50 protein-coding genes and 2 tRNA genes (1 of these 52 cut by a window edge) are annotated in these 56,584 nt (G+C 64.2%); 40 read left to right on the forward strand and 12 right to left on the reverse strand.

Annotated elements, in window-relative coordinates; genetic code table 11:
• Both F4Y38_05515 and F4Y38_05520 read right to left on the reverse strand, forming a co-directional pair.
• Window positions 1-1,012, reverse strand: partial view of a HAMP domain-containing protein gene (locus tag F4Y38_05515; protein ID MXY48746.1) — the 5' portion only. It extends 836 nt beyond the left edge of the window; only the first 1,012 of its 1,848 coding nucleotides appear in the window; its start codon is at window positions 1,010-1,012; its stop codon lies off the left edge, out of view.
• A gap of 14 nt (window positions 1,013-1,026) precedes the next feature.
• A complete protein-coding gene (locus F4Y38_05520; protein ID MXY48747.1) occupies window positions 1,027-2,775 on the reverse strand; it encodes a hypothetical protein in 1,749 nt (582 codons plus the stop codon).
• Window positions 2,776-3,013: 238 nt separating this feature from the next.
• Between F4Y38_05520 and F4Y38_05525 the strand changes: the two genes are divergently transcribed.
• Window positions 3,014-3,412, forward strand: a complete 399-nt coding sequence (locus F4Y38_05525; GenBank protein ID MXY48748.1) for a hypothetical protein — start codon at window positions 3,014-3,016, stop codon at window positions 3,410-3,412.
• 4 nt (window positions 3,413-3,416) lie between these two features.
• Window positions 3,417-3,488 (forward strand) — tRNA-Gln (locus F4Y38_05530).
• Here the strand turns inward: F4Y38_05530 and F4Y38_05535 are convergent.
• The 3 genes from F4Y38_05535 to F4Y38_05545 form a co-directional block, all read right to left on the reverse strand.
• On the reverse strand, window positions 3,460-3,978 hold the full coding sequence (locus F4Y38_05535) for a MarR family transcriptional regulator (protein MXY48749.1): 519 nt from the start codon (window positions 3,976-3,978) through the stop codon (window positions 3,460-3,462). The genes F4Y38_05530 and F4Y38_05535 overlap by 29 nt on opposite strands.
• A gap of 214 nt (window positions 3,979-4,192) precedes the next feature.
• The gene (locus F4Y38_05540; protein MXY48750.1) at window positions 4,193-5,374 is read right to left on the reverse strand and encodes a PLP-dependent transferase; all 1,182 of its coding nucleotides are present in this window, start codon (window positions 5,372-5,374) and stop codon (window positions 4,193-4,195) included.
• Between the two features lie 65 nt (window positions 5,375-5,439).
• Window positions 5,440-7,080 carry a methylmalonyl-CoA mutase gene (locus F4Y38_05545; GenBank protein MXY48751.1) on the reverse strand — a complete coding sequence of 547 codons (1,641 nt, stop codon included), beginning with the start codon at window positions 7,078-7,080 and terminating at the stop codon, window positions 5,440-5,442.
• A 304-nt stretch (window positions 7,081-7,384) separates the two neighbouring features.
• Here F4Y38_05545 and F4Y38_05550 point away from each other — a divergent pair, with 304 nt between their 5' ends.
• The 5 genes from F4Y38_05550 (at window position 7,385) to F4Y38_05570 (ending at window position 12,148) form a co-directional block, all read left to right on the forward strand.
• Window positions 7,385-8,044, forward strand: coding sequence for a hypothetical protein (locus F4Y38_05550; protein MXY48752.1), 660 nt, complete (start codon window positions 7,385-7,387; stop codon window positions 8,042-8,044).
• Window positions 7,998-8,633: a hypothetical protein gene (locus tag F4Y38_05555; GenBank protein MXY48753.1), complete on the forward strand. Its 636-nt coding sequence runs from the start codon at window positions 7,998-8,000 to the stop codon at window positions 8,631-8,633. The genes F4Y38_05550 and F4Y38_05555 overlap by 47 nt, the downstream gene beginning before the upstream one ends.
• A gap of 178 nt (window positions 8,634-8,811) precedes the next feature.
• Window positions 8,812-9,831: a thiamine pyrophosphate-dependent dehydrogenase E1 component subunit alpha gene (locus F4Y38_05560; protein MXY48754.1), complete on the forward strand. Its 1,020-nt coding sequence runs from the start codon at window positions 8,812-8,814 to the stop codon at window positions 9,829-9,831.
• Window positions 9,818-10,819, forward strand: a complete 1,002-nt coding sequence (locus tag F4Y38_05565; GenBank protein MXY48755.1) for an alpha-ketoacid dehydrogenase subunit beta — start codon at window positions 9,818-9,820, stop codon at window positions 10,817-10,819. Before F4Y38_05560 ends, F4Y38_05565 begins: the two co-directional genes overlap by 14 nt.
• Before the next feature lie 27 nt (window positions 10,820-10,846).
• Window positions 10,847-12,148: a dicarboxylate/amino acid:cation symporter gene (locus F4Y38_05570; GenBank protein MXY48756.1), complete on the forward strand. Its 1,302-nt coding sequence runs from the start codon at window positions 10,847-10,849 to the stop codon at window positions 12,146-12,148.
• On the opposite strand, the gene F4Y38_05575 is transcribed toward F4Y38_05570, so the two are convergent.
• Entirely contained in the window at window positions 12,136-13,509 is a 1,374-nt protein-coding gene (locus tag F4Y38_05575) for a dipeptidase (protein MXY48757.1), read from the reverse strand. The two genes, F4Y38_05570 and F4Y38_05575, sit on opposite strands and share 13 nt — an antisense overlap.
• Before the next feature lie 332 nt (window positions 13,510-13,841).
• Here F4Y38_05575 and F4Y38_05580 point away from each other — a divergent pair, with 332 nt between their 5' ends.
• On the forward strand, window positions 13,842-15,536 hold the full coding sequence (locus tag F4Y38_05580) for a potassium channel protein (protein MXY48758.1): 1,695 nt from the start codon (window positions 13,842-13,844) through the stop codon (window positions 15,534-15,536).
• A gap of 33 nt (window positions 15,537-15,569) precedes the next feature.
• Here F4Y38_05580 and F4Y38_05585 read toward each other — a convergent pair whose 3' ends face one another.
• Genes F4Y38_05585 through hisA form a run of 4 tightly spaced genes read right to left on the reverse strand, consistent with a single transcriptional unit; the run spans window position 15,570 to window position 22,084 of the window.
• Window positions 15,570-16,706, reverse strand: coding sequence for an ArgE/DapE family deacylase (locus F4Y38_05585; protein MXY48759.1), 1,137 nt, complete (start codon window positions 16,704-16,706; stop codon window positions 15,570-15,572).
• Window positions 16,703-19,630: a response regulator gene (locus F4Y38_05590; GenBank protein ID MXY48760.1), complete on the reverse strand. Its 2,928-nt coding sequence runs from the start codon at window positions 19,628-19,630 to the stop codon at window positions 16,703-16,705. Before F4Y38_05590 ends, F4Y38_05585 begins: the two co-directional genes overlap by 4 nt.
• A gap of 34 nt (window positions 19,631-19,664) precedes the next feature.
• Window positions 19,665-21,311 (reverse strand): response regulator, encoded by a 1,647-nt coding sequence (locus F4Y38_05595; GenBank protein ID MXY48761.1) that lies wholly within the window; start codon window positions 21,309-21,311, stop codon window positions 19,665-19,667.
• Window positions 21,312-21,313: 2 nt separating this feature from the next.
• Window positions 21,314-22,084 (reverse strand): 1-(5-phosphoribosyl)-5-[(5-phosphoribosylamino)methylideneamino]imidazole-4-carboxamide isomerase, encoded by a 771-nt coding sequence (gene hisA, locus F4Y38_05600; protein ID MXY48762.1) that lies wholly within the window; start codon window positions 22,082-22,084, stop codon window positions 21,314-21,316.
• Window positions 22,085-22,332: 248 nt separating this feature from the next.
• Here hisA and F4Y38_05605 point away from each other — a divergent pair, with 248 nt between their 5' ends.
• From F4Y38_05605 to F4Y38_05760, 32 genes are all read left to right on the forward strand, one after another.
• Window positions 22,333-23,853 (forward strand): CCA tRNA nucleotidyltransferase, encoded by a 1,521-nt coding sequence (locus F4Y38_05605; GenBank protein MXY48763.1) that lies wholly within the window; start codon window positions 22,333-22,335, stop codon window positions 23,851-23,853.
• Between the two features lie 146 nt (window positions 23,854-23,999).
• The gene (locus F4Y38_05610; protein MXY48764.1) at window positions 24,000-25,571 is read left to right on the forward strand and encodes an NAD(P)H-hydrate dehydratase; all 1,572 of its coding nucleotides are present in this window, start codon (window positions 24,000-24,002) and stop codon (window positions 25,569-25,571) included.
• On the forward strand, window positions 25,543-26,463 hold the full coding sequence (nadC, locus tag F4Y38_05615) for a carboxylating nicotinate-nucleotide diphosphorylase (protein MXY48765.1): 921 nt from the start codon (window positions 25,543-25,545) through the stop codon (window positions 26,461-26,463). The genes F4Y38_05610 and nadC overlap by 29 nt, the downstream gene beginning before the upstream one ends.
• A gap of 55 nt (window positions 26,464-26,518) precedes the next feature.
• The gene (locus F4Y38_05620; protein ID MXY48766.1) at window positions 26,519-27,355 is read left to right on the forward strand and encodes a biotin--[acetyl-CoA-carboxylase] ligase; all 837 of its coding nucleotides are present in this window, start codon (window positions 26,519-26,521) and stop codon (window positions 27,353-27,355) included.
• Window positions 27,356-27,520: 165 nt separating this feature from the next.
• On the forward strand, window positions 27,521-28,372 hold the full coding sequence (locus F4Y38_05625) for a bile acid:sodium symporter family protein (protein ID MXY48767.1): 852 nt from the start codon (window positions 27,521-27,523) through the stop codon (window positions 28,370-28,372).
• Window positions 28,373-28,634: 262 nt separating this feature from the next.
• Entirely contained in the window at window positions 28,635-30,257 is a 1,623-nt protein-coding gene (gene groL / locus F4Y38_05630; GenBank protein MXY48768.1) for a chaperonin GroEL, read from the forward strand.
• A gap of 161 nt (window positions 30,258-30,418) precedes the next feature.
• Complete coding sequence (locus tag F4Y38_05635; GenBank protein ID MXY48769.1) at window positions 30,419-31,624, forward strand: aminotransferase class I/II-fold pyridoxal phosphate-dependent enzyme; 1,206 nt, start codon at window positions 30,419-30,421, stop codon at window positions 31,622-31,624.
• A 13-nt stretch (window positions 31,625-31,637) separates the two neighbouring features.
• Window positions 31,638-32,036 (forward strand): dihydroneopterin aldolase, encoded by a 399-nt coding sequence (gene folB / locus F4Y38_05640; protein MXY48770.1) that lies wholly within the window; start codon window positions 31,638-31,640, stop codon window positions 32,034-32,036.
• A gap of 76 nt (window positions 32,037-32,112) precedes the next feature.
• Window positions 32,113-32,607 (forward strand): 2-amino-4-hydroxy-6-hydroxymethyldihydropteridine diphosphokinase, encoded by a 495-nt coding sequence (gene folK / locus F4Y38_05645; GenBank protein ID MXY48771.1) that lies wholly within the window; start codon window positions 32,113-32,115, stop codon window positions 32,605-32,607.
• Between the two features lie 11 nt (window positions 32,608-32,618).
• Window positions 32,619-33,407 carry an NTP transferase domain-containing protein gene (locus tag F4Y38_05650; protein ID MXY48772.1) on the forward strand — a complete coding sequence of 263 codons (789 nt, stop codon included), beginning with the start codon at window positions 32,619-32,621 and terminating at the stop codon, window positions 33,405-33,407.
• Window positions 33,408-33,707: 300 nt separating this feature from the next.
• Entirely contained in the window at window positions 33,708-34,229 is a 522-nt protein-coding gene (locus F4Y38_05655) for a LytR family transcriptional regulator (GenBank protein ID MXY48773.1), read from the forward strand.
• Between the two features lie 2 nt (window positions 34,230-34,231).
• Window positions 34,232-34,663 (forward strand): ribosome silencing factor, encoded by a 432-nt coding sequence (gene rsfS, locus F4Y38_05660; GenBank protein ID MXY48774.1) that lies wholly within the window; start codon window positions 34,232-34,234, stop codon window positions 34,661-34,663.
• A gap of 1 nt (window position 34,664) precedes the next feature.
• The gene (locus F4Y38_05665; protein MXY48775.1) at window positions 34,665-35,591 is read left to right on the forward strand and encodes a sugar kinase; all 927 of its coding nucleotides are present in this window, start codon (window positions 34,665-34,667) and stop codon (window positions 35,589-35,591) included.
• Window positions 35,588-36,658 (forward strand): S-methyl-5-thioribose-1-phosphate isomerase, encoded by a 1,071-nt coding sequence (gene mtnA, locus F4Y38_05670; GenBank protein ID MXY48776.1) that lies wholly within the window; start codon window positions 35,588-35,590, stop codon window positions 36,656-36,658. The genes F4Y38_05665 and mtnA overlap by 4 nt, the downstream gene beginning before the upstream one ends.
• 36 nt (window positions 36,659-36,694) lie before the next feature.
• A complete protein-coding gene (gene rplM / locus F4Y38_05675; protein MXY48777.1) occupies window positions 36,695-37,123 on the forward strand; it encodes a 50S ribosomal protein L13 in 429 nt (142 codons plus the stop codon).
• 15 nt (window positions 37,124-37,138) lie between these two features.
• On the forward strand, window positions 37,139-37,543 hold the full coding sequence (gene rpsI, locus F4Y38_05680) for a 30S ribosomal protein S9 (GenBank protein ID MXY48778.1): 405 nt from the start codon (window positions 37,139-37,141) through the stop codon (window positions 37,541-37,543).
• Between the two features lie 52 nt (window positions 37,544-37,595).
• The gene (gene rpsB, locus F4Y38_05685; protein ID MXY48779.1) at window positions 37,596-38,339 is read left to right on the forward strand and encodes a 30S ribosomal protein S2; all 744 of its coding nucleotides are present in this window, start codon (window positions 37,596-37,598) and stop codon (window positions 38,337-38,339) included.
• Between the two features lie 88 nt (window positions 38,340-38,427).
• A complete protein-coding gene (gene tsf, locus F4Y38_05690) occupies window positions 38,428-39,024 on the forward strand; it encodes a translation elongation factor Ts (GenBank protein ID MXY48780.1) in 597 nt (198 codons plus the stop codon).
• A 43-nt stretch (window positions 39,025-39,067) separates the two neighbouring features.
• Window positions 39,068-39,646: a ribosome recycling factor gene (locus F4Y38_05695; protein ID MXY48781.1), complete on the forward strand. Its 579-nt coding sequence runs from the start codon at window positions 39,068-39,070 to the stop codon at window positions 39,644-39,646.
• Window positions 39,647-39,758: 112 nt separating this feature from the next.
• Window positions 39,759-40,478, forward strand: a complete 720-nt coding sequence (locus F4Y38_05700; protein ID MXY48782.1) for an isoprenyl transferase — start codon at window positions 39,759-39,761, stop codon at window positions 40,476-40,478.
• A 14-nt stretch (window positions 40,479-40,492) separates the two neighbouring features.
• Window positions 40,493-41,335, forward strand: coding sequence for a hypothetical protein (locus tag F4Y38_05705; protein ID MXY48783.1), 843 nt, complete (start codon window positions 40,493-40,495; stop codon window positions 41,333-41,335).
• Between the two features lie 52 nt (window positions 41,336-41,387).
• Window positions 41,388-42,575 carry a 1-deoxy-D-xylulose-5-phosphate reductoisomerase gene (locus F4Y38_05710; protein ID MXY48784.1) on the forward strand — a complete coding sequence of 396 codons (1,188 nt, stop codon included), beginning with the start codon at window positions 41,388-41,390 and terminating at the stop codon, window positions 42,573-42,575.
• Between the two features lie 116 nt (window positions 42,576-42,691).
• A complete protein-coding gene (rseP, locus tag F4Y38_05715) occupies window positions 42,692-44,014 on the forward strand; it encodes an RIP metalloprotease RseP (protein MXY48785.1) in 1,323 nt (440 codons plus the stop codon).
• On the forward strand, window positions 43,992-46,352 hold the full coding sequence (locus tag F4Y38_05720) for a tetratricopeptide repeat protein (protein MXY48786.1): 2,361 nt from the start codon (window positions 43,992-43,994) through the stop codon (window positions 46,350-46,352). The genes rseP and F4Y38_05720 overlap by 23 nt, the downstream gene beginning before the upstream one ends.
• Window positions 46,342-47,265 (forward strand): hypothetical protein, encoded by a 924-nt coding sequence (locus tag F4Y38_05725; GenBank protein MXY48787.1) that lies wholly within the window; start codon window positions 46,342-46,344, stop codon window positions 47,263-47,265. Before F4Y38_05720 ends, F4Y38_05725 begins: the two co-directional genes overlap by 11 nt.
• Window positions 47,266-47,314: 49 nt before the next feature.
• Window positions 47,315-47,388: transfer RNA gene (locus F4Y38_05730), tRNA-His, on the forward strand.
• Between the two features lie 142 nt (window positions 47,389-47,530).
• Window positions 47,531-48,088, forward strand: a complete 558-nt coding sequence (gene efp / locus F4Y38_05735) for an elongation factor P (GenBank protein MXY48788.1) — start codon at window positions 47,531-47,533, stop codon at window positions 48,086-48,088.
• A gap of 22 nt (window positions 48,089-48,110) precedes the next feature.
• Complete coding sequence (gene accB / locus F4Y38_05740; GenBank protein MXY48789.1) at window positions 48,111-48,578, forward strand: acetyl-CoA carboxylase biotin carboxyl carrier protein; 468 nt, start codon at window positions 48,111-48,113, stop codon at window positions 48,576-48,578.
• Between the two features lie 6 nt (window positions 48,579-48,584).
• Entirely contained in the window at window positions 48,585-49,931 is a 1,347-nt protein-coding gene (gene accC / locus F4Y38_05745; GenBank protein ID MXY48790.1) for an acetyl-CoA carboxylase biotin carboxylase subunit, read from the forward strand.
• Between the two features lie 53 nt (window positions 49,932-49,984).
• Window positions 49,985-50,365 (forward strand): glycine cleavage system protein GcvH, encoded by a 381-nt coding sequence (gcvH, locus tag F4Y38_05750; protein ID MXY48791.1) that lies wholly within the window; start codon window positions 49,985-49,987, stop codon window positions 50,363-50,365.
• A gap of 97 nt (window positions 50,366-50,462) precedes the next feature.
• Window positions 50,463-51,806, forward strand: a complete 1,344-nt coding sequence (locus F4Y38_05755; protein MXY48792.1) for an aminomethyl-transferring glycine dehydrogenase subunit GcvPA — start codon at window positions 50,463-50,465, stop codon at window positions 51,804-51,806.
• A 94-nt stretch (window positions 51,807-51,900) separates the two neighbouring features.
• Window positions 51,901-53,403: a glycine dehydrogenase subunit 2 gene (locus tag F4Y38_05760; GenBank protein ID MXY48793.1), complete on the forward strand. Its 1,503-nt coding sequence runs from the start codon at window positions 51,901-51,903 to the stop codon at window positions 53,401-53,403.
• A gap of 122 nt (window positions 53,404-53,525) precedes the next feature.
• On the opposite strand, the gene F4Y38_05765 is transcribed toward F4Y38_05760, so the two are convergent.
• The gene (locus tag F4Y38_05765) at window positions 53,526-54,332 is read right to left on the reverse strand and encodes a sugar phosphate isomerase/epimerase (protein ID MXY48794.1); all 807 of its coding nucleotides are present in this window, start codon (window positions 54,330-54,332) and stop codon (window positions 53,526-53,528) included.
• Between the two features lie 33 nt (window positions 54,333-54,365).
• On the reverse strand, window positions 54,366-55,901 hold the full coding sequence (locus F4Y38_05770; GenBank protein MXY48795.1) for a hypothetical protein: 1,536 nt from the start codon (window positions 55,899-55,901) through the stop codon (window positions 54,366-54,368).
• Between the last annotated feature and the right edge of the window lie 683 nt (window positions 55,902-56,584).

The following is a 56,584-nucleotide window of genomic DNA, read 5'->3' on the forward strand; positions in this document are numbered from 1 at the left end:
GGGTCGTCAGTTCGCCATGGCCCGGCGTTTCGATGGTATGGGTCAGCCTGCCCCGGGCGAACAACTGTGCGCCGCGCACCAGTTCGTAGATCGGGCGGACGATTTTGCGGACGACGAGCACACCGATCAGCGAAGCGACCGCCGCGCTGATCACCATGAGTACGCTGATTCCCAGGATCATGTCACGAGACCTGGCAAAGGCCCGGTCCGCCGGTTGTTCGATGACGACCTTCCACCCGATCGGCGTGACGGTCGCGAATGCGGCGACCATCTCACCCGACGCCCCGTTGTAGACCAGCGTGCCGCTCTGCCGTTCACCCAGTGCCGTGCCGACGGGGGAGCCGGACAAATCGTCCTGGCGGTACACCCTTTCCCGTTCAGGATGGGCTATCAGGCGGCCGTTGCCGGTCGCGACGTAGGCGTTGCCGAATCCTTCCCGCTGTCCCTCCCCCAGTTGAATGTTGTCCACCAGGTCCCACATGTCCTTCAGGCTCACCCGCGCTGCGAGGTATCCCGTGTGCTCGTCGAGACGCCGCACGGGCACGATGATCGTCACCGCGGGCAGGCCGTCGCCCGCAATGAACACCGCGGAGATCGTGGTCCCGTCCTCCGGAGGAAGCGCCAGGTCCGGCCGTGCCCGCAACGGCCCTTCGAGCCGCGTCGTCAGCCTTTCGCTTCCCGACAGGTCAAGCACGGCCAGTTCGCCGAGGAAGTCCTGCCGGATGACCAGGTTGTCGATCAACTGCTGGTACACCGCGTCCGTCGCGTCGATCATGTCCATGTTGTCCGCGGCGAGGTCGATCACGCGCTGCGCCTGTTCGATATACAAGCGGATCTCGTTGCTCGCCCGGCGTGCGACCTCGAGGTTGCCGTCCGCCACCGTGTCCTCGATCGAACGGCGGGCCGTGGCGAGCAGAAGCAGTCCGACGATCAGCACCGGAATGGTGGCCAGCGCGATATGGGACACGAGCAGCCGTGGCCACAACCCTTCTCGTAAGTTTCTGGGAAACATGAATTTGCGCGCCGTCAAGGGGCGTATTCGGTCCAGAACCAGGCCGCGGGCGACCTGAGCGCTTCACCTGGGCGGCCCAGGTTTTTCAAGGTAGGATTGTACGCGATGTACCGGGTATCCACGAAGTAGAGGAACATGCAGGGCTGGTCCCGGATCAAGAGCATTTCGAGCTGCTGATAGACGGGTCCTTCCCGGTACTGGTCGGACAGCCCGAAGAGGAAGTTTATGTTGCGGTCGACCTGGCGGTTCCGGTATCCGAGCATGTTCCCCAGGCCGATGCTCTCCGAGTGGAAGACGGCGTATAGATCGTCCGCCGTGGGCTCGAAATCCTGCACGAACAGCGCTGCGTCGTAGCTGCCGATACCGAGCCGTTGGACCAGTTCTTTCTGAGTAACGGGCACGGGAACGACCTGGATGCCGATATGGTTCAGGTTCAGCTTGACGACCCGTACCGTCTTCTCGGCCGAGGTCTGTCCCCTGGGAAACAGCAGTTCGAACCTGAGGGGCCGTCCCTCCCGGTCGAGGAACCCGTCGCCGTCGCCGTCCTCCCAGCCCTGCATGCGCAGCAGTTCAAGGGCCTCGCGCGGACGGTAATCGAATTCCATGTCGCCGCCCTTGAACTCGAAATCCGGGTGCAGGGGACCCTGGGCGAGCACTCCGGCGCCGCGCACGAGCACCTCTTCAAGGATGCGCCGGCGGTCCGTGGCATAGGTCAGCGCGCGCCGAATGGCCGAATCTGAAAGCAGCGGATGCCGGTGATTGTAGAAAACCGCCGAGAAGGCGCGGCTTCCGGGTACGATCGCCTGTATCTTCGCATCGGACCGCGCCCGTTTCAGGTCCTTCAGCGTGCCGTCGCGTTCCACTTCGATGAGATCCACTTCCCGCATGATGAATGCCGCCTGCAGGGATTCGGACGTGGGGTAGAATCGGTAGACCACCCGGTCCAGGTTCGCGCGGCCCTGGTGCCAGGTTTCATTGGCCTCGAGCGTCACCGTATCGTGGACGGGCCATGACGCGACCCGGTACGGACCCAGTCCGATGGGCCGGGTCGTTTCCAGGTGCGCGCCGGCGTCGGCGAAGAGGCCGGGGCCCATCTGATGCCGGGGCAGTATGGGCAGGGTCGCGAGCCGGTCGGGAAAGGCTTCGATCGGCGACTTCATGGTGATCCGGACGGTCTGTGGATCGAGGGCGGCAATCTGCCCGATATTCTGGAAATAGCGGTGAAAGACGGGATCGTACACTCGGGCGGCCTTGTACCGCGTGTACGTAAAGATCACGTCGGCGGCCGTCATCGGTTCACCGTCGTGGAATTCAATGCCCTGTTTCAGCCGGAACACCCAGTCGCGGCCGCCCGACAGCTTGATGGGCAGATAGGCCAGCCCGTCCGACGACGTACCCGATTCATCTACGCGAAGCAGTCCTTCGCCATAAATCAGCGAGGCAATCTCCCGCTCCACGCCGAGACTGTTGAACAGGGGGTGGAAGGTAAGATCTCCGACGGCCACCTTGCCGATGGTGACCACACCGCCTTCCAAAGCCGGGCCGTCATGGGGATCCAGGCGCTCCTGTGGCTCCGGACGCACCTGAGACTCAGGACGCACCTGGGACTGGCCGAGGACCGCGTCGGTTGGAAAAAGCAGGGACAGGCCCGGTATCAACGTGCAGGCAAGCAGGTGTCTGACCGTGAAATGCCGTGCTTTCAGCATGAAAACACCGCCCAGTAGTACCTGATCTGGAGGAGGGGATCGAGTGAGTTTCACCATTTTACTATCGATTGGACCGCCTGTCAAGCAGATTACGGCCCCGGCACGCGGGTCAACGCGGGCCGATGGTCAGCCAACACGGGCCAGCGATGAACGCGGGCCGATGGTCAGCCAACACGGACCAGCGACGAACGCGGGCCGATGGCCAACTTCCGATTGACACGCGGCGGCCGGCCGGGTAGATTGAGCCCGGCCGCGGGTACCGCGGTATTCGGGGCAACGGTTTCGGGTATTCTTTATGGATGGTTACAACGGCTCAGGGTCAACGCGAAAGCGAGCCGGTTGCGTCGCTGCCCTGTTTTTCGCGGCATTCGTGCATGCGGCCTGCGGGGGCGAAGACACCTTCGTGCTGACCGTATACAACACGCTGGAGAGTACCGAGGCCATTCAGGTCGACCTGGCGGGGGACGCGAGGGAACTGCCGGTAGGCGCGTACACGGAGTTCCGGTCCGTCAAGCCGGGAACGCACATCCTGTCGGTGGAATCCCCCACCTGTTCGGGTGTCGACCGCAACTCGGTGGAAGTCGCCGCTGATACCATTCTCCGGTACCGGGCTGAAAGAAGCGCGCAGACTGGGGCGTGCGAAATAACGTGGCGGGAAGAAGTCTTCCGGTCTGAAACGCCGACCGGTCCGTGAGTATTCCGGGGTCGTTCAATTGGCAGGACACCAGATTTTGGTTCTGGCTATCCAGGTTCGAGTCCTGGCCCCGGAGTTTGCTGCTTTGAATTTGCCCCTGCTGATTTCAGTACTTCGTCTTCGGTCTGCCACAACAGTTCCAACGAATCTACCACGGACTCCAGACTCTCCGCATCCCACCTCTCCGCGATCTGCAACGCACGTTGTCGTGCGTGTCTCAAGAACACTTCCGTAGCTTCCCTGCCGAGATCGGTCAGTTCACAGATAATCAGCCTGCGGTCAGTCCGACTCGTGCCTCGCTTAACATATTCCTTTTGAACCAGGTTCTTCACGATGATCGTCGTGTGAGCGATCGAAGTGCCCAGTTCGCCGGCGATATCGCTCATCTTCAACGGGCCGAAGTATCCCAGCAGGAACAAGGTGTTCATCTGGTGCGTATTCACGTGAAGGCGGCGGAGTTCTGTAATACGACCGCTGAACATCAAACGATTCAGATGTTCAACCGCATATACGAACCTTTCGATCAGTTTTCCTTCCGGGCCTGTCGTTGGTTTTCTCTGCATCATCGCCTTATTGTAAATGTGGGTTCACACATCACATGAAGAAAACGACTATTCTCTAAATATAAACATTTCTGCTAAAGTAACAACTGATTCGAATACAACCAGCGGTCGAATTACCGATGCAGGAAGATGGATCGAACGTCAGGACGGAATCCGAGGAACGGTAACGGATGGTCGCGGGTTTCCCGTCCCTGCGAACCCGCAACCCATGATTCGCCTAGATCTGTCCCAGGGCCTGGTCCAGATCTGCGATCAGATCGTCGGCGTTTTCGATCCCCACGGAAAACCGGACGAGTTCGTCCTTGATGCCGATCTCGAGGCGCTCGGACCGGTCCATTTCATAGAAGGACATGATGGCGGGCTGCTCGATCAGGCTCTCCACGCCGCCCAGGCTCGGTGCGATATAGGGGATGCGCACCGCGTCGATGAAGCGGATGGTCGTATCCATGTCGCCGTCGACCTCGAAGCTCACCACGCCGCCGAAACCGCTCATCTGCCTGCGCGCGATTTCATGACCCGCATGGCTTTCCAGTCCGGGATAGTACGTCTTCCGGATGCGCGGATGGCCTTCCAGGTAACGGGCGACGGCCAGGCCGTTCGCGTTGTGCTGTTCCATGCGCAGGGCGAAGGTCTTCAGGCCGCGGATCAGCAGGTACGCGCCGTGCGGGTCGACGATGCCCCCCGTGACGTCGCGGAACTCGCGGACGGCGGCGATGAGCGGCGCGCTGCCCACGACGGCGCCGGACAGCAGGTCGTTGTGGCCGCCCAGGTACTTCGTGGCGCTGTGGAGGACCAGGTCGATCCCGAATTCCAGCGGCTTCTGGTTGTAGGGCGTGGCGAACGTGCCGTCGATCAGCACCTTTACCCGGTGCCGGGCGGCGATCTCCACGACCTTCTCCAGGTCGATCACGTTCAGGTACGGGTTCGTGGGAGATTCGGATACGATGAGCCGGGTCTTCGAGGTGATCGCCGAGGCCAGTTCATCGTAATCGCCCGTCTTGACGAAGGTCACGTCGATATTGTAGCGCGGGAGGATCTGCCGGCAGAACTGGCGGCTGCGCCGGTAGCACTCGTCCATGACGATCACGTGGGCGCCCGAGGAGAGCATGGCGAGCAGCACGGAGGTAAAGGCGCTCATCCCCGAAGAGAACAGGGCGGCGTCCTCACCGCCTTCAAGCTCGGCGATCTTGCGTTCCGCCACCGACTTGGTGGGGTTGCCGTAGCGTCCGTATTCCTCCCGGTCGACCTCTCCCGTCGTGTAGTCGATCAACTCCCGGGTATTCTGAAAGACGTAGGTGGAGGTCTGGACGATGGGATTGGTCACCGACGAAAACGGTTTGTCGCGGTGTTCCCCGCCATGCACGGAGCGGGTGGACAGTCCCTTCTTGTTACGCGGCATATGATCCGGTTTCCCTTAAGGTTTCTTTTTACTATGGTACTAATGGCAACTACGGTCGACGCGCGTCAATAGGCCGCGGGTTCCTCGTACAGACCGTGCACTTCCTGCATCACGCCCACGATCTCCCCCAGCGTGGCGTAGGCCTTCACCGCGTCCAGCATGGGCGGCATGATATTCTCCCCGTTCCGCAGCGCGGTCCCCAGGTCATCGAGGGCGTGCCGGGCCGCCGACCCGTCTCTCCGCCGCCGCACCGCATCGAGGCGGCTTCGCTGTTCCCTTTCAATGCGAGGATCGATGCGAAGCGTCTCCAGGTCGCGGTTCTCGGGGGCGACGAAATCGTTCACGCCGGTGATGATCCGTTCCCGGTCTTCGATCTCCGCCTGGTACCGGTTGGCCGCGGCCATGATCTCGCGCTGGGGAAAGCCGGACTCGATCGCCCCAACCATGCCGCCGAAGCCGTCGATCTTCTTGAAATACGCCTCGGCCTCCTCTTCCAGCCGGTTCGTCAGGGATTCGACGTAGTAAGATCCTCCCAGGGGATCGACCGTGTCGGTCACGCCGGTTTCATGGGCGATGATCTGCTGGGTCCGCACGGCGATGCGGGCCGCCTTTTCCGAGGGCAGCGCGTAGGCTTCGTCCAGCGCGTTGGTATGCAGCGACTGGGTGCCGCCCAGCACCGCGGACAGTGCCTCCACGGCCGTACGGACGATGTTGTTCTCCGGCTGCTGCGCGGTCAGGCTGCACCCGGCGGTCTGGGTGTGGAAGCGCAGCATCCAGGACCGCTCGGACCGGGCGCCGTACCGCCGGCGCATGTGGCGCGCCCAGATCCTCCTGGCGGCGCGAAACTTGGCGATCTCTTCGAAGAAATCGATGTGGGCGTTGAAGAAGAAGGACAGCCGGGACGCGAAGCGGTCGACATCGAGGCCGGAGGCCATGCAGGCGTCGACGTAGGCAAATCCGTCCGCCAATGTGAAGGCCAGTTCCTGGGCGGCCGTCGCGCCCGCCTCCCGGATGTGGTACCCGCTGATGCTGACGGGGTTCCACCGGGGTACGCGCTCCGTGCAGAAAACCACCGTATCGGATACGAAGCCTACCGCGGAGGCCGGCGGGCAGATCCACTCCTTCTGCGCGATGTATTCTTTCAGGATGTCGTTCTGCAGCGTGCCCCGCAACCCGGTCCAGGATATGCCTCTTTTCTCCGCCAGGGCCAGGTACATGGCCAACAGCACGGCGGCCGGGGCGTTGATGGTCATGGACGTGCTGATCCGGTCAAGCGGGATGCCGGTAAACAGGGTCTCCATGTCTTCCAGCGTGTCGACGGCGACCCCGCAGACGCCCACTTCGCCTTCGGAGGAGGGGTGATCCGAATCCAGCCCCATCAGCGTGGGTACGTCGAAAGCCACCGACAGGCCGTTCTGGCCCTGTTCCAGGAGAAACTTGAAACGGGCGTTGGAATCGGCCGCGGAACCGAAGCCGGAGAACTGCCGGATGGTCCAGGGCCTGCCGCGGTACAGGGAAGCGTGGATCCCGCGCGTGTAGGGGTACTGCCCCGGGTATCCTTCGTCGCGCAGATAACCGGCACCGGACTGCCGGCCGGCCGTATACAACCCTTCCACGGGAGATCCGGAGATATTGGTGAAGGAAGGCTTGCGCAGGGGCCGCCCCCCGCTTTCAACTTCCTTCGGCTTTCTTTTGATGCCGTCCATCGCATCCACCAGGCAAGACTTAATTGCGCCAGACTATTTCAGTTACACCCGCGAGCAACACCGTAATATAGCCGCGGGCAGGGGGTCGTCAAGCGGGAAGTGCTTCCTTGAAACACCCGCGGGGACCGCCGAATTCCGTTGACATTTTCGACACCGACCGGTTAAGATTCGCAGGACCCGATCACACTTTTGATCGCGATAATCGCGCGCGGCGATTTCCGGATTCGCCGCCCACCGTGCCGCGTTCGTCATCCACTTCAACAGTGGTTTCCCGCGTCATTTTCTCGAATTCCGAACCTCCGGCATGGCTATGAACACTCCCGAGATACCGCTCTTCCCGCTCAATACCGTGCTCTTTCCGGGCATGCCCCTGCACCTTCACATTTTTGAACCGCGCTACAAGGAAATGGTGCAAAAGTGCCTCCACGAGAAAATGGAATTCGGCATCCTCCTCCTCCATGAAACCCAGTTGTGCCAGGTGGGCTGCACGGCCCGGATCACGCAGATCCTGAGACAGTTCGAGAACGGTTCCATGGATATCCTCACCGAGGGACGCAGGCGGTTCCGGGTCCTCGACGTGCTGAACCGCGAGTCCTACCTGGAAGCCGTCGTGGAGTACTTCGACGACGAGAGCGAGGACATCCCCTCCGACCTCCTGAAGAAGGTCCTGAACGCCTACCAGAAAATGATCCGCCTGCAGACCAGGGGCGTGGGCGCCATCCGCGGCATATTCGACCCGGTGCACTTCTCCTTCATCATCGCGTCGACGATCGACATGGTGCTGAAGGACCGGCAATCCCTGCTGGAACTGACTTCCACCACGGAACGGATCAGGAAACTCGACACGGCGCTCCTCGTGACGATGCAGAAACTGGACAAGCAGGAAAAACTGAAACGCGTGGCCGAAATGAACGGACATGGCAAGCACGAGCCCGAAGAAAGCGAATCCGAAGACGGCGAATAGCGCCGCCGGCACGCGCCGCCTGACGGCCATGGCCGTGGCCGTTGCCCTCGCGGTCCTCCTCGGGTTCATCCGTCTATACCGGCTGCCTTGGGGCGGTTCGCTTTCGCTCAAGATCCTGCCCCTGGTCTACCTTGCGATCACCTACGGACCCAGGGCGGGCATGGCCGGGGGGCTCGCCGCGGGCCTGGTCACGCTGATCCTCGACCCGGTCGTCTTCCATCCCATACAGGTCTTCCTGGACTACCTGCTGCCCTACGCGCTGCTCGGGATCATCGGCTTCTTCCCTGCCTGGCCCCGGGTGGGCATCCTCGCGGCCGGCGTACTCCGCCTGGCGAGCCACGTGGTGTCCGGCGCGGTCTATTTCGCGGCCTTCACGCCCCCGGAACTGAACCGGCAGGTCTACGAACTGGTCCGGGATTACACGGGGATCACCCTGTCCCCCTTGCTCCAGGAATGGACGGCGCCGTGGCTCTACGCCCTGCTCTACAATGCCAGCGTCGTCGTTCCGGAGACGGTCCTGATGATCCTCTTCGCCCCGCCGCTGGTCCGCCGGCTCAACCGTGGATTCGCGCCGGAACAAACCCGGTGAGCGCTGGCGTGGAAACCGCTGAAACCGGGTCGGATCAACGGCGCCTCGGCGGGGGTATTTTCCTCTTGCCTGGCCGCCGGCCCTCCCGTATTATGTCACAATTCGTCCGAACCGTTTGTTCTGTTACGTCCGTACCGAATCTCCGATCACGCCGCTACGGCCAAGGAGAGTTCGAAACATGTCCGAATCCCTGGAGCTGATCACGACCTCCAGCGACGAAGGAACGCTGCCGCTGCCCGAGCCGCTGTGCCGGGAAATCTACGACAAAATGCTGACTATTCGGCGTTTCGAGGAGGCCGTTCTGGAGATCTACACCCAGGGCCTGATGCGCGGCCTGGCGCACCTGTACATCGGCCAGGAAGCCTCGGCCGTGGGCATCTGCTCGGCGTTGAACGACGACGATTACCTCACCAGCACCCACCGGGGCCACGGCCACCTGATCGCCAAGGGCGGCAAGGTGGACCGCATGATGGCGGAAATGATGGGCAAGGTCGACGGCTACAACCGCGGCAAGGGCGGCACCATGCACATCGCCGACATGAGCCTGGGCATCCTGGGCGCCAACGGCATCGTCGGAGGCGGCATGGGCATGGCGACCGGCGCGGCCCTGAGCGGAAAGATGCGCGATTCCGGGCAAGTGGCCGTATGCTTCTTCGGCGACGGCGCCATCAACCAGGGCGCCTTCCTGGAATCCGCCAACCTGGCTTCCGTCTGGTCGCTGCCCGTCCTGTTCGTCTGCGAAAACAATCACTATGGAGAATATACGGCCGCCAGCGACGTAACGGCCGTCCGGGAACACGTGGCCGAACGGGCCGCGGGGTTCAACATGCCGGCCATGGTGGTGGACGGCAACGACGCCGTTGCGGTGCACCAGACCGCGGTGGAGATGGTAAAGCGGGCCCGGGCCGGCGAGGGGCCGTGCCTGATCGAGAACAAGACCTACCGGTACCGTGGGCACCACGTGGGCGACGGCGACCCGGAAAAGACCTACCGGACCCAGGAGGAGACGGACACCTGGCTCGCGAAAGATCCCATTCCCCGCTTCGCCCGGCGCATGCTGAAGGCGGGCATGGTCGACGAGACGGAACTGGAGTCCATCGACGCGGACATCACGAAGCGGGTGGAAGACGCCGTGGCCTTCGCCAACGAATCCCCCTATCCCACGGCCGACGAGGTGACCGACCATGTCTACGCCTGAGCGTGTGATTACCTACGGCGAAGCAGTCCGCGAGGCCATCGCGGAGGAGATGCGGCGGGATGAGACCGTCTTCTTCATGGGAGAGGACGTGGCCGCCGCGGGAGGGGTCTTCAAGGTCACCGTGGGGCTGCTCGACGAGTTCGGCGAAGACCGGGTGCGGGACACGCCCATATCGGAAGCGGGCATCATGGGCGCCGGCGTGGGCGCCGCCCTGACGGGCATGCGGCCCATCGTCGAGATCATGTTCGGCGACTTCATCACCATCGCCATGGACCAGATCGTCAACCAGGCGGCCAAGATGTGTTACATGACCGGCGGACAGGCCAAAGTGCCGCTGACGATCCGGACCACGATCGGCGCGGGCCGTTCTTCGGCGGCCCAGCATTCCCAGAGCCTGCAGGCCTGGCTGTCCCATATACCCGGCGTCAAGGTGGCCATCCCCTCCACGCCGGCCGACCTGAAGGGCCTGCTCAAGTCCTCCATCCGCGACGACAACCCCACCGTCATCTACGAAGACAAGATGATGTACGCCCTGAAGGGGCCAGTGCCCGAAGACGACGACTACACCATACCCTTCGGCGTGGCCGACATAAAGCGGGAAGGGTCGGACGTGACCCTTGTCGCCACCTCGAGCATGGTGCACACCGCGCTCAAGGCCGCGGACATGCTGGAAAAGGAGGGCGTCAGCATCGAGGTGGTGGATCCCAGGACACTGTCCCCCCTCGATATGGACACGATCATACGTTCCGTCGAGAAGACCAGCCGCGCCGTGGTGGTCGACGAAGCCTACCAGAGCTACGGAGTCACGGGCGAACTGGCCTCCCGGATCGCCGACGATGCCTTCGACTACCTGGACGCCCCCGTGAAGCGCGTGGGGGCCATGGACGTCCCCGTACCCTTCAGTCCCGGGCTGGAACCGCAGACCATTCCCGACGAGGCGAAACTGGTCCAGACCGTTCAGGGCCTGTTCCACGACGTCCCCGTATAGACCGAGACTGCGGAGCGATCATACTATATGAACCTGTGGCGCCTTCCCCTGCACTGGAAGATCATCATCGGGTTGATTCTCGGATTGTTCTACGGGATCCTCTCCGCGGCCATGGGCTGGAGCCGGTTCACAGAGGACTGGATCACGCCCTTCGGCGACATCTTCCTGAACCTGCTCAAGGTCATCGCCGTTCCCCTCGTGCTGGGCTCGCTCATCATGGGCGTCGCCTCCCTGTCGGACGTGAGGAAACTGTCGCGCATCGGCGGCAGGACGATCGCCATTTACATCCTCACGACGACTGTCTCCGTGACCATCGGGCTCGTCATGGTCAATTTGCTCGAACCCGGGACGGGGGTGCCCCAGGGGTTGCAGGAACAGCTGCAGGCGGCCTACCAGACCGACGCGGAATCCGACATGGAACGGGCCGAAACGGCCAGGGAGCGGGGTCCGCTGCAGGTCTTCGTGGACATGACGCCCGATAACATCTTCGGCGCGCTGAGCAACAACGGGCGCATGCTCCAGGTCGTCTTCTTCTCACTCCTCTTCGGCGTTGCCCTGGTACTGATCCCGTCCGACAAGAGCAAACCCCTGGTGGATTTCTTCTCAGGACTCACGTCGGTCATCATCCAGATCGTGAACATGATCATGGTCGTCGCCCCGATCGGCGTCTTCGCCCTGATCGCCAAGACCATCAACCAGGTGGCCCAGGACGACCTGTCCGCCGTCGGTGAACTCCTTGGCGCCCTGGGCTTCTACTGCCTGGTGGTCCTCCTGGGGCTGCTGATCCACGGCATCATCACCTACCCGGTCATGCTCAAGATCTTCTCCAACATGAAAATCGGGCGGTTTTTCCGGGGGATCGCCCCGGCCCAGCTCCTGGCCTTCTCATCCAGTTCCAGCGGGGCCACGCTCCCGGTCACCATGGATGTGAGCCAACGGAATCTCGGGGTTTCAAAAGAGGTTTCGTCCTTCGTCCTGCCTCTCGGCGCCACGATCAACATGGACGGCACCGCGCTCTACCAGGCCGTGGCCGCCGTGTTCATCGCACAGGCCCTCGGTCTCGGGCTCGACATGACCGCCCAGTTGCAGATCGTCCTCACGGCCGTCCTCGCCTCCATCGGCACCGCCGCCGTGCCCGGCGCGGGCATCATCATGCTGATCATCATCCTGGAGACCATCGGCGTGCCGGCCGCGGGCATCGCGCTGATCCTCGGCGTCGACCGCATCCTCGACATGTGCCGCACCGCGGTGAACGTCACGGGCGACGCCGCCGTGGCGACCTCGGTGGACGCCATGGAGAAACGGGCGGCCGCCCGTCAGTCCGCGTAACGGCCGTATTCCTCGTAGAACCAGGCCGCGCTGTCGATACCCCGGTAGAAATTGGGCAGGTGGAACTTCTCGTTGGGCGCGTGGGCGTCGCAGTCGGGCAGGCCGAAGGCCATCAGGACCGTGGGCAGGCTCAGAATCTCCTCGAACATGGCCACCACCGGGATGCTGCCGCCCTCCCGGATGTAGACGGGCTCCTTGCCGAAGCCCCGCGTAATGGCCTCGTGGGCGGCCGTCACCGCGGGATGGTCCCGCGCCGTGAGGACCGGCTTGCCCGTGCCGTGATGGATGACTTCCACCTTGACCGAGGGCGGTGCGAGGCTTCTGACGTAGTCTTCGAACGACCTGGCGATCTTTTCGGGGTCCTGGTTCGGCACGAGGCGCATGCTCACCTTGGCCATGGCCTTCGAAGGGATCACGGTCTTCGATCCCTCGCCCGTGAATCCTCCCAGCATCCCGTTTACATCGAGGGTGGGCCTCGCCCACAGGCGTTCCAGGGTCGAGTAGCCTTTCTCGCCCGTGGCTTCCGGCAGTCCCAGTCTCCCGGCGAATCCTTCCTCGTCGAAGGGTAGCGTGGCAAGCGACGCACGCTCTTCATCGCCAAGGGCCAGGACATCGTCGTAGAAACCGGGCACGGTGATCCTTCCGTCGCCGTCCACCATCTTGCCCAGCATCTCGGAAAGCACGTTCAGGGGGTTGGGCACCGCGCCGCCGTAGACGCCCGAATGCAGGTCCTTGTTGGGTCCCTCGAGCCGGACCTCCATGTAGGCCATGCCCCGCAGGGCATACCCGATCGAGGGCTGTTCATAGTCGAACATGGACGTGTCGGATATGACCACCACGTCCGCCGCCAGTGCTTCCCTGTGGCTTTCCAGGTATGCTTCCAGGTTCTCGCTCGAAACCTCTTCCTCGCCTTCGATCAGCAAGCGGACGTTCACCGGCAACCGGCCGTTCTCACGCAGGTGGGCCTCCAGGGCCTTCACGTGCAGCCAGACCTGCCCCTTGTCGTCCGTCGATCCGCGGGCGTAGAGGTTGTCGCCCCGGATCACGGGATCGAAAGGATCGCTTTCCCACAACTCAAAGGGTTCGGCGGGCTGGACGTCGTAGTGGCCGTATAACAGGACGGTGGGCTTGCCGGGCGCACCGAGCCAATCCGCCGTCACGATGGGATGGCCGGGCGTGGGATTCACGGCCACGTTATGCATGCCGATCCGCTCCAGTTCGCCGGCGAGGAACCGGGCGCACCGGCGCAGGTCCTCGCGGTGGTGGGGATGGGTGCTCACGCTGGGAATGCGGAGGAAGTCCTTCAAGCCCTCCAGGGCCTGGGTCCGCTGTCCTTCCAGGTAGGAAATGACGTTTCTCATGGTCTGCGATTCCGTTCGTTGGTGATGGGGGATGGGTTCCGGCCTCCGGTCGCCCGGAATGGGACCTGGCCGCCCGGGACCGAAGCGCTTCATGCATCTGGCAGGTTACAGGAACGGCATGCGGAGGAGCAAGGAGAAAAACACGGGGACCGGGGACGGGACCGAGGTTCGGACGCAACCGGGCGGATTCGACATTTCGGCTATGGCTTCCCGTGTGGGCTTGACAGTACGCCGGGATGGTCTTAGACTGGTAATTTCGCAATGCGGTGCACGGCGCGGGCAGGATTCGCCGCGTCGTGACTCGATCCATTACCGGCCATCCCGGATTCGCCATGCAGACCTTCTTAAAGCAGTACCTGGGCGTATTGCGCACCACGATCGGATCGGGTAACCTGAAGTTCTTCTACCGATTCTTCATCTTCCTCTTCCTGTTGATCCTGGTCTATACGTTCCTGTTCCACCAGCTCCAGCAAATGGAGGGACGGGAACACTCGTGGTTCACCGGATTCTACTGGACGCTGGTCACGATGACCACGCTCGGTTACGGCGACATCGTCTTTACCACCGACCTGGGCCGTGTTTTCTCATTGTGCGTGCTGCTGACGGGCCTGACGACGCTGATCATCGTGCTTCCCGTGGCCTTTGTCGAGTTCATCTACCGGCCCTGGCTCAGCGCCCACTCCATCGCGCGCGCGCCCCGCTCGCTGGAACCGACCTTCCAGGAACACGTGATTATCACCCATCACGACGAGGTGACGAGTTCGCTTGCCGCCCGGCTCAAGCAGTACGGGAACGATTATGTGTTCATCATACCCGACCTGGACGAAGCATTGCTCCTTCACGACCGGGGCCTCAACGTCGTGTATGGCGACCTGGACAACTCGGAGACCTACCGACACGCGAACGTGGACCAGGCGGCGCTCGTCGTGGCCACCGGCAAGGACACGCTGAATACCAGCATCGCATTCACGATCCGGAATATCAACCGGCAAATCCCCATACTGGCCACGGCGAATTCTCCAGACTCCGTAGATATCCTCGAACTGGCGGGCTGCACCCACGTGATCCAGCTGGGACAGCAGATGGGGCAGCTCCTCGCCCGGCTGGCTTCGAGCGTGGATTCCATGTCCCACGTACTCGGAAACGTCGAAGACCTGATGGTCGCCGATGCGAGCATCGTGGATACCCCGCTCATCGGCAAGACCCTGCGCGAGACGCGTCTTCGCGAACTGACCGGCGTCACGGTCGTCGGCGTGTGGGAGCGGGGGAGGTTCCACGTGATCGCGCCCGATACGCCGCTGACCGAACGGATGATCCTGGTGCTCCTGGGGACGGAGAGCCAGATCACGTCCTACAATGAGTTGTTTGCCATCTACAACGTATCCGATCCGCCCATCGTCATCATCGGCGGCGGACGGGTGGGTCGGTCCGCGGGAGGCACGCTCGTGGAGAGAGGGCTGGACTACCGGATCATCGAGCAGCAGGCCGACCGGATCCGGGATGAAAAGCACTACGTACTGGGCGACGCGGCGGATATCGAGACCATGAAGAAGGCCGGCCTCATGGACGCGCCCACTGTCATCATCACGTCCCATGAAGACGACATGAACATCTATCTCACGATCTACTGCCGCAAGCTGCGGCCGGATATCCAGATCATCACCCGGGCGAAACAGGAAAGGAACGTGGAAGCGCTGCACCGGGCGGGGGCCGACTTCGTCATGTCCTACGCTTCCATGGGCGCCAACATCATCCTGAACCTGCTCAAGCGGAACGACATCGTCATGATCACGGAAGGGTTGAACTTCTTCCGGGTCCGGCTACCCCGCGAACTGGCCGGCAAGACCATTGCCGAGTCGCAGGTCTACCCGGAGACGGGATGCTACATCACGGCCGTTTTCACCGGGAAGGAAAGCATCGTGAGTCCCCCGCCATCGATGAAACTGTCCACCGGGTGTGAGATCCTGCTGATCGGGACGATCGAAGCGGAAAACAGGTACCTGGAGCGGCACGGCAAGAAAACGTGATCCCGGAAGGGCGTGCAATGCGCCGAGCGCCGGTCATGCGCAGTACGCTTTGGCTACTTCCGTGAGGACTTCGGTACAGGCTTCGATCGACGCAACGTCCACCCATTCGTTATCCCCGTGAAAGTCTCCTCCCGCCGGGCCGTAGACTACCGTCGGGATCGAGCGATCGCTCAGCAGCGCGGCATCCATCCAGCCCGCGCTCCCGGAGACACCGGTCCTGCGACCGGATGTCCGAGCGGCGACCGAACTGACCAGTTCAACGATCTCATGACCGGCATCGATCGAGAACGGCCGACGTTCGAAGGTCAGGTCGATCGAGGCCTTGAAACCCGGATCGGTCCGGCGGCATCCTTCGGCGATATCTTCCAGCTCCGTGATCACGCTCTGCGCCGTCTCTCCCGGAACCGTGCGCCTTTCCAGACCCAGGCGGCACGTCGCGGGATAACTTGACATCTCACGGCCGCCGGCGATGACCGAGGCATGCACCGATCCGGAACCGAGCAGCGGATCTCCAGTGCGTTGTTCCAGCTCGGTCTGGAGATCCTCGAGCCCCCGGAGAAACGCCCCCATCTTCGTGATGGCGTCCAGTCCATCATTCGGCCTGGAGCCATGGGCGGCACGGCCCTGCGTGATGACATCCGCCCAGACGAAACCCTTGTGTGCGACCACGACGTCCCCGTTGGTGGGTTCGGTCACGATGGCCGCATCGGCCGTCACGCCGCTGTCCAGAACGGCCGTGGTGCCGACGCTGTAAGCCTCTTCGTCGGCGACCGCCGTCATGATGACGTCCCCCCTCAAGGCCATGGTGCCCGCGCTGGCCAATGCGGCCATCATCGCGGCGACGGAAGCCTTCATGTCGCCGGCGCCTCGGCCGTACATCCTGCCCTCTTCGATCCTCGGGCGGAACGGGTCGTCCATGCCGTCCACGCCGACCGTATCGAGATGGCCGTTCAGGATGAGCGACCGTCCTCCCCCCGTTCCCCGCGCGACGGCTACCACGCTGGGACGTCCGTCCGCATCCACGATCCGCACGTCGAGGGACCGGTCCCGGCACCAGTCCGCAACGAAGGCGGCGATTTCCATCTCGCCCGCGGCGGTCGGTGACAGCGTGGGATTCGTCGAGTCGATCGAAACGAGTTTAGCGGTGAGTTCCTGGAACGTGTTCGTCATTTTCCACTCCCGGCCTGCATTTTCGCTCCGGCGACGCGTTCCGCCAGGACCGGCTTCAACCGGTCCAGTTCATGGGCGAGCGCCGACAGAGCCGCCTCCACACCATCCAGGTCGCCCTCCCTGCCCATCATTTCAAGGCGCTGGGCGGCTTCGACGACGGCCTCGGCCTTGAAAACCCCGGCGGAGCCCTTCAACGTATGGGCATGCCGTCTCAAGTCGGCGGCGTTCCCCGCATCGACCGCCTCGCGGATGCCAGCTTCGAGCCGCGGGCACTCGGCCATGAAGAGTCCGGCCAGTTCGGCGATCACGGCCTCGTCCCCGCCAACCTGCACAACGGCCTTTTCCCAATCGACGGGCGCGGCATCTGAGTCCTGCATCGGCGGGACATCCTCTCCTGGCCCCGTCGGCATACCCTCCACCGCCGCGTACAGCAACTGGGCCTTGATGGGCTTGGACAGGTAATCGTCCATCCCGGCCGCCAGGCACCGCTCCCGGTCGCCGCTCATGGCGTGGGCTGTCATGGCGACAATGGGGATATGATCGCTGCCCGTTTCCAGGCCGCGAATGGTCCGCGTCGCCTCCAGTCCATCCATCTCGGGCATCTGCACGTCCATCAGGATCAGATCGAAGGCGTCGGACTTGAACCGCTCGACCGCTTCCCGGCCGTTGTTCGCCACGGTGACCGCGTGGCCCCTGGACTCCAGCATGAGGACCGCGACGCGCTGGTTCACGACGCCGTCCTCTGCCAGGAGGATGCGCCGCGGCACCACCCCTTCGGACAAGCCGCCGGCGCCCTCTTCCAGCGCGGGAGCGCAAGTGCCGGCCACGGTATCCATGATGGCGTTCAGCAGGTCGGACTGCTTGACCGGCTTGCTGACCGTACAGGCGATTCCAACGTAATCGCCGATCCCGGGATCGGCCCGCTGTCCGGCGGAGACCAGCAGGATGACGCCGAGATTCCTTCCGTCGGCATACCGGTTGATTTCCCGGATGAGCCCGTATTCTTCCATTTCCGGCATGGTTTCGTCCAGCAGAATCAGCCGGATGGCTTCACCGTCATCTCCGGTAAGAGCGGCGAGGGCTTCCACTCCGGTGCCGGCTTCCGTGGTCTGCATGGACCATTCGGCCAGCATGTCGACCAGGAACCTCCGATTGGTGGGATGGTCGTCCACAACGAGTACCCGCCGGCCGGTCAGCGGCCCGGTGTCCACGACCGGCTTTTCCACCGCGTCGGACCGTTTTTGCATTTCGACGGTAAAATGGAAGTTGCTGCCCCGGCCTTCTTCGCTTTCGACCCAGATGCGGCCGTTCATCATGGCAGTCAACTGCGCGCAGATGGCCAGTCCCAGGCCCGTTCCGCCGTACTTCCTCGACATGGAACTGTCCGCCTGGCTGAAGACGTCGAAGATCAGCTGCTGCTTGTCTTCCGGTATGCCGATGCCGGTGTCGGCCACCGAGCAGGCCAGCGTAATGGCTTCCTCCGTTTCCGAGGCCAGCGACATGGAAAGGACCACGTCGCCCGCTTCCGTGAACTTGATGGCGTTTCCGACCAGGTTGATCACGATCTGGCTCAACCGTCCCGGGTCGCCCACCAGCTGGTCGGGCACGTCGGGCGCGACCTTGTACGCCAGTTCGAGGTCCTTTTCCGCAGCGGGGATCGACATGGCCTGCACGGTATTGGCGATGCGCTCCCGCAGTTCGAAGGGGATCGATTCGAGTTCCAGGCGGCCCGCCTCGATCTTCGAGAAGTCCAGGATATCGTTCAACAGGCCCTGGAGCGATTCCGTGGACTGATCGATGAGCCGCATGAACTCCCGCTGCCGGGAGGTAAGATCGGTATGCAGCATGAGCTGGGTCATGCCGGTGATCCCGTTGATCGGCGTGCGAATCTCGTGGCTCATGTTGGCGAGAAATTCGCTCTTGGTGCGGCTGGCTTCCTCGGCCGACTCCTTGGCTTCCTGGAGTTCCCCCTGGAAGAGCACCATGTCGTGGGTCGTCTGTTCCAGCAGGGCGTTCTGCCGGTGCAGTTCGTGGGCCATTCGCGTGCGTTCCGCGTCGATCTGCCCGATCGAGCGGGCGTTCCACCAGATCAGGATATTGAAGGCGATCACGTTGCAGACCACAAAGATCGAATGGCCGAACTCCACACCGTAGAACCCCGCCCTTTCTCCCTGGAACTGGAGCCAGCCCAGGATGATGGGAATGAGAAAGGCCGCCGGAAGCAAACGGCGGGCCATGAGGCCGCCGGCCGTGGCGCTGACCAGCGTGGCGGCCGGTTCGCGGCGGGGACGCGCGCAGAATATGCCGACGCACAGGACGCCGAAGCCCAGCGCGGTGTTCAGCGATATGGGGATCACGCCGGAAACCCGGTACAGGACCATGGTGCTGTAGATCGCACCGGCCAGGGACAGGAGGGCAATGATCCCGGCGTTCATGACGCAGACGTGGGACAGCCAGTGTCTCGGCCCGCGCAGGTCGAGGAGCAGGAGCGCGAGGCCCAAGAGCATGAAGGTAAAGGCGGTGTGCGGCGCCATGCGGCTGCCGCTCAGGGACGCCGCGAAGAGCCACTGGTCGATCCCCCTGCCGCCAACGTCAATGTCGAACAGCTTGACGGCTCCCAGCGCCATGAGAAGCCCCGCGCCGGCGAAACCTGTCCAGCGGCGATACGCCGAAGCGTTCCGCTGAAGCAAGGCGCACAACGTGGCGCCGGCCAGCAGAAAGGCGGCGGCCGTGAGCGGATTCATGGGAACCCGCCCGGGGTTGACCAGACCCCGCAGGACGGCGAGATCGAACTGCCAGCCGGAAAGCACGAACACCGAGCACGCGATGACGATCACGCTGCACAGGTAGGCGGCTTTCTGCAATAGCCGCACCCAGGCCGCGTCGATCTCCGTCGAAGCCGCGTTGGTTTCCGTTGAAGCCATGGCCTACCTCCCGGTCAACGCAGGCCGGCGGTCGTCAGGGGAAGATCCCCCGGAGGAGTTTCGCCTGGGTCACCCGGCTGATCCCCTCGATCAACGCCGCGGTACGCATGTCAATCCGGTCTTCAGAGGCCCGGTGGACGGTCCTGCCGAAGGCGTCGATGAGGATGGTATGCAGTCTGCTGTTGATCTCCTCGAGCGTCCACGTGTAGTTCTGCGTATCCTGTACCCATTCGAAGTACGAAACGGTTACGCCACCGGCGTTGCCCAGGACGTCCGGCAGGATGAACACGTCCTTTTCCCCGAGGATCTCGTCGGCATCGAGCGTGGTGGGTCCGTTGGCCCCTTCCGCGAGGAGCCTGCACTTCAGCTGGTCCGCGTTGGCGCCGGTGATCTGGTTCTGCAGCGCGGCCGGGGCGAGGATGTCGCAGGGCAGTTCCAGGAGTTCCTGGTTGGTGACCTCGTCGGCCTCGGGATAGCCCGACAGGAAACGGTTTTCCTCGCAATACTTGAAGACGTCTTCCAGCGATAGCCCCTTCGGGTTGTAAATGCCGGTGGTGACGTCGCTTACCGCGACTACCCTGACCCCGTCCTCATCCAGAAAGCGCGCCGTGTTGCTACCCACGTTGCCGAAGCCCTGGACCACCGCCGTGGCGCCGTCCAGGGTCATGCCCATGTGCTGCGCGGCCGCTTCGATGAGGTAAACCAGGCCGCGGCCGGTGGCTTCGCGGCGTCCCAGGGACCCGCCCAGCACGACCGGCTTGCCGGTGACGACGCCCGGCACCGTGTAGCCCGCCTGCTGGCTGTACGTATCCATGATCCAGGCCATGACCTGCTCGTCGGTGCCCATGTCGGGGGCGGGGATGTCCTTGTCCGGCCCGATGATGTCGATGATTTCCGATGTGAAGCGGCGGGTAAGGCGCTGCAGTTCGCGTCGGGACAGGTCGGTCGGGTCGATCCGGACGCCGCCCTTGGCGCCGCCGAAGGGCAGGTTGATTAACGCGCATTTCCAGGTCATCCACATGGCCAGGGCCGAGACCTCCCCCAGGTTCACGTCCTCGTGGTAGCGGATGCCGCCCTTGGTCGGACCCATGGTGAGCAGGTGCTGTACCCGGTATCCGAAGACGTTTTCCACGAGATGGTATTCGTCCCGGCGAAAGGGGAGCGTCACGATATGGGTCCGCTGTGGAAAGAGCAGCCGTTCCCGAATGTTCTCATCCAGACCCATGATCTGCGCCGCCTTGAGAAACTGCTGCTGGGCCAGCTTGAACATGGCCGAATCCCACTCGCCGCTACGCGCGCGCACGCGCTCCATGGCATAGTGGATGGACCGGGACAGCAGGGTCGTGTTGGCCTGGGTCTTCACGATGTAGTCCTGGGCGCCCGCTTCCACGGCCGTGGCGGCCAGGGAAACGTCATCAAGCCCGGTCAGTATGATGACCGGCAGGTCCGGCGCGGCCTCCCTGACGCTGTGGAGCGTGTCGAGATCGGCGCTGTCGGGCAGGACAAGGTCCAGCAGCACCACGTCGAAGGACGCCTCCCCGATCAGGTCCAGTCCTTCCCGGAGCGTCCCGGCGACGTGCAGCCGGGTCGTAAGCCGGCTGGATTCCATGTAGTGGCGAATCAACTGCACGTGCACGGGGTTGTCTTCGATCATCAGGACTTCGACGGTGTTTTCCGGCATGTTTACTCTCCAGGGTCCTGAGCACCAGGATCAAGCGCGCCCGGGGCAGACTGGTATTTGCGCACCGCTTCCGACAGATCGATCGTTCCTTCGTACAGTGATTTCCCCAACACTACCCCTTCCAGGCCGTCCGCGACAGCCCCGGAGGCCCGTTCGAGGTCTTCCAGCGTGGCCACGCCCCCCGAAGCGATCACCCGCAATCCGCTTTCACGGGCCAGGCGCGCCGTCGAACCGGTATTCAGTCCGTTCATCGTACCGTCCCGGTCGATGTCCGTGTAGACGATCCTGCGGATCCCGGCTTCCTTCATGCCCTCCGCCAGTTCGAGAGATGAACAGGACCCGCCGGACGTCCAGCCGTTGACCGCGACCCGTCCCGCCCTGGCGTCGATTCCGACGACGATGCGTTCCGGCCCCCACTCCTCCACCACCTGCCGCACCATGTCGGGACGCTCCACGGCCGCCGTGCCCAGGATGACGCGGCGCACTCCCAGCGCCAGCCAGGCCTCCACGGCCTCGGGCGTACGGATGCCTCCGCCCAGCTGCACCGGCAAATCGGCCTGTTCCAGGATGCCGATGACACTCGTCCGGTTGCCCGCTTCGCCGGTGAACGCACCGTCCAGGTCGATGACGTGCAGGTAGGTCGCGCCCTGCGATTTCCATCTCAACGCGACGTCCGCCGGGGAATCACCGTACACCGTTTCGTGGTCGCGCATTCCCTTGACGAGACGGACGCATCGCCCCTGTCTGATGTCGATGGCGGGATAGAGTTGCATCTGGAATCATCACCCTCCGAAGCCCAGTCCGACGGCCCGCTTTCGAACCGCGCGTCCTGTGCTAAAGATGGACCGTAAAGCGCCGGCCTGTCAACCGACAAATCCCTTGACATGGATAACCCGGGCCCATAGTTTTCGGTGGAATCCGGCTCGATGGCTACCGGGTGTCCCGGTCCATTCTTCGCCGGTTCCCCGTGCGATGGCCGACTTCCCCTCCGATCCCACGACCCACGCCTTTCGAAAACCCGATGTCAGCCCTAGTCGATCCTGTTCAGCCCCTGTTGAAGGCCCATAGGCGACTGGCCTCCGATCTGGCCGACCTGTGCCGGGAAGTGAATCACGAAGTCTATCTCGTGGGCGGTTCCGTGCGGGATGCCATCCTGGGCCGCACGATACGGGACCTGGACCTCACGCTTGCGGCGGACGGACTGGCGCTGGGAAGGAAACTGGCGGACCGCCTGCGGTGTCCCTTCGTGCCGCTCGACGATACGGACCGAACCGGGCGCGTCGTGTTGCGGCGCCGGTTCACGATCGATATATCTTCCTTCAAGGGCGATTCCCTGGAGGCGGATCTCCGCAAGCGGGATTTCACCATCAACGCCATGGCCGTCCGCCTGGCGGACCTGCTGGACGGCCGGCCGTCGATCATCGATCCCCTGGGCGGCGCGGGCGACCTCGCGGCAAGGCGGCTCAAGGCCGTATCCGAGGCGTCCTTTCGCGACGACCCGCTGCGCGTATTGAGGGCGTTCCGGCTTGCCGGCCAGTTCGACCTGGACATTTCGCCGCGAACACAGGCGTGGATCGCGGCATGCGACGAAGACCTGCGGGTGGTATCGGGAGAACGCCTGCTTTACGAACTTTCCTTGATCATGGGGAGGCGACGCGCCGCGGGCCGGGTGTCCGCCATGATCCGCTCCGGCGTGTTCGCGTCGCTCTTTCCCGGATGGGTGGGATCTTCGTCGGCATCGGCGTCAACATCACCGTCGTCATCACCATCGTCATCACCGTCGCGGCGGCTGGAACGGACGGACCGGCTTATCGCACGGGACGTTTGCATAGAGGATCAGGGGCTCTACACCCATCTTACCGGTTACGAAGCTAAAATGGCGGGCGACCGGACCAGCCTGTGGATCCTCAGATTCGCCAGCCTCATGCTGTGCGGCATCCGGACCGACGTAACGGCTGCCGGTGCGGACCCAACCATTGACCGGGTCGAAAGCGCTCCGGGCACGACGGACCCGGCCCTCGACCGGGTCGAAGGCGCGGCTGACGTAACCGCTGGCGTTGCAGCCTCAACCCTCGACCGGGTCGAAGGTGCGGCTGAACGGTTAAGGCTGAGCAAGCGGGAAAGGCAGGCGCTCCACCAGTTGGTGTTCGGGGCGGCAAGGCTGCTCGAAGGAACCGCTTCACGGGAACCGGATGACGAGGCGCTCTGCCGGATTCTGCGCGGGTCGAAAGACGAAACCCCCGGCGCGGCGCTCCTCGCCCTGGCGCACGCACCGGACGAGGGTAGCGCGACGGCTGGAAGGCTCGCGAACGCCGTGCGCCGGCTCCTGCGGTTTTACACCCGGCACCGGAGCCTGCGGGCAAGGGGTTTGATGTTGAACGGCGCGGACATCTTGAACGACCTGGGCCTGGCCGAGGGACCGGAGGTCGGCCGCCTGCTGGATAAGCTTGAAACGATCCAGACCATACATGATATTCGGACCAGGGAACAAGCCCGGATGCTACTCTACGGCGATGCCGCGCATGGCCTGGCTAGCGCATGACCTGGCCAGCGCGCATGACCTGGCCGGCGCGCATGACCTGGCCGGTGCGCATGACCTGGCCGGTGCGCATGACCTGGCCTGACCGCCAGGGACGGCCTGACCCGCATGGAAAGTGGGTATCGCGGTCCGGACTGCGAGTTTAGACCATGAAGCTCTGTACCACCCTTCAGATGCGGTCGATCGACCGCCGCACCATCGAAGACTACGGCCTGTCCGGCTATGAACTCATGGAAAGGGCGGGCCGCCGGGTGGCGGAAACCGCAAAGCAAATGCTGGAAGGCGTGACCGGCAAGACGGTTGCCGTGGTGTGCGGTAAAGGGAATAACGGAGGTGACGGATTCGTGGCCGCCCGGTATCTCCATCTGTGGGGCGCTTCGGTCACCTGCCACGTGCTCGCCGCCAGGCCGGTCCTGACGGCCGACGCCGCGAAGCACCTGGAACGGCTCGAGGAAGACGGCCTGGAACCGGATTTCCGGCCCGACCGTCCGCTCGAAATGCCCGGCCGGCCCCCGGCGCTGATCATCGACGCGCTCCTCGGCACCGGGTTGAAGGGACCGCCGCGCGATCCATACGGCGCCGCCATCGCGGTGATTAACCTCAGCCCTTCTCCCGTGCTCTCCGTCGACACCCCGTCGGCCCTGGCGCCTGGCTGCGGAAGTCCGCAGTCCCGCCCCCGCACGGAATGGACCTGCGTGCGCGCCGACCATACCCTCGCGATCGGCCTGATGAAGATCGACCTCGTTACTTTCCCCGGCCGTTCCTGGTGCGGTGGTCTGGAAGTCGCGGACATCGGCTTTCCCGACCGTGTCGTGGAGGAGGAGGGGTTGTACCTCTCCCTGCCCGAGCGGAGCGAGATGGCCGGCCTGATCCCGGTTCACCGGCCCGGGGACCACAAGGGAAGCCGCGGAAAGGTCGCCGTCGTCGCCGGTTCGGCGGGCATGGCGGGAGCGGCGACGCTGGCTTCCCGCGCGGCCCTGCGCGGAGGCGCGGGCATGGTTATGCTAGGAGCACCCGCGGGCCTGATGGACGCCCTGACGGCCAGGCACACGGAAGTGATGCTTCGCGGCCTGCCCGAAACCGCAGAAGGATCGCTTTCTCTTGCGGCCGAGTCCGACATCGATGCGCTGCTATCCTGGTCCGACGTGCTGGCCATCGGGCCGGGTCTCACGCGCCACGAGGAAACCTCCGCGCTGGTCCGCCGCGTCGTATCGAACAGCGAGCGGCCGGTCGTCATCGACGCCGACGGGGTGAACGCCTTCGCGGGCCACCCGGACGGCCTGGCCGGCACGGCGCCGGAAGTCATCATGACACCCCATGTGTTCGAGCTGTCCAGGCTGACCGGCATGGCCGCCGACGACATCGAGGCGGACCGGGTCGCGGCCGCGCGACAGGCCGCCGGTTCCCTGCAGGTCACGCTCGTGCTCAAAGGCGCCGCCTCGCTGGTGGCTTCCCCCGGTGGACAGGTCTCGGTGAATCCCACGGGGAACCCGGGTATGGCCACCGCCGGATCGGGCGACGTGCTGACCGGCCTCATCGCGGCCCTGCTCGGGCAGGGACTCGGCGCCTGGGACGCGGCCCGCCTGGGGGTATACCTCCACGGCCTGGCCGGCGATCTCGGCGCGGAAGCCCTGGGACCGCACAGCCTGGTGGCCGGTGATCTCATCGACCATTTGCCCGGCGCGTTCCTTCATGTGGGCGAGGGACGGGTTTCAACCTAGAAAGCAGGATTCCGTGGACACGAAATTCGACCCGGTGTCGCTTGAGGAAATCGTGGCCCGCGCCTTGCGGGAGGACGTGGGAGACGGCGACGTCACAACCGAGTGGACGCTGGCGCCCGACGCTGTGGCCCGAGCCCGATTCGAGGCCGGGCGGCCCGGCATCCTGTCCGGCCTCTATCCGGCTTGTCTCACGTTCCGGGAGGTGGACCCAGGCCTGGAATTCCGGGCATTGCTGACCGACGGCGACCAGGTGGTACCCGGCCAGCCCATCGCCGAAGTGCGGGGCGCCGCGCGGTCGGTACTCACCGCCGAACGAACGGCGCTCAACTTCATGCGTCATCTTTCCGGTATCGCCTCCATGACCCGGCAATACGTCGATGCCGTGCGAAACACCGGCGCGCGCATCGTGGATACCCGCAAGACCACGCCCGGTCTCCGGGACCTGGAGAAAAGAGCCGTACTGCACGGCGGCGGAGACAATCACCGCCACGGTCTCTTCGACATGGTGCTGATCAAGGACAACCACATCGCCGCCGCGGACGGCATCACCGCCGCGGTTCGCAAATGCAGATCGAATATGAAGCGATCGGGCAGGCGGTACGAAATCGAGGTGGAGACGAGCAGTCTGGACCAGGTCGAAGAGGCCGTGCGCAGCGGGGCGGATTGGATCATGCTGGACAACATGAGCGATGCGGAAATGCGGACGGCGGTCGGACGGATCCGCGCGTTGACCGCGAAGGATCGGTCCATCGTGGTCGAAGCGTCGGGAGCGATCACCCTGAAACGGCTCGAGGCGATCGCCAAAACCGGTGTCGACGTGATTTCCGTCGGCGCGCTGACCCATTCCGCGCCGGCGCTCGATATCAGCCTGAACATGATGGCCTCCGCCTGAGACGGATGTGCCGGAACCCTTGACCTGACCCCCGCCCCACTGGAACGGAACAACGATGAACCCCTCGTCCCCGAGCGATGAGTCGGAAGGATTCCAGGACCGGTACTACGCGGACCGCATGCGCGCGAAGCTGTCATCGCGGATCTTCGGCCGCGTACTGGAATACCACGAGCGGGTGGGATCCACCAATGACGTGATCCTCGACATGGCCGAACAGGCCGCGCCCCATGGGACGGCCTGCCTTGCCGATGAGCAGTCGGCCGGCAGGGGCCGCCGCGGATACGGGTGGTTCTCGCCCCCCGGATGCGGGATCTGGGCTTCCGTCCTGCTCCGGCCCCGGCTGTCCGCGGCCCGGACCCCGCCGCTTACGTTGTGTGCCGCCGCGGCCGTGGCCCCCGTCCTGGAAACGGCCGCCGGCGTGTCCGTGGAAATCAAGTGGCCGAACGACCTGATTATGGGAGGACGCAAGGTCGCCGGCATCCTGGCCGAATCCCGCGTGGTGTCCGGTGACGAGCCGGTCATCGTGATCGGCATGGGGATCAACGTAAACCACACCCGCGGACAGTTTCCCGACGAGCTCTCCGCGTCCGCCACTTCGTTGCGCATCGAATCGGGCCGCCCCGTGGGTCGCGAGGACCTGTTCCTGGCCATCCTGGCCTCCCTGGAGTCCGCCTACGGGCACTACCTGGCATCCGGGCCCTCGTCTCTCCTTGCCGAAGTCGACGCCCGCCTCGCCTGGCGAGGGTTGACGGTCGTGGCCGACAGCCCCGCCGGAGCCGCCGGCCGCGTATCCCACATCGATGAGGAGGGTGGCCTGGTGCTCGACCGACAGGACGGCGGCCCTCTTGTCATCCGTTCCGGATCCATCAGACTGCACAGACGCCGAGATTAATCCCTGGGGTAAGCGGCATGATTGGCATTGCGATTGAAAGGCGGATCGAGGTAAATTACATCAACGGATTCGGAGTTCATCCCGCGCATGATCGGCTGATTGCCGGCCGTTTTCGCGGTCTGCCGCGCACGGGCGTAGTCGGCAACTGAAGGGAGACCAGGCGTTATGGGATTACTAATCGACGTCGCGCTGCCGCTGGCGCTCGCTTTCATCATGTTCGGGCTTGGGCTCGGGCTCACCTTCGACGATTTCGCCAGGGTGGTGCGCCGGCCGCGCGATTTCGCGGTGGGTGCCCTCTCCCAGATCGTCCTGCTGCCGGTGGTTGCCTTCGTCCTCGCCAGCGTCTGGCCGATGGCGCCGGAGCTCGCGTTGGGTCTGATGATCATCGCCGCCGCGCCGGGCGGCCCGACCTCCAATATCCTGACCGCGTTTGCCCGCGGCGATGTCGCGCTGTCGATATCGCTGACCGCGGTGATCAGCCTGGCCAGCGTGATCACCATTCCGCTCATTGTGGTCTTCGCCTACGGGCAGTTCATCGGCGATTCGGCGGAGCAGGACATATCGGTCGCCGGCGCCGCGCTCGGCGTTTTCCTGATCGTTGCCGTTCCCGTGCTGATCGGTCTGGTCATCCGCCGCTTCGCGGAAGGCTTCGCAATACGGTTCGAACCAGCGGCCCGAAAGGTCTCCGCGGTGCTGCTGACGCTCGTACTCGCCGGCGCGATCTTCGATCAACGCGCCAACATCGTCTCCTATTTCGCGCAGGCCGGCCTGGTCACACTCGCCCTCAACTTGCTGATGATGACCATCGCCTGGTTCCTCGCCCGGATGTTCACCACCGGACCGACCCAGCGGACCGCCATTGCGATCGAATGCGGCATCCAGAACGGGACGCTCGCGATCGCGGTTGCGGTTTTGCTGTTCAGCGGCGGGCTCGCGACCATGCCGGCGGCGACCTACAGCCTGATCATGTTCGCCACCGCGCTGATCTATATCGCCGTGCTGCGGCGGAGCGTTTGAACGCGGCGCCAGGGTGAGGAGCCGCACAACGTCATATCACCGGCGAACACCCAAAAACGCGCGTGTCACAATACAAAAAACACTTGCATCGACCAAAGACCCGTCATATATTAGCAGACTGGACATTCGAGTGCTAATATCAGATTCGCTACTTGTTGAATATACAAGTATTTAGGCGACTCAAAATGTGTGTGCGGCCAAGCCTGTTCGCCGTGCTCGAAAACGCCCGGTACCACCCGGCGAAACATAGGGGGTAGCAGAAGTGCCAGCAAAACAACTTTCATTCGACGCCGATGCCCGGCAGGCCCTCAAACGCGGCGTGGACGCCCTGGCTGACGCGGTCCGCGTCACCATGGGTCCCAAGGGACGCTGCGTCGTGCTCGACAAGAAATTCGGTTCGCCCACCTTCACGCTGGACGGCGTCACGGTGGCGAAGGAAATCGAGCTCGAGGACAACTACGAAAACATGGGCGCGCAGATGATCAAGGAAGCCGCGTCTAAGACCAGCGACGTGGCCGGCGACGGGACGACCACGGCCACCGTCCTCGCCCAGGCCATCTACGCGGAAGGCTTGCGGAACGTGACTTCCGGCGCTAATCCCATGGATCTGAAGCGGGGCATCGACAAGGCCGTATCCGCGGTGGTCGGTTCGATCTCTGATATGTCGAAGGCCGTGGAAGGGCGGAAGGAAATCTCTGAAACCGCCACCGTTTCGGCCCATGGCGACGCCACCATCGGCGACCTGATCGCGGACGCAATGGAAAAAGTGGGCAAGGACGGCGTCATCACGGTCGAAGAGGCCAAGAGCATGGAAACCTCCCTCGACGTCGTGGAGGGCATGCAGTTCGACCGCGGTTATCTGTCGCCTTACTTCGTTACCGACTCCGAGTCCATGGAAGCGGTGCTCGAGGACACGAAGATCCTGATTCACGACAAGAAGATCAGCGCCGTCAAGGATATCTATCCCGTCGTCGAGAAGATCGCCCAGAGCGGCTCTCCGCTGCTGATCATCGCCGAGGACATCGAGGGCGAGGCCCTTGCCCTGCTGGTGGTCAACAAGCTTCGCGGCACCCTGAAGGTCGCCGCGGTCAAGGCGCCCGGTTTCGGCGACCGGCGGAAGGCCATGCTCGAGGATATCTCCATCCTGACCGGCGGCACGGTCATCTCCGAGGATGCCGGCTTCAAGCTGGAAAACGTGACCGTGGGCGACCTGGGTACGGCCAAGCGCGTCAATCTCGACAAGGACAACACGACGATCGTCGAAGGCGCCGGCGGCACCGACGCGATCCAGGGACGCATCAACCAGATCCGCGCCCAGATCGAGGAAACCACCTCCGATTACGACCGGGAGAAGCTGCAGGAACGCCTGGCCAAGCTGGCGGGTGGCGTGGCGGTCATCAACGTGGGCGCCGCGACTGAAGCCGAGATGAAGGAGAAGAAGGCCCGGGTCGAAGACGCCCTCAACAACGCCAAGGCAGCCATCGAAGAAGGGGTCGTGCCGGGCGGCGGCGTCACGTTCATCCGCGCGCTCTCCGCACTGGACAACGGACTGGACACCGAGGGCGACGAAACCGTCGGCGCCGGCATCGTGCGCAAGGCGCTCGAAGCGCCCGTGAGGCAGTTGGCGGAGAACGCCGGCCTTGAAGGTTCCATCATCCTGCAGAAGATCCGGGAAGGCGAAGGCGGATACGGTTACAACTTCGAATCCGATGCCTACGGCGACATGTCCGAAACGGGCGTGATCGAGCCTGCCAAAGTCTCCCGCGTAGCGCTGCAGCACGCCGCGAGCATCGCCGGCCTGCTGCTGACCACCGAAGCGCTGGTGGCGGAACTCCCCGAAGACTCCCCGCCTCCGGCCATGCCCCACGGCGGCGGCATGTACTAAGCGGGACGCTTCGACGAAGAACCGGTCCCCGGCCGGTTCCAGGTAGTTAGCCCCCGGTGGCATCACCGGGGGTTTTCTCTTGCTACGGCCGGTCGCCGATTCTATATTTCCCGAGACCAGCAGGCGGATGCGAAAGACAGGTCCTGGGCGACGGAGCGACCATGAGAAATCCGGTAGTTATAGAACGCGCGGAACGGCTTCACCAGATCCCGCTGAACCGGCCCCTGGAACATTCCCGATATCTCAGAAGACTGGCCGCCAGGGGGATCGAGCCCATAGATCTGACCACGGGCTTCACCGACCCTCCCCCACGTCAGGATGTCATTAAAAGGACATCCGACTCCGTTTCGGCCGAGTCATCCCGGCACACCGGCGCCGAGTTCCGCAGGGCATTCAGCAACTGGTTCGCGTACCGGTTCGACGTGGAGATCGATCCGGACAGGCACGTCCTGCCCTTCGCGGGTTCGGCGGTCGGCCCGGCCTGCGTGGCCATGGCGCTGGTCAACCCCGGCGAAACCGTGCTGGCGCCCGATCCGTCCCACCCGGCGTACCGGACCAGCGCCGTGCTGGCGAACGGACAGATCCAGTCCTATCCCCTGCACGGACGGAACGATTTCCTCCCCAACCTGAAGCAGATCGAACCCCGGGTCGCCGGGCAGGCAAAGCTGATGTACGTCGGTTTTCCGAACGACCCGACCGGGGTCGTGGCGGACCATTCGTTCTTCCGGGAACTCATCGATTTCGCGCGCAGGAACAACATCATCGTCTGTCACGACGCGACGCAACACTTTCTGACGTACGACGGGGTCGAAGCCCCGAGCCTCCTGCAGACGCCCGGCGCGATGAACGTAGGCATCGAGCTGTTCTCCCTTTCCATGCTGCCCGGCGGCATGTTCCGCGATCTGGGTGTGGCGGTGGGCAATCCTTCCGCGCTGGCCGCCATGTCCCAGTTGACCGCTCATCTGCATGCCCCGCTGCTGCACGGACTTCTCGCGGCCGCGGCCACGGAGTTTCCCCGTCTGGACCGGCACGTGGAAGCCATGGTTTCCCGGTGCGGGTCGCAAAGGGACCTGATGGTATCGGGGCTGCGGGACCTCGGCTGGCACCTGCCCGCGCCCGGCGGAGGACCATACGTCTGGCTACCCGTGCCGCCCCGCTATTCCTCCGTACGATTCAGCATCCTGTTGCGCAAGGCCGGCGTGTTCGTCGTGCCCGGCGCATACCTGGGCGAATACGGCGAAGGCTACGTCCGAATGGCTTTCAACGGCGACGAGTCGCAGATCCAGGAAGCGCTCGACCGCATCGACCGGCAGATGTCGCGGTTCCGTTTGCGCAAACGGGCGTTCCCCGCGGTCAGTCTGGCCTGAACGGATCCGCCCCATGTCCGAAGACTGGATCAGCGTGCGGGGTATCCGCACATTCGGCCATCACGGCGTGACGGCCCGGGAACGGACACGGGGACAGGTCTTCGAAGCCCACGTCGCACTTCGCCTGGACCTGTCGGTGGCGTCCCGGACGGACCGCCTGTCCGATACCGTGGATTACGCGGACGTCTGCCGGCGCGTGGGACGCATTCTCGGCGGCGATCCGTGCCGTCTGCTGGAGGCGGTCGCCGGCCGGGTGGCGGACGAGCTGCTCTCCGCCTACCCCCCGGTGGACCAGGTCGTGGTCAGACTGTGGAAGCCCGGCGTGACCGCGGACCTGCCGCATTCGGGAACCCCTGGGGTCACCGTGCATCGAAGCAGGGAGGCGGGACGTACCGGACCAAGCGGACCGTAGGATGCGGGACCGTGGCGTGCCGGATCGCGATATACCGAACCGGACGTGCCGGATCAAGCGGATTGCAAGGTGCGAAATGGCGTCTGTCGCGCTGGGACTGGGCAGCAACATCGGGGATCGCGTCGCAAGATGCCGGCAGGCGCTATGCGAACTGGCCGGTCATGAGGCGATCCGGATCGTCAGGCGCTCGTCATGGTACGAGACGCGGCCGGTAGGCCACTCCGGCCAGCCCGACTTCGTCAACGGCGCGGCCCTTGTGGAGACCACGCTTGCGCCCACGCGACTGCTCGAAACGCTCAAGGATGTCGAAACGCGCATGGGACGTTCCGTCACGTGGGAGAAAGGGCCCCGCGAAATCGATCTCGACCTGTTGCTCTACGAAGACCTGGTACTCGGGCGGCCGGGTCTGGACCTGCCCCATCCCGCCATGGCGCAACGGGCCTTCGTGCTCGTTCCCCTGGCGGAAATCCACCCGGACCTGGTCCACCCGGTGCACGGGCGGACCGTGTCCGACCTGCTGGATGACCTGAAACCCGTGGACCATCTCGTCCGCTATCTCGCCGAACCGTAACCGGAGCCCCGATGGAAGAAGCCGACCGCGATCTGATCACGTTGATCCTGGCCGCGGGAAAAGGCACCAGGATGCACTCCGACCTGGCGAAGGTGCTGCACCGGATAAACGGCCGGCCGATGATCCACTACGTGCTGGACACGGCGCGTGCGCTCCGGCCGCGGCGGATCATCGTCATCGTCGGCCACCAGGCCGGCGCGGTGCGGCGGGAACTGGCGGGACTGCCCGGGCTGACCGGGCTGACCGTGGAATTCGCCGTGCAGGAGGAGCAGCTGGGCACCGGCCACGCGGTTAGCCAGGCCGCACCGCTGCTGGCCGGCGAATGCGGCGTCGTCCTCGTCCTCGCCGGCGACACGCCCCTGATTCGTCATTCCACCCTGGCATCGTTGATCGACGCGCACCGCCGGACCGGCGCCGCGGCCTCGGTACTCACCGCCGGCGTCGACGACCCCACGGGCCTGGGGCGCATCCTCCGCGACGGCGCGGGCCGTATCGACCGGATCGTCGAGGAGAAGGACGCCAGCGAGGAACAGCGGTCGATCAAGGAGATCAACACCAGCACGTATTGTTTTGAACCGGTCCTGCTGCTGCGGGCCCTGGACCGGCTGACCCCGGAGAACAGGCAGGGTGAATACTACCTGACGGATACCATCGGGATCCTTCGGCGAGAGGGCCGCCGCATCGCGGACGCAACGGCCGGCATGCCGGAAGAAACCATGGGAATAAACACCCCGGAGCAGCTGTCGGCGGCCGAATCATGGCTGCTGGAACGGGACCGCGCACGGCCTCGCGACAGCTAAAAAACAGTTGACACCGGGCCCTCCAACTCTGTATATATAGTGGTCTGGAAAGCAAATCGGATTCCGCCTGTCGAACCAGTGTTCGATTTGACGGCGGAACTGTGTCGAGACCGGGGTACAAAGGGGGATCGCATGGTGAAAGGAACTGGTCGATGAAGCACTGTTGGTACCCTACCTATGTTTCCCTTCCTGGTGTATTCCCCTAGTTAGCTCTCCGGTTATCTCTGGCAAGCAGATATCGATGGTCGCACGGTCCCGTTGCAGGCCGTACCTCAGGACGCGTTCCGCGTGGGATCCGCCATGACGAGACAGGTCAACCAACCCTCCGCGAACCGGCCGGACGCCGTTCCGGAAGGACGTGGGTCAGGCGGCCGCTGGCGCGTTCGGGTGCTTGAAGGCGTGATCATCATCCTGGTCGGGCTGAATGCCTACCTGATCTACTCGGTGGCGACCTCGTCCGCGTTCTCGACGTCCGCCGAACGGTCCGTCGAGGCAGTCGTCGACCCCTCGGCCTTCCATATCCAGGTGGAGGTCCTGAACGGATGCGGTGAACGGGGAATCGGACAACAGGCCATGCGGTTTCTCAGGGAACGAGGATTCGACGTGGTCAATATCGACAACGCCGACCACTTCGAGTACCGGGAAACGGTCGTGCTTGACCGCCGGGGAACGGACGGGCCGTCCGAGGCCGCCCGCGCGGTCGGAAACGCGCTGGGTACGCAATACGTCCTGCTCCAGCGGAACGATGACCGCCTGGTGGACGTTTCGGTGGTGATCGGCAAGGATTACGGCGAACTGCTCTTTTCCGTGGAGAACGACTGATCGTGACGTTGGCATCGAAGGAAATCGCGGAGCAGGCGACCCTTTCCATGCTGGCCAAGAATGCGGCGGACGTGATGATCATCGACCTCAGGGGGCTCTCGTCCATCACGGACTACTTCGTCATCGGGACGGCGGGTTCCGAGCCGCAGATCAAGGCGGTCGTCGAGCAGGTGGCGTCGGATCTCAAGGAGCGGGAAACGATACCCTGGCACTCGGAGGGCAAACAGAGCTGGCGGTGGGTCCTGCTCGATTACGTGGACGTGGTCGTTCACGTGTTCAGAGCGGAAGTCCGGGCATTCTACGGACTCGAGCGGCTCTGGGGAGACGCGCCCCGGATCGCCGTTACAACCGACGCGGCAACGGGTGAAATCATCCGCACGTCCGACGCGGGCGTCCCGGAGATCGGGGTGGACGCGCTTGAACACGAGGCATAGATTGGGCATTCTCGTCGTCGGAACGGTGGCTTTTGATTCGGTGAAGACTCCGGAAGGAGAGGCGAACGACGCGATCGGGGGTTCGGCGACCTATTTTTCTGCGGCCGCCAGCTTCTACGCGCCGGTAGACGTCATTGCCGTCGTGGGAAACGATTTCCCACTGGCGTCCCTGGATTTCCTGCGGGAGAGACAAGTCGACGTATCGGGCCTGGAGGTGAAGGAAGGAAAGACCTTCCGCTGGGCAGGCGAATACGCCGCCAACATGAACGACCGCCGCACGATCGACACGCAGTTGAACGTGTTTTCCGGTTTCAAGCCCGTACTGGCGGAGCGGCACCGCGCGCACGATCACGTGTTCCTGGCGAATCTCGATCCGGACGTTCAGCGCGACGTGCTGACCCAGGCCTGCCGAACGGACGGAAAGGACCGAGCGGGACAGCCCGGAATCGTCGCCTGCGACACCATGGACTTCTGGATCGAGGGGCAGAGGACGTCGCTGCTGTCGACGCTCAGCGGAGTGGACGTGCTGATCATCAACGACAGCGAGGCCCTGCAGCTGGTGGATGACCACAACCTCGTGCGGGCGGCGGAACGCATCCTGGAACTCGGTCCGAGGGCGGTGGTGGTCAAGAGAGGCGCGCACGGCGCGACGCTCTGTACCCGTGACGCCTGGTTCGGCATCCCTTCATACCCCGTGGCCACCGTGGTGGATCCGACGGGCGCCGGGGATACCTTCGCGGGCGGATTCATGGGTTACCTTGCCCGGTCGGGCGATACGGGCGTAGGCGCCTTGAAGCGCGCCATGGTGCACGGCAGCGTCATGGCCTCGTTCAACGTGGAGGATTTCAGCGTCAGGCGGCTCGAATCGCTTACCGAAGCCGAGATATCGGACCGCCACGATCGATTCATGGAGATGATTACACCATGAATTTCACGACCATCCGGTGGGACCGCGACGAAAGCGTGCTGGTATTGCTGGACCAGACGCGACTGCCTGGCGAAGTGGTCTACACCCGGTGCCGGGACATCGCGTCCGTGGCGGAAGCCATCCGACGGCTGAGAGTTCGCGGCGCGCCGGCCATCGGCGTCGCCGCGGCCTACGGGGTCGTCGTCGGGGTCCAGCACAGCCGCGCGGCCGACTTCGCCTCTTTCAGCCGGGAAGTCGAAGAAGCCGCGGAACTGCTGGCGGCCACCCGACCCACGGCGGTCAACCTGTTCTGGGCGCTTGAGCGGATGCGCCGGACCGTCCGGGAACATCGGAATGCACCTGTGGAGGACATCAAGCGCGCCTTGCTCGGCGAAGCCCTGGCCATACAGTCGGAGGACGAGCACACGTGCCGCCTGATCGGTGAGCACGGCGCCGCGCTGCTCCGTACCGGACAGACGGTGCTCACGCACTGCAATGCCGGCGCGCTCGCCACGGCCGGCGCGGGCACGGCCCTCGCCGTGGTGTACCAGGCGCACAACGAAGGCAAGCGGGTCCACGTGTACGCCGATGAGACGAGACCCGTCCTGCAGGGCGCCCGGCTCACTACCTGGGAGTTGACCAGGGCGGGCATAGGCGTGACGCTCATCTGCGACAACATGTCTGCCCAGGTCATGAAGGAAGGCCGGATCGATTGCGTGATCGTGGGCGCGGACCGCGTGGCCGCCAACGGCGACGTCGCCAACAAGATCGGCACCTACGGCGTGGCCGTGCTGGCCGACGCGCACGACGTGCCTCTGTACGTGGCGGCGCCTTACTCTTCGATCGACCTGTCCATCGAATCGGGCGCCGGGATCCCGATCGAAGAACGGGAAGCCGCCGAAGTAAGCCAGGGACCGGGCGGGCGCACCGCCCCCGAGGAGGTGGAGGTGTACAATCCCGCATTCGACGTAACCCCGGCCCGTTACGTGTCTGCGATCATCACGGAACGCGGCGTGGCCAGACCGCCATACGCCGAGCGTCTCGCCGCACTGTCACACCATGCCTGGGAGCCGGCTGTAACCGGGTAAAGAAGCGTGTACCATCAAAGGAGTGTGTACCATACTATGAAGACACCAACGGTTAAGAAGGAAGACCTGCGGCGGGACTGGCACGTCGTGGACGCCGACGGCAAGGTGCTGGGCAGGCTGGCCAGCGAAGTGGCCAAGATCCTGCGCGGCAAGCACAAGCCGATCTACTCGCCCCACCTGGATACCGGTGACCACGTCATCGTCATAAACGCGGAAAAGGTGGTCCTGACCGGCAAGAAGCCGCAGAACAAGCTATATTACCGCCATAGCGGCTATCCCGGCGGTCTGAAGACGATCAGCTACGAACGCATGGCCGCCCGTCATCCCGACCGGGCGGTGCGCATGGCCATCAAGGGCATGTTGCCGCACAACGCCCTCGGCCGCCAGATATTCCGCAAACTCCGCGTGTACGCCGGCGCGGAACACCCACACAGCGCCCAGAAACCGGTCGCGCTGGACATATAAGGAGCGTAAAGAAGCATGAATTCGGATACCCATGGACACCACGCAGTGGGCAGAAGGAAACGCGCGATCGCCAAGGTCTGGCTGCGCGCGAAGAAGGAAGGCGCCAGCCACAAGGTCAACGACAAGCCGCTGCTCGATTACTTCGACCGGCCCGGTCTCGTCGCCGCGATCGAGGAGCCCCTGGTGCTCACCGAAATGAACGACCAGGTGGTCGTGTTCGCACGGACCTTCGGCGGCGGAAAGACCGGCCAGGCCGGGGCATTGAGACTCGGTATCGCGCGGGCGCTGAAGGACATGGACGAAAGCCTGCACGCTCCGCTGCGCGAAGCGGGCATGCTGACGCGGGATTCACGCATCAAGGAACGCAAGAAATACGGACTGGCCGGCGCACGCAAGCGGTTCCAGTTCTCTAAGCGTTAATTTACCGGACGCAGGCCTGACCGCCTGCCAGACAAGGAGATCAGTACCGCCTATGGGGATTCCGACCATTCAGGACCTGCTGGATGCGGGCGTTCACTTCGGCCACCAGACCCGACGCTGGAACCCGAAGATGAAGGAATTCATATTCGCCGAGCGCAACAACATCTACATCATCGACCTGAAGAAGACGCTCAGCCAGATCGAAATCGCGTATGAAGCCGTGCGCAAGGCCGTCGAAAACGGGCAATCCGTCCTCTTCGTGGGCACGAAGAAGCAGGCCCGGCCCGTGATTATCGAAATGGCGCAGCGGTGCGGCATGTTCTACGTCGCGGAACGCTGGCTCGGCGGCATGTTGACGAACTTCCAGACCATCCAGACCAGCGTCAAGCGCCTGGAAGAACTCGAGAAAATGAAAGAGCACGGCACCATGGAAGCGCTCACGAAGAAAGAGGCCGCGAGCCTGGAGAAGGAGCGGGAGCGCCTGCAGAAAGTACTGGGCGGCATCCGCGAAATGCGCGATCTGCCCGGCGTCATTTTCGTGGTGGACGCCCGCAAGGAACGGATCGCCGTCGCGGAGGCGAACACCCTGGAGATCCCCATCGTCAGCATCCTGGATACGAACTGCGATCCCGACCTGATCGACTATCCCATACCCGGGAACGACGACGCCCTCCGGTCCATCACCCTCATCACGGAAGTCGTCGCGAGCGCCGCGGAGGAAGGGCTGCGCAATTCCGGACGGGCCGTACCCGGGGACGAGGCACCGGTCGAAGAGGTCGAAGAGCAGCAGGCCTGAAGCGGATACATGGCCGGGGAAAGGCGGCCGTAGCGGATGATCGGATCCGATCGTGTCCGATCATGACCGCTAGATTTCATGCGATTTCATGACTATATCAGCCAGTGACGTAAAGACTTTGAGAAGCCAGACCGGCGCCGGAATGATGGACTGCAAGCGGGCCCTCGAAGAGTCTGAAGGCAGTATCGAAAGGGCGGTCACGCTCCTGCGCGAGAAAGGCATTATGGCGGCGTCCAAGAAGAGCGCCCGGGAGGCGAAAGAAGGCATTATCCATACCTATATCCATCCCGGCAGCCGCATCGCCACCATGGTCGAGATCAATTGCGAGACCGATTTCGTCGCGCGGAACGAGTCCTTCCAGACCCTGGCCCGCGACATCGCCATGCAGGTGGCGGCCACCCGCCCCCTCGCCGTGGACCGGGACCAGATCGAAGAAGCCGTCCTGGAACAGGAACGGGAGATCTACCGGAACCAGGCGCGGAACGAGGGCAAGCCGGACCATATCATCGACCGGATCGTCCAGGGGAGGATCGATAAATTCAACCAGGAAAACTGCCTCCTGGAACAGCCATTCATACGGGATACCGACAAGACGGTGCGGGACCTGATCACGGAGGCGGTGGCCACGCTGGGCGAGAACATCATGGTTAGACGGTTCGTCCGGTACGAACTGGGCGGAGAATAACCCGCCGAACACCCTTGCAGGCAGGAACGTAACCGGTATTCCGATGCCAGAGAGGTGTATCGTGGAAGCGAAAGAGATCATCAGAGAAACCAACCGGAAGATGGACCAGTCCGTCGAGGTGCTGCGCACGGAACTCGCCGGCGTCCGGGCCGGCCGGGCCAATCCGGCCCTGCTGGACAACATCCAGGTGGAAGCCTACGGGACCATGACCCCCATCAACCAGGTCGCCACCGTGAACACGCCGGACGCCCGCACGATCTCGATCCAGCCGTGGGACAAGCAAATGGTATCCGAAATCATCCGTGCAATCCAGAAGTCCGACCTGGGACTCATGCCGAATTCCGATGGCAACGTCATCCACCTGCCCGTACCCGCGCTGACCGAAGAGCGCAGGCTGGAATACGTAAGACTGATCAAGAAACTGGGCGAGGACGGCAAGATCGGCGTCCGGAACGTGCGCCGGGAAATGAACGAGCGCATCAAGGCCGAAGAAAAGGCCCACCGGATGTCGGAAGACGAAAGCAAGAGGCACCAGAAGACCATCCAGGATCTCACCGACCAGCATATCTCCTCCATCGACAGCGCCATATCGTCAAAAGAACAGGAAATCCTGGAGATCTAGGCGGAAACCGGCTATCCGGGTCCATACCCGCCGGCGGCCTTACGGGGGTGACGTGGGTCGATACCCAGAGCAAGACCGGGCGGTCTCGGAAGAAGGACTGGATCCGGAGCGCATGCCCCGCCACATCGCGTTCATCATGGACGGCAACGGCCGGTGGGCGAAGAAGCAGGGACTCGCGCGGGACCAGGGCCACTCCGCGGGGGTGGAGTCCGTTCGCGAAATGATCCGGTGCGCCGGGGAGTTCGGCGTGGGGATCCTCACCTTCTTCGGGTTCTCCACCGAGAACTGGAATCGTCCCAGGCGGGAAGTCGCCGCCATCATGCAGTTGATCGTCGAATCGCTCCGCGGCGCCTTCGAAGAAGCCCGCGCGCACGGGATCCGGGTCTCCTTCCTGGGCAGATGGGACGAGCTGCCGGAATCCAACCGGCAGGTCATCAAGCAGATCACGGAGCAGACGGCGGGCAACGACCGCCTTCTGTTGAATTTCGCCCTGAATTACGGCGGCCGGCAGGAGATCGTCGAAGCCGCGCAGTGCATCGCCCTGGACGTCCAGGCCGGCCGGTTGGATCCGGAAGCCATCGACGAGTCGCTTTTCGCGTCCTACCTGTACACGGAGCACCTGCCCGACCCGGACCTGTTGATCCGGACCAGCGGGGAGATGCGGATCAGCAACTTCCTTCTCTATCAGCTGGCCTATACCGAACTCCTGGTTTCTCCGGTCCTCTGGCCCGATTTCTCGCGAAGCCACTTCATCGGGGCCATCAGGGACTACCAGTCGAGGGAGCGCCGTTTCGGCCGAACCGGCGAACAGGTCTCCTCGCACAGCACGTAACGGAGTGGATCTCCATGGCGGCCTACGCGGAGACGTGGATCCGAATCCTGGTAGGCGCGGTGTTCATCCCGTGCATCGTGCTCATTTGCTGGGTTGGCGGGACGAGCCTATTCGTGTTCGTCACCCTGGTCGTGCTCTTCGGCTTGCGCGAATACCACGGCATCGCCGCGGCCACGGACCTGGAACCCAACTGGTACGTCGGCGTACCCGCGGCTCTTCTGCTGTGTCTCGACGCCTGGCTCGAAGCGGGTCGCCACGCCCCCCTGATCCTCACGGCCCTCCTGCTCCTGACCGCCGCGGCGGAAGTATTCAGAAAGCGCGTGCGATCCCCCTTTCACAACATCGCCGCCACGGTCTTCGGCGTGGCGTGGATCGGCCTGCTCGGCAGTCACCTGATCCTGCTGGGGAGGTGGCCGATGGACGGCGCGGACGTCGTCGAATGGGGGCAGCGGGCCATGACGCCGGCCCTGCTCGCCATCGCCATACCCTGGTCCTACGACGCCTTCGCCTATTTCACGGGCCGGCTGCTGGGCCGCCGCAGGCTGCTGCGCCGCGTCAGCGCAGGCAAGACCGTCGAAGGCGCCGTCGGGGGGCTGATCGGCGCCGTCGCCTTCATGTTCGCGCTCCAGTACGCCCTGTTTCCCTTTCTCGGTCCGCTGCACTGCGTCGTCCTGGGCGCCGCTGGCGCCATCGTCGCCCAGCTGGGCGACCTCGCGGAGTCCCTGGTGAAAAGAGACGCAGGGCTGAAGGATTCATCCCGCATCATCCCGGGACACGGCGGCATCCTGGACCGGTTCGACAGCGTTTTCTTCGCGGCGCCTTTCGTGTACTATTACTTGGCCTACGTGACCGGATGAAGCAGCGTACGGCCTGGACGGTCCGGACATACGGACGGAGTATCGACAAGTCATGAAACGCATCGCCATCCTGGGTTCGACGGGTTCGGTCGGCACGCAGACGCTGGAGGTCATCGCGGCCTTCCCGGACCGGTATGCGGCCCACAGCCTGACGGCCAGGAGCCGGATCGACCTGCTGGAGCTGCAGTGCGCGCGCTTCGGCCCGCGCATGGTCGCCATCCTGGACGCGGAATGCGCCGAGCAGGCCAGGCTGACCGCCGGGTTCGCGCGAGGAGGAGGCGGTCAGCCCGGACCGTCGATCCACACCGGCGTGGAGGGCCTGATCGAAGCGGTCACCCACCCCGACGTGGACCTGGTCATCAGCGCCCTCCCGGGCAGCGCGGGGCTGGTCCCCACGCTGCGGGCGATCGAAGCGGGCAAGACCATCGCCCTGGCCAACAAGGAGATCCTGGTCATGGCCGGCGAGATCGTGATGGAATCGGCGCGGCGCAACGGGGTGGAGATCCTGCCCGTGGACAGCGAACACTGCGCGGTGCACCAGTGCCTGGCCGGGCAGGACCCGGACCGGATCCAGCGCGTGGTCCTCACGGCATCGGGCGGGCCCTTCCGCGACACCGCCCCCGCGGCCCTGGCGCGGATGACTTCGAAGGACGCGTTGAACCATCCCACCTGGAACATGGGGCAGAAGGTCACGATCGATTCCGCCACGCTCATGAACAAGGGGTTCGAGGTCATCGAGGCCCACTGGCTCTTCGGCCTCCCGGTCTCGAAGATCGACGTGGTGATACATCCCCAGTCCATCATCCACTCCATGGTCGAGATGGTCGACGGGTCTCTGCTGGCCCAAATGGGTCCGACCGACATGCGCATACCGATCCAATACGCCCTCTCGTACCCCGAGCGCCTTGAATCTCCCTGGCCCCGGTTCGACATCACGCGGAACTGGTCCCTGACCCTGGACCCGCCCGACGAGGCCATGTTCCCCTGCCTGGGGCTGGCCTACGAGGCCATCCGCCGCGGGTCCACCGTGCCCGCCGTCCTGAGCGCCGCCGACGAGCTGGCCGTCGAGGCCTTCCTCCGGCAGCGGATCGGGTTCACCGACATACCTCGCATCATCGCCGACGCGATGGACAGGCACCTGGCCGCGCCGGATCTCACCGCGCCCGTCACCCTGGAATCCATCATGTCGGCGGACCGGTGGACCCGGACGTTCTGCGGGGAAAAGTTGATTGCCGGATAGGGCCGAAATCCTGTATATTCCTTAATTGGCTGCCGCGCGCCGGCAGGCGCGGGGAACACCGGGAACATCGGAAGCAATCGGATCTGAGACGGCAGAAGCAGAACGGAGACATTGGCATGCTGACCACCGTATTATCGGCGATATTCGTCCTGGGGTTGCTGGTCTTCTTCCACGAACTCGGTCATTTCCTAGCCGCCAAGCGCATGGGCATCAGGGTGGAGAGATTCTCCCTCGGCTTTCCGCCCAAGATGATCGGAAAGAAGGTCGGGGACACCGAGTACTGTATCTCCTGGATCCCCCTGGGGGGATACGTGTCCATGGCCGGGGAGCGGCCCGACGCCCAGTCCGAAGACGAAGGCGGCAAGCCGTGGGAGTTCCAGTCCAAGTCCGTGGGGGCCCGCGCCTTCGTCATCGCGGCCGGTCCGGGGGCGAACTTCGTCCTCGCCTTTATCATCTTCTGGTTGTTCTACGCGACCATGGGCGTGATGCTCGTCGATACGACCACCGTTGGCCGGGTGGACGGCGCAAGCCCCTATGCCGCGGCGGGATTGCAGGTCGGCGATGAAATCCTCGAAATCGACCAGGCGGCCGTCGAAACCTGGGAGGATGTCCGGGAACGGCTCGCGACCGGCACGGGGGCGTCCCTGTCCCTGAAGCTGCGCCGGGACGGGCGGGACCGCACGATCCTGGTGCGGTATGGCGACGGCGGAACGGCGGAACGGCTGGGCGGGCTCGACTATTTCCGCGCGTCGGCCGTGAGCACGGTCATCCCGGATTCACCCGCCGAGAAGGCCGGTCTCAGGCCCGGGGACGTGATCACGTCCGTGAACGGCGTTCCGGTCACGCAGTGGTACGAGATGGTCGAGCAGATACGAGTCCGGCCGGGCATGGAGACCACGTTGTCCTGGTCCCGGAACGGCCAGACCCACCAGGTGAGCATCATACCCAATACGGCCCAGGACCTGGACCGTGAGACCGGAGACGTCATCGACATCGGCCAGATCGGCATCACCCAGCAGGACCACATCAAACGCAGTCCGATCGGGATCGTCACCTCCGCGGGACTGGCGGGCACGCAATTGGTGGCCGTCACCTTCACCATCGTCGACTTCGTGGGGAAACTGGTCATGGGGCAGGTGTCCACCGACTCGGTGGGCGGCCCCATCGCCATTGCCCAGATGGCGGGAGACAGCGCCCGGCAGGGTGTGAGCAGCCTCTTCAGTTTCATGGCCTTTCTGAGCATCAACCTCGCCATCCTGAACCTCCTGCCCATACCCGCGCTGGACGGCGGCCAGCTGCTCATCCTGGGCGTCGAGAAGATCATCCGGCGTCCGCTTTCCCTGAAGTACCGGATGGTATGGCAGCAGACGGGAATGGCCCTTCTGCTGGTGCTGATGGTGTTCGTGGTATTCAACGATGTCACCCGGATCTTCAGGTAGTTCCACGGCGAAGGGAGGAAACATGCCGGTCGGGAGAAGTCTCGGCGCCGCCGGTCGTACCTGGTACGTCCTCGCCGTCACCGTGATGCTGGCCGCCGTCTGTCCCCCGGAGCACGCACTCGGACAGGTGGACCGGGCCAGGGCCCTGGAACATTTCGCGGAGGGCGGCCTTCACGAAGCCAGGAACGATCCGGCCAACGCGATCAAATCCTATTTACAGGCGCTTGAATGCGATTCCACCTCGGCGGAAATCCACACCGCCCTCGCCCGGGTCTACTACCGCGTGACGGAGCGCGACAAGGCGCAGCAACACGCCAGGACGGCGGTGGAACTCGATTCGACGGCCACGGAGTCCTGGTTCGTGCTGGGCAGGTACCACGCCGAGCTGGGCAGGTACCTGCCGGCCCGGACCGCTTTCGAACGGGTCGTCACACTGGAACCGGGCCACATCGAGGCCCATATCGCCCTTTCCCAGTTAGCGAGCCGGTTGAACGACCCGGACGCCGCGCTGAGGGAACTGGAAACGGTGAGCCGCCTGGCGCCGCGCAATCCCGAATTCCACTTCAAACTGGCCGACGTCTACAAGCAGAGAGGGATGTACGACAAGGCGGTCATCGCGCTGCAGAAGGTGCTCGACGACTATCCCGACTCGATCCCCGCGCGGGTGGGCCTGACGGAGATCTATGAGCAGAGGCGGCAGTGGGACCGGGCTGTCGTCATGTACCGTGAGATCATTGCGCTGGGTCCCGACCGGGAAGCGGCCCTGCGGCACCGGCTTGCGCGCCTCCTGATGTTCCTCGGCCGGCCGGGCGAAGCGGTGGAGGAGTACCGGGTGCTGTTGGAGCACAACCGGACCTCCCCGGCCCTGTGGGCGGAACTGGGGGAGGCCTACCAGGACCTCGGCCAGGCGGAGCAGGCGCTCTCCACCCTGGAGGAGGGCCTCGAACTGCACCCCGGCTCGGCGGAGCTCCATGGCGCCCTGGGCGACGTGCTGCTCGACCAGGACAAGCCGGCGGAAGCCGTGGTGCCGCTGCGGAAGGCGATCTCCCTGGACGAGCGCGAAGTGAGATTCCGGATCGGCCTGGGGATGGCCTATCGCGCCACCGGACGTACTGAACAGGCCGTAGACGCGCTGAACGAGGGCCTGGGCGTCCTGGGAGACCACCCAGACCTCTACCTGAACCTGGGCTTCGTCTACCAGGAAGCCGGCGCATATCCCCTCGCCGTCTCCGCGTACCGGTCGGCCATCGCCGCGGACCCCGCCCACGGCCGCAGCTGGATTTCGCTGGGATACGCCCTCATGGAACAGGGACAGACGCAGGAGGGCATCGCCGCGTTGCATGAAGGTGTGGAACAATTGCCGGACGACGTTACCCTGCGGTTGAACCTGGCGAACGTCTACCTGGAAAACGGGATGTACAACCAGGCCATCGACCAGTCGCAGAAGAGCATCGGCATCAACCGCCATGATCCGCGCGGGTGGATCAGCCTGAGCCTGGCCTATCTCCGCCAGGACCAGTTCGCACAGGCCGAACGCGTGCTCACCCAGGCCCTGTCGATCCTGCCCGATATGCCCGAGTTCTACTTGTACCTGGGCGTGAGTTTCATGTCCCGGGAGGAGTTCGACCAGGCCGGCGCGCACTTCCGCAAGGTCGTGGAGCTCAACCCGCAGGACGGAAGAGGGTGGGTGAATCTCGGCCTTTCCCATCTGCGCCAGGAGGATTACGAGACCGGCATTCAGGCCCTTCGTGACGGGCTGGAAGAAGCGCCCGGGAACCCCGACCTGTGGTTCTACCTGGGTTATGCCCATACCGAGCAGGAGGATTACGAAGAAGCCATCGCGATCACGAAAGAAGCGGTCGAGCGGTTCAACGACCACCACCGCCTCCATTTCCTGCTGGCGCAGAACTACGACCAGTCGGGCCAGTTCGAGAAAGCCGTGGCTACCTTCGAGACCGCCCTTGAAATCGATCCCGAAGACATCTACACGCTGAACTACCTGGGTTACATCCTGGCCGACCGGGGCCTGCGGCTCGAAGAAGCCAAGGTAATGATCGAAAAAGCCCTCGAGAAAAGCCCGGAGAACGGCGCGTTCCTCGACAGCCTGGGGTGGGTGTACTACCGGCTGGGCGACTACCGGAAAGCGCGGCAGTACGTGGAAAAGGCCCTGCAATACGAAGACACGAGCGCCACGGTGCACGACCATCTCGGGGACATCTACAGCCGGCTCGGCATGCACCGAAGCGCCGAACGTTACTGGCAGCGCGCCCTCGAAATGGAAGACATAACCCCCGAGGAATCCGAAGAGATCCAGCAGAAGCTCCAAGATGCCAGATAACACGTCCGGCCGGTACGGTCGGTACGGCCGGCACGGGCGGCACGGGCGGCACCGGCGGTCCGGCCGGTCCTGGATACTCGCCTGCCTCGGTCTCCTGCTGCTGTCCTGCCGTCCGCCGCCGCCAGCTCCGCCACACCTGCCGGTCGAACTGCTTCTCCAGGAGATCGATGCGTCCTCCAGGCGCCTCCAGGATTTCAGGGGCAGCGCGGGCGTGGAGACTTCCTTCGCGGGCCAACGTGGCCGCGCGTCCCTCCGCATCCGGTATCTCAGCCCGGCGCGATTCCGTATCGACGTGCACGGCGCCCTGTTCGAGATCCTCGCCGTCGTCCTGATCCACGACCTCCGCGTGCGGTTGTACATGCCCCGGGAGAACAAGGTGTTCGAAGGTAAGCTCGAGGCGCGCGAGGCTTTCATCCCCGGACTCGACCTGACGCTGGACGACGTGCACGCCGCCGTGACCGGGACCATAGCGCCCGGCAGGTACCGGGGACTGCCCGTCGCCGACTACCGCCGCGAAGGAAACACGTCGGTAGTCACGCTTGGGGGCGATGGCGGCCGGAGGACGCTGTGGATCGACATGGGCAGGATGACGGTCACGCGCGAGGTGTCGGAATCGCCCGCTAACCAGGGGTCCGTCACCAGGTCAATCACCAGGACTTTCGAACGCTTTCGAAACCGGAACGGCGTCTGGAGACCGGAGAAGGTCCGCATCACCCGGGACGGACCCCGTGCGGGGACGTTCGAACTGACCTACCGGACCCAGTCGATCAACCGCGGGCTGCGGCCGTCCGACATCGCGGTGCGTCTACCCGAAACCGTCGTCCGCCGTCCCCTGGAAGAGGCGGGAACGGTCTTCGAAACCGTGGACAGGGCACCGTCACCGGGCACGTCTGATTCCCGACAAATCCCTTGACAGCCGTTTGGTATCCCGTCTATATTGCCTGCTCCATTCGTCGGTGATGGTGGGCATAGCTCAGTTGGTTAGAGCGCTAGACTGTGGCTCTGGAGGTCGCGGGTTCGAATCCCGTTGCCCACCCTTCAAATCAGGACGCTTTCTACCCGACCGGATCGGTTCCACAGCGCGCCAGAGTTTCGACGGTCGCACGCCAAAGTTCCGGCGGTGAACCGGTTGCCGCGTAACGGCCTATGAAGCAGGCAAAGGAGACCAGCCGGATCTTATGGTGAACGCTACGGACCTGCGCACCGGTATGACCATAAGGATCGATGGATCCATTTACTTCATCACGGGCTGCGAACACATCAAGCCGGGCAAGGGAACGGCCTTCTCACGCACCCGCCTGAAGCATATCCACACCGGGGCCGTGATCGAGAAGACCTACAAGGCCTCGGACAAACTGGAAGACGTGCGGGTGGAACGGCGCAAGTTCCAGTTCCAGTACACCGACGGCGACATGTACTACATGATGGATCTGGAGACTTACGAACAGGTTCCGGTAGGCGCGTCGATCATCGGCGACAACAAGGATTACATCAAGGACAGCATGACGCTCGAACTGCTCACCGCGGACCAGGGTGTCGTGGGCATCGAAATGCCGAATTTCATCGAGCTGGAAGTGACGCAGACCGATCCGGGTATCCGCGGCGACACCGCGACGGGAGGCACCAAGCCGGCCACGCTCGAAAGCGGCGCCGTGGTGCAGGTCCCGCTGTTCATCAACCCCGGCGACGTGCTGCGCATCGATACGCGGTCCCGCGAATACGTAGAGCGGGTGTAGCCGCCCTTCCGAGGAGCCTGACATGGGAATCGATGAGGTGCTCAAGCTGATCGAATCGCTGCGGGATACGGACATCCAGGAAGTCGAGGTGGCCGAGGGCGACCGGAAGATCCGGATCGTGCGCATGACGCCCGGCGCGTCCGCGGCCGCCGTCCCCGCACCCGCAGCGGATACGCACGCGCAGGCCGCCGCGCCACCCGCGGAACACGTGCGGCAGGACGATGGCCGGGCAGACTCCGCGGACAGCACCTACGTCGAGGTGACCTCGCCCATGGTGGGTACCTTCTACCGGTCACCCGAGCCCGACGCCGACCCCTTCGTTCAGGAGCAGGACCGGATCAGCACCGGCCAGCAGCTGTGCATCATCGAAGCCATGAAGCTGATGAACCCCATCCAGTCCGAACTGAACGGGCGGGTGATGGCCATCCTGGTGGAAGACGCCCAGCCCGTCGAGTACGGCCAACCGTTGTTTCTGATCGAACCGGCATAGGAAGCGATGTTCCAGAAGATCCTCATCGCCAACCGCGGCGAGATCGCCCTGCGCGTTATCCGCTCGTGCAAAGAATTGAACATCGCGACGCTGGCCGTCCACTCCGAAACGGACCAGGACTCCCTCCATGTCCGCTTCGCCGACGAGGCGGTCTGCATCGGCAGCAACGCGCCGAACGACAGCTACCTGAACATACCCCGCATCATCAGCGCGGCGGAAATCATGAACGCCGACGCCGTGCATCCCGGATACGGGTTCCTCTCCGAAAACCCCCACTTCGCCGAGGTCTGCGAATCCTGCGACATCGCCTTCATCGGCCCGCCGTCCAGGGCCATCCGCCTCATGGGCGACAAGGCCGAAGCGCGAAAGACGGTGGCGGCGTCCGACGTCCCCACCATTCCGGGCACGGAAGACGTCGTCGAAGACGAGGACGCCGCGGTCGAGGCTTCCCGGGAGATCGGGTTTCCCCTGGTGATCAAGGCCTCCGCCGGAGGCGGCGGGCGGGGTATCCGCATCGTCCGCGACGAGGGCGAGTTGCGCGAAGCCTTCCGCCTGGCTTCACGGGAGGCCCAGAACGCCTTCAACAACCCCGCGCTGTACCTGGAAAGGTATATTGAAAAAGCCCGGCATATCGAGGTGCAGGTCCTGGGTGACCGCCACGGCCAGGTCGTCCACTTAGGCGAGCGGGACTGTTCGATCCAGCGGCGCCGGCAGAAGCTCATCGAAGAGTCGCCGTCCCCCTTCGTCGACGACGAACTACGTGCCGGGCTGGGAGAGGCCGCCCTGCGCGCGGCGCGGGCGATCGACTACGAAAATGCGGGAACCGTCGAGTTCCTCGTGACCGAGGACCGCCAGTTCTACTTCATGGAGATGAACACGCGCATCCAGGTGGAACACCCCGTGACGGAAATGGTCGTTTCACAGGACCTCGTAAAGGAACAGATCCGCGTCGCCGCCGGCCATCCCCTGGGTTTCGCGCAGGAAGACGTGCAAATGCGGGGACACGCCATCGAGTGCCGGATCAACGCCGAGGACCCGGACCGGAACTTCATGCCCTCCACGGGCGAGATCACGAGTTTCCACACGCCGGGCGGTTACGGAGTGCGGGTGGACAGCCACGTGTACGCCCAGTACGTCGTCACGCCCTTCTACGACTCCATGCTGGCGAAGCTGATCGTCTGGGGAAAGGACCGGGAGGAGGCAATGACGCGGACCGAGCGGGCCCTGGAGGAGTTTATCGTCGAAGGCATCAACACGACGATTCCGTTCCACCAGTTCATGTTGAGGCACCCGACCTTCCGTTCCGGACAAGCCGATACGGACTTCGTTGAATCCCTGAGTTCCCTGAGCTGACAAAATGACCGGTGACGGCCCGCATCGGGTCCGGGCGCCGGAGAAAGGAACGCATGAACACGCCCTCAGATCTCCGCTATTCTTCCGAACACGAGTGGGTGCGCCTGGAGGGCGACATCGCCACCGTCGGCATCACGGACTTCGCACAGTCCGAACTCGGCGACATCGTCTTCGTGGAACTGCCTTCGGAAGGCGACCCGGTGGCCGAGATGGGCGTCTTCGGGGCGGTGGAAGCCGTGAAGACCGTGTCGGACCTCTACAGTCCAATGGGCGGAACGGTGACGGAGGTCAACGACGACCTGGAAGACAACCCCGAGGCGGTCAACCAGGACCCCTACGGCGACGGATGGATGATCAGGCTGAAAGTCGATGACGCGGGCGCCTTCACCAGCCTGATGACCGCCGCGGACTACCGTTCCTTCGTCGGCGTCTGAGAGGCCGCGGGCGAACAGTACTTTTTCGGCCTGATGACCGCCCGCCGACCACCGATCCTTCGCCGGCGCCTGAGAGGCCGGCCCCCGCGGAGAATCCATGACTTACATCCCCAACACCGACGCCGACCGGCAGGCCATGATGGCAGTCATCGGCATCGAGTCGGTCGAAGAACTGCTGTCCGTCATCCCCGACGACGTCCGGCTGGACGGACCTTTGGACCTCCCGCCCGCCCTGTCGGAACTCGAACTCCACGATACGATGGGCGAGATGTCCGCCCGCAACGGTTCGGCCGACCGGATGGCGTCCTTCGTGGGTGGCGGCATGTACGATCACTTCGTGCCCAGCGCCATAGGCCACCTGGCCGGCCGATCGGAATTCCTGACCTGCTACACGCCCTACCAGCCGGAAGTGAGCCAGGGCACGCTCCAGGGCATCTACGAGTTCCAGACGATGATCTGCGAACTTACGGGTCTGGAGGTGGCCAACGCCTCCATGTACGACGGCGCTTCGGCGACGGCGGAAGCGGCCATGCTGGCCCGGTCGGCCACGGGGCGCGACCGCGTGATCCTGGCGGGTAGCGTGCACCCCCATTACGTCGAGACGGTCCGTACCTACGCCCACGGGCCGGGCATCGAAGTGGAGACGCTTCCCTGCCCGAACGGCGCGCTGGATCCCGGCCAACTGGAGTCGGCCCTGACCGATGATACGGCCTGCGTGATCGTCCAGCATCCCAATTTCTACGGCTGCCTGGAATCCATGAGCGAACTGGAACGGGTCGTGCACGGCGCGGGCGCCCTCCTGGTCATGGCCGTGGACCCGATCTCCCTCGGGGTCATCGAGTCTCCTGGCGCCTACGGCGCGGACATCGCCGTGGGAGAGGGGCAGTCCATGGGCAACCAGGTGAGTTACGGCGGACCGGCCCTGGGTTTCTTCGCGGCGCGGGACCGCTTCGTCCGGCGCATGCCCGGCCGCATCGCGGGACAAACCATCGACCAGGAGAACCGACGGGGGTTCGTCCTGACGCTGCAGGCCCGCGAACAGCATATCCGGCGGGACAAGGCGACGTCGAACATCTGCACCAGCCAGCAGCTCAACGCCCTGATGGCGACCATCTACCTGTCGTTGATCGGGAAAGAGGGATTGAAGCAGGTGGCGGAACTGTGCCTCCACAAAAGCCACTACGCGGCAGCGCGCATCGCGGACCTGCCAGGCTATGAACTCGCCTTCGACCGGTCGTTCTTCAAGGAATTCGTGGTGCGGACGCCGGCACCGCCCGACAAGATTGTGACCCGGCTCGCGGACGACGGGTTGCTGGCCGGCATCGACCTGGGACGCTTCCCGTCACTGGAAATCGAAGACGGCCTGCTGATCGCCGTGACGGAGCGGAGGACGCGCGCCCAGATCGACCGGCTGGTCGAAGCGCTGGCGCGATTCAGTTGAGTTTCGCAGGCTGCGGGCGGCCTGGGCGGCTCAGGTCGACCCACGAGCGCAGAACCGCCGTACACGAAGCAGATGCATCCTGAGAGGTAACAGTTTGTCGGAACCGCTTATATTTGAACTGAGCTCTCCCGGACGCAGAGGGGTTGCGCTGCCCGCGCCGGACGTGCCCGTCAAGCCGGTAGCGTCCTACCTGCCCGCAGCGGACCTCCGCGGCACGCCGCCCGAGCTGCCCGAAGTCAGCGAGGTCGACGTCGTCCGCCACTATACCCGGCTGTCCACCCTGAACTATCATCCGGACCGGGCCATGTATCCCCTGGGTTCGTGCACCATCAAGCACAACCCGAAGGTCAACGAGGACATGGCAGCCCTGCCCGGATTCGCGCGACTGCACCCCATGCAGCAGGACGAGACCTGCCAGGGCGGTCTTCAGTTGATGTACGAACTCTCGAGGGACCTCGCGGAGATCGCCGGACTGGAAGGGGTCACGCTGCAGCCCGCGGCCGGGGCCCACGGCGAACTGACCGGACTGATGATCATGCGGGCCTATCACGAGGCGCGCGGACACGCCCGGCGCAAGGTCATCATCCCCGATTCAGCCCACGGTACCAACCCGGCCAGCGTCACCCTGGTGGGCTACGAGACGGTGCAGATCCCGACCAATGCCCACGGGCTCGTGGACACCGGTCAATTGGCGGAGCTGATCGACGGGGAGACGGCCGCCTTCATGCTCACCAATCCGAACACGCTGGGGCTCTTCGAATCGGAGATACGCACCATCGCGGACATCGTCCACGACGCCGGGGCGCTGCTCTACATGGACGGGGCGAACCTCAACGCGGTCCTCGGCATAACCCGGCCCGGCGACATGGGCTTCGACGTCGTCCACTTCAACCTGCACAAGACCTTTTCCACGCCCCACGGGGGCGGCGGACCGGGAGCGGGACCCGTGGGCGTGCGGAGCGACCTGGTCCGGTTCCTGCCGACACCCGTGCCGGTGAAGGACGGCGACGGGTACCGGTTCGACTACGACCGGCCGGATTCCATCGGCCGCGTCCGCGGCTTCGGCGGCAGCTTTGGCATGATGGTCCGGGCCTACGCCTATATCCGGGCCAACGGTCCCCACGGCCTGCGCCAGGTGAGCGAGAACGCCATCCTGAACGCCAACTACATCATGCGGCGCCTGGAGAAATACTACCCCCGCACCGTCCTCGTCCACGGCGCGCAGAAGGAGACGCCGATACCCGCCGAAGTGCCCTGCCAGCACGAGTTCGTGGCCTCCGGCACCCGGTTCCGCGCGCACGGCGTCCGGATGCTGGACATCGCCAAGCGCCTGCTCGACTACGGTTTCTACGCGCCGACGATCTACTTCCCGCTCATCGTGCCTGAGGCGGCCATGGTCGAACCCACCGAAACCGAGAGCAGGGAGTCCATCGACCGGTTCATCGACGCCATGGCGGCCATCGCCGAGGAAGTGGAAAACGACCCGGAACTGGTCCGGAACGCCCCGCACACCACGCCGGTCGGCCGCCTCGACGAGGCGCGCGCCGCCCATCCGAAGACCCTGAACCTGCGGTACCGGAAGCCGCTAGCGGAGTAGCGCCGATCGGGATCGGCGAGTGCCCATCGACGGTGGCAACGCCGGTCGCATCCTCAGTCCCGGCGGCGGCACCAGAACCGTGCGTATCCTCAGTCCCGGCGGCGCCATCGCCGGACGCATCCTCAGCCGGCCATCATCCGGTCGTAGGCCGCTTTCGCCGCGGCGGATATCTCCACCGGGTCCTTCTCCCAGTATTCCTCCCGGAAGATCTCGACCGACAGCGCGCCCGCATAGCCTTTCTCACGCAACACGCCCATCATTTCCTTAAGGGGAAGCACGCCTTCACCCATGTAGACACGATGCTGGTCGGTCAGGTCGGCCGGCGGCAGGTCCTCGCAGTCGTCTACGTGGACGATCAGCAGCAATTCAGTGGGAATCGCCCGAATGTCGTCGAGCGGGACGCCCGATTTGTAGTAGTGGAAGAAGTCCACCATCAGCCCCAGGCTGCCGTGCCCGGCCCGTTCGATCACTTCCAGGGCCTCGCGGGGTCCGGGGATGAAGGGATGTCGCCCAAGGGGTTCGATGGCGATCTTCACGCCGTAGGCGGCGGTCCGTTCGGCATAGGCACGGGCCGTGGCGGCCATGGTGTCGTACGCCAGGTCTCTGTTCATGCCGTCCGGCGGCGCGTCGGCGCAGACGAGGAGGACGGGGCAGTCGATCGCCGCGGCCACCTCCGCCGCACGTTCGACGGCCTTGAGCTGTTCCCGGTTGTCGGAGAACCCGATCAGCCCGTAGGGACACAGCGAGGCCACGCGAAGCCCGTAGCCATCCAGGAGTGCCTTCAACTCGCCGGCATCGTGGGTTTCCAGGTAGGCATCGAGTTTCCTGGACCAGATCTCCACGGCGTCGAAACCCGCCCTCGACGCAGCTTCCAGGTCCTGCTCGAGCGTATAGGGCATGGTCGTGGCGCCGTTGATGCATGAATACATGACTGAATGCTCCTTGGGTGGCTATGCCTTGAATCAGAGTGACACGGAGAACAGATTTGCGCGGCTCATGTGGATAACCACGGAAACGGGTTTTCCGCGAAAGGCCGCCAGGTCGCTCTTTCCCTTCCACGTCACCACGCCGGACAGATCGTCCCCGGACAGGGGATCGCCCTCGGCCAGGGAATAGCCCTCGTAGGACTGTTGCGGGCGCACCAGGGCATAGGGCGTCTGGGGCTGGACCAGTCCCGCCCGGATCCATCCGCCGGGTTCCGTCCGGTAGTTGAGCCTGAGTTCCCGTCCCTGGCATGGGGTGCCGATCATGGCGGTATTGTTCAGGGTGAACCGGGCCTCACCGGGCGCTTCGAGCGCCACGAGACGATCCCGCTCCCAGGTGGCCCACCGGTATTCGAAGGAACGCATGATCGCATCGCGGTCGCATCCCGGATAGCGGCGGATGTCGTGACTGACCGGTGTGCCGCAGTACAAGAGACCCCATTTCTTGTCGTCGAGGGCCACCAGGTTGGGTTTGGCATACACGGCCATGTACGGCTGGCCGCCCTGGTCCCGCCCGATAATCGGCCTGCGTTCCGGACGGCTCCACAGGTCGCCGTCCCGGCTCGTGGCCAGATGGATGTCCAGCGAGGCACTCATGCGGTGATAGAACGAGGGAAACATCAGGTGCAGCCCGGTGCCTGGATAACGGCAGTAACAGCTGTCGTAGACATCGTCGTCGATCGCATCGAGGGTATCGGCCATGAAGACGAACCGGGGCGGCGGCCAGCCGCCGAAGTCCGGGCCGCCCGTCTTGACGACCGCCCGGCGGTCGTCCTGCCGGCCGCGCAGATAGACCGCGTACTCCCCCCTTTCCGCGTCGTAGGCCGCGATGTTCTGGGTGTCGAGATGGGCCCTGCCGAGATGCAGCAGCGGAGCATCCTTCACCCGCCACGACAGGCCGTCGGCGGAAATAGCGCCCGTGACGTAGGGGTGCCACAGCTCGAGCCTTTCCGCGATCTCCTCGTTGCCGCAGCCCCGGTCCACCATGGCCGTGACCAGGTCGTCGAAGAAGTCTCCTTCGTGCACGTCGTCGCGGAGTACGCCGTCCACGGTGATTTCTGAAACCGTGGTGATGCCCTTGTACCGCTCCGACGGCGGTGCCGACGAATCGACGAATATGGAGTGGAAATCGAAAAAGGAAGCCGGGTGCAGCAGATTGTTGGATCGGGCGCCTCCGTATTCCTGCAACCCGAGGTTGGGACGCTTCCAGTCAAACCCGTCGGCGCTTTCCGCATAGGCAATATAGGGATGGCCGTCGTCGCCGGCCGTTTTGTACCACATCCTCAGGGCATCGCCTTCCCGGATGACGCAGAACGGCATCATCACGGTGGACTCCCACGGTCGGTCGGATCGAATGAACGGTTCCGAAACTTCGGCCGGTTGTACCCTCAGGCGCAGTTCGCCCGTCGGAGGATCCTGGGACACGCCCAGCTCATCCGGTCCTGCACCCGTGTGTCCGGGCCAGATGCCGTACCAGTCCAGGAAGGGCCTTGGCGTTGGGTTTTCATCGACCATTCGGCTTTGCCCTTGCTATCGTGCTTCAATGCGTGTTTCAATGCGTGCCAGGAACGGGCAACGGGAACGGGCAAAGGGCATCGGGCCCTCGCGTCACCAGCCGTGTATCGCATGGCCGTTTCCGGGAAACCAGATCACATCCACGACATAGGACAGCAGGACGCCCAGCGCGTAGGCCGAAATCACGCCGATGACGAAAGGCTGGCCCCGCCGGTAGAGCGACTCGCCGCCCATCCTCAATATGATCACCTTCACGAGCCAAACCAGCAGAATCGCGACGACGCTCTTGCGGACGCCGCCGATCCTGGCGACGGCGAATCCCACCGGGTGCAGCGGCCACCAGGGCCACCGGTGGTGCGCCGCGACCAGGAGGAGACCGGCCAGGGCACCGGCGCCGAAGGAGAACCGCTCCAGGGGCGAGAGGACCTGCGCGTTGCGGATCCACATCTCCAGTCCGTCCCATACCCCCCGGGCGCCGGCCACGAAGGCGGGTTCGGTAAAATCGAAGGCGCCGCCGTCGTACGCGAGATGGAGCGTATATACGACGGAGGTCAGGAACGTCAGCACCAGGGTAGCCGCGATCGCCAGGTACACCCCCTTGGCCCACCCCCCCCGGCGGGCCCCCCCCATTGGCGCCTGGGGCATGGGGGCCAGGGCCAGGGGGGGCCCGGTGGGGCCCGGGG

It is taken from the genome of Gemmatimonadota bacterium, from assembly GCA_009838645.1.
In the GTDB taxonomy this organism is placed as follows: Bacteria; JAAXHH01; JAAXHH01; order JAAXHH01; family JAAXHH01; genus JAAXHH01.

Bases quoted from the DNA above. Each gene is read 5' to 3' on its own strand.
- F4Y38_05520 (MXY48747.1), bottom strand. From the start codon at position 2,775: ATGGTGAAACTCACTCGATCCCCTCCTCCAGATCAGGTACTACTGGGC.
- F4Y38_05525 (MXY48748.1), top strand. From the start codon at position 3,014: ATGGATGGTTACAACGGCTCAGGGTCAACGCGAAAGCGAGCCGGTTGC.
- F4Y38_05535 (MXY48749.1), bottom strand. From the start codon at position 3,978: ATGATGCAGAGAAAACCAACGACAGGCCCGGAAGGAAAACTGATCGAA.
- F4Y38_05540 (MXY48750.1), bottom strand. From the start codon at position 5,374: ATGCCGCGTAACAAGAAGGGACTGTCCACCCGCTCCGTGCATGGCGGG.
- F4Y38_05545 (MXY48751.1), bottom strand. From the start codon at position 7,080: ATGGACGGCATCAAAAGAAAGCCGAAGGAAGTTGAAAGCGGGGGGCGG.
- F4Y38_05550 (MXY48752.1), top strand. From the start codon at position 7,385: ATGGCTATGAACACTCCCGAGATACCGCTCTTCCCGCTCAATACCGTG.
- F4Y38_05555 (MXY48753.1), top strand. From the start codon at position 7,998: ATGGCAAGCACGAGCCCGAAGAAAGCGAATCCGAAGACGGCGAATAGC.
- F4Y38_05560 (MXY48754.1), top strand. From the start codon at position 8,812: ATGTCCGAATCCCTGGAGCTGATCACGACCTCCAGCGACGAAGGAACG.
- F4Y38_05565 (MXY48755.1), top strand. From the start codon at position 9,818: ATGTCTACGCCTGAGCGTGTGATTACCTACGGCGAAGCAGTCCGCGAG.
- F4Y38_05570 (MXY48756.1), top strand. From the start codon at position 10,847: ATGAACCTGTGGCGCCTTCCCCTGCACTGGAAGATCATCATCGGGTTG.
- F4Y38_05575 (MXY48757.1), bottom strand. From the start codon at position 13,509: ATGAGAAACGTCATTTCCTACCTGGAAGGACAGCGGACCCAGGCCCTG.
- F4Y38_05580 (MXY48758.1), top strand. From the start codon at position 13,842: ATGCAGACCTTCTTAAAGCAGTACCTGGGCGTATTGCGCACCACGATC.
- F4Y38_05585 (MXY48759.1), bottom strand. From the start codon at position 16,706: ATGACGAACACGTTCCAGGAACTCACCGCTAAACTCGTTTCGATCGAC.
- F4Y38_05590 (MXY48760.1), bottom strand. From the start codon at position 19,630: ATGGCTTCAACGGAAACCAACGCGGCTTCGACGGAGATCGACGCGGCC.
- F4Y38_05595 (MXY48761.1), bottom strand. From the start codon at position 21,311: ATGCCGGAAAACACCGTCGAAGTCCTGATGATCGAAGACAACCCCGTG.
- hisA (MXY48762.1), bottom strand. From the start codon at position 22,084: ATGCAACTCTATCCCGCCATCGACATCAGACAGGGGCGATGCGTCCGT.
- F4Y38_05605 (MXY48763.1), top strand. From the start codon at position 22,333: ATGTCAGCCCTAGTCGATCCTGTTCAGCCCCTGTTGAAGGCCCATAGG.
- F4Y38_05610 (MXY48764.1), top strand. From the start codon at position 24,000: ATGAAGCTCTGTACCACCCTTCAGATGCGGTCGATCGACCGCCGCACC.
- nadC (MXY48765.1), top strand. From the start codon at position 25,543: ATGTGGGCGAGGGACGGGTTTCAACCTAGAAAGCAGGATTCCGTGGAC.
- F4Y38_05620 (MXY48766.1), top strand. From the start codon at position 26,519: ATGAACCCCTCGTCCCCGAGCGATGAGTCGGAAGGATTCCAGGACCGG.
- F4Y38_05625 (MXY48767.1), top strand. From the start codon at position 27,521: ATGGGATTACTAATCGACGTCGCGCTGCCGCTGGCGCTCGCTTTCATC.
- F4Y38_05635 (MXY48769.1), top strand. From the start codon at position 30,419: ATGAGAAATCCGGTAGTTATAGAACGCGCGGAACGGCTTCACCAGATC.
- folB (MXY48770.1), top strand. From the start codon at position 31,638: ATGTCCGAAGACTGGATCAGCGTGCGGGGTATCCGCACATTCGGCCAT.
- folK (MXY48771.1), top strand. From the start codon at position 32,113: ATGGCGTCTGTCGCGCTGGGACTGGGCAGCAACATCGGGGATCGCGTC.
- F4Y38_05650 (MXY48772.1), top strand. From the start codon at position 32,619: ATGGAAGAAGCCGACCGCGATCTGATCACGTTGATCCTGGCCGCGGGA.
- F4Y38_05655 (MXY48773.1), top strand. From the start codon at position 33,708: ATGACGAGACAGGTCAACCAACCCTCCGCGAACCGGCCGGACGCCGTT.
- mtnA (MXY48776.1), top strand. From the start codon at position 35,588: ATGAATTTCACGACCATCCGGTGGGACCGCGACGAAAGCGTGCTGGTA.
- rplM (MXY48777.1), top strand. From the start codon at position 36,695: ATGAAGACACCAACGGTTAAGAAGGAAGACCTGCGGCGGGACTGGCAC.
- rpsI (MXY48778.1), top strand. From the start codon at position 37,139: ATGAATTCGGATACCCATGGACACCACGCAGTGGGCAGAAGGAAACGC.
- rpsB (MXY48779.1), top strand. From the start codon at position 37,596: ATGGGGATTCCGACCATTCAGGACCTGCTGGATGCGGGCGTTCACTTC.
- tsf (MXY48780.1), top strand. From the start codon at position 38,428: ATGACTATATCAGCCAGTGACGTAAAGACTTTGAGAAGCCAGACCGGC.
- F4Y38_05695 (MXY48781.1), top strand. From the start codon at position 39,068: ATGCCAGAGAGGTGTATCGTGGAAGCGAAAGAGATCATCAGAGAAACC.
- F4Y38_05700 (MXY48782.1), top strand. From the start codon at position 39,759: ATGCCCCGCCACATCGCGTTCATCATGGACGGCAACGGCCGGTGGGCG.
- F4Y38_05705 (MXY48783.1), top strand. From the start codon at position 40,493: ATGGCGGCCTACGCGGAGACGTGGATCCGAATCCTGGTAGGCGCGGTG.
- F4Y38_05710 (MXY48784.1), top strand. From the start codon at position 41,388: ATGAAACGCATCGCCATCCTGGGTTCGACGGGTTCGGTCGGCACGCAG.
- rseP (MXY48785.1), top strand. From the start codon at position 42,692: ATGCTGACCACCGTATTATCGGCGATATTCGTCCTGGGGTTGCTGGTC.
- F4Y38_05720 (MXY48786.1), top strand. From the start codon at position 43,992: ATGTCACCCGGATCTTCAGGTAGTTCCACGGCGAAGGGAGGAAACATG.
- F4Y38_05725 (MXY48787.1), top strand. From the start codon at position 46,342: ATGCCAGATAACACGTCCGGCCGGTACGGTCGGTACGGCCGGCACGGG.
- efp (MXY48788.1), top strand. From the start codon at position 47,531: ATGGTGAACGCTACGGACCTGCGCACCGGTATGACCATAAGGATCGAT.
- accB (MXY48789.1), top strand. From the start codon at position 48,111: ATGGGAATCGATGAGGTGCTCAAGCTGATCGAATCGCTGCGGGATACG.
- accC (MXY48790.1), top strand. From the start codon at position 48,585: ATGTTCCAGAAGATCCTCATCGCCAACCGCGGCGAGATCGCCCTGCGC.
- gcvH (MXY48791.1), top strand. From the start codon at position 49,985: ATGAACACGCCCTCAGATCTCCGCTATTCTTCCGAACACGAGTGGGTG.
- F4Y38_05755 (MXY48792.1), top strand. From the start codon at position 50,463: ATGACTTACATCCCCAACACCGACGCCGACCGGCAGGCCATGATGGCA.
- F4Y38_05765 (MXY48794.1), bottom strand. From the start codon at position 54,332: ATGTATTCATGCATCAACGGCGCCACGACCATGCCCTATACGCTCGAG.
- F4Y38_05770 (MXY48795.1), bottom strand. From the start codon at position 55,901: ATGGTCGATGAAAACCCAACGCCAAGGCCCTTCCTGGACTGGTACGGC.